Source organism: Paraglaciecola sp. 20A4 (genome assembly GCF_011378905.1).
In the GTDB taxonomy this organism is placed as follows: domain Bacteria; phylum Pseudomonadota; class Gammaproteobacteria; order Enterobacterales; family Alteromonadaceae; genus Paraglaciecola.
This window is the reverse complement of record NZ_WTPY01000003.1, coordinates 115,343-173,013: the sequence shown is the minus strand read 5'-3', so window position 1 is coordinate 173,013 and position 57,671 is coordinate 115,343. Positions and strand designations below refer to the sequence as shown.

Annotated in this window: 51 protein-coding genes (2 of these 51 running past the window's edge); 20 read left to right on the top strand and 31 right to left on the bottom strand. The window is 41.2% G+C overall.

Translation table 11 applies throughout. The features are described from left to right. From GQS54_RS23030 to GQS54_RS05125, 4 genes are all read left to right on the top strand, one after another. Positions 1 to 3,776, top strand: partial view of a hypothetical protein gene (locus GQS54_RS23030; protein ID WP_205967629.1) — the 3' portion only. It extends 112 nt beyond the left edge of the window; 3,776 of the gene's 3,888 nt are visible here — the last part of the coding sequence; its start codon lies beyond the left edge, outside the window; the stop codon is at positions 3,774 to 3,776. Between the two features lies 1 nt (position 3,777). Next, positions 3,778 to 3,939, top strand: coding sequence for a hypothetical protein (locus GQS54_RS05135; RefSeq protein WP_166422947.1), 162 nt, complete (start codon positions 3,778 to 3,780; stop codon positions 3,937 to 3,939). Positions 3,940 to 4,071: 132 nt separating this feature from the next. Then, entirely contained in the window at positions 4,072 to 5,976 is a 1,905-nt protein-coding gene (locus tag GQS54_RS23500; RefSeq protein WP_346766551.1) for a type I restriction enzyme endonuclease domain-containing protein, read from the top strand. 158 nt (positions 5,977 to 6,134) lie between these two features. Continuing rightward, positions 6,135 to 6,395 (top strand): TIGR03643 family protein, encoded by a 261-nt coding sequence (locus tag GQS54_RS05125; protein ID WP_166422946.1) that lies wholly within the window; start codon positions 6,135 to 6,137, stop codon positions 6,393 to 6,395. 35 nt (positions 6,396 to 6,430) lie between these two features. Here GQS54_RS05125 and GQS54_RS05120 read toward each other — a convergent pair whose 3' ends face one another. Next, positions 6,431 to 7,237: a TlpA disulfide reductase family protein gene (locus GQS54_RS05120; protein ID WP_166422945.1), complete on the bottom strand. Its 807-nt coding sequence runs from the start codon at positions 7,235 to 7,237 to the stop codon at positions 6,431 to 6,433. Positions 7,238 to 7,751: 514 nt separating this feature from the next. Further along, positions 7,752 to 9,221: a decarboxylating NADP(+)-dependent phosphogluconate dehydrogenase gene (gene gnd / locus GQS54_RS05115; protein ID WP_166422944.1), complete on the bottom strand. Its 1,470-nt coding sequence runs from the start codon at positions 9,219 to 9,221 to the stop codon at positions 7,752 to 7,754. 489 nt (positions 9,222 to 9,710) lie between these two features. Between gnd and GQS54_RS05110 the strand changes: the two genes are divergently transcribed. Beyond that, complete coding sequence (locus GQS54_RS05110) at positions 9,711 to 10,952, top strand: site-specific integrase (RefSeq protein WP_166422943.1); 1,242 nt, start codon at positions 9,711 to 9,713, stop codon at positions 10,950 to 10,952. Positions 10,953 to 11,035: 83 nt separating this feature from the next. On the opposite strand, the gene GQS54_RS05105 is transcribed toward GQS54_RS05110, so the two are convergent. Beyond that, positions 11,036 to 13,483, bottom strand: coding sequence for a membrane-bound PQQ-dependent dehydrogenase, glucose/quinate/shikimate family (locus GQS54_RS05105; RefSeq protein ID WP_205967628.1), 2,448 nt, complete (start codon positions 13,481 to 13,483; stop codon positions 11,036 to 11,038). Between the two features lie 340 nt (positions 13,484 to 13,823). After that, positions 13,824 to 15,608, bottom strand: coding sequence for an alpha-amylase family glycosyl hydrolase (locus tag GQS54_RS05100; RefSeq protein WP_166422942.1), 1,785 nt, complete (start codon positions 15,606 to 15,608; stop codon positions 13,824 to 13,826). Positions 15,609 to 16,138: 530 nt separating this feature from the next. Between GQS54_RS05100 and GQS54_RS05095 the strand changes: the two genes are divergently transcribed. Further along, entirely contained in the window at positions 16,139 to 16,651 is a 513-nt protein-coding gene (locus tag GQS54_RS05095) for a hypothetical protein (RefSeq protein WP_166422941.1), read from the top strand. Between the two features lie 264 nt (positions 16,652 to 16,915). On the opposite strand, the gene GQS54_RS05090 is transcribed toward GQS54_RS05095, so the two are convergent. The 13 genes from GQS54_RS05090 to yceD form a co-directional block, all read right to left on the bottom strand. Next, the gene (locus GQS54_RS05090; protein ID WP_166422940.1) at positions 16,916 to 17,692 is read right to left on the bottom strand and encodes a YchF/TatD family DNA exonuclease; all 777 of its coding nucleotides are present in this window, start codon (positions 17,690 to 17,692) and stop codon (positions 16,916 to 16,918) included. Positions 17,693 to 17,762: 70 nt separating this feature from the next. Then, positions 17,763 to 18,659, bottom strand: a complete 897-nt coding sequence (gene holB, locus GQS54_RS05085) for a DNA polymerase III subunit delta' (protein ID WP_166422939.1) — start codon at positions 18,657 to 18,659, stop codon at positions 17,763 to 17,765. A gap of 1 nt (position 18,660) precedes the next feature. After that, the gene (gene tmk, locus GQS54_RS05080; RefSeq protein WP_166422938.1) at positions 18,661 to 19,290 is read right to left on the bottom strand and encodes a dTMP kinase; all 630 of its coding nucleotides are present in this window, start codon (positions 19,288 to 19,290) and stop codon (positions 18,661 to 18,663) included. A gap of 41 nt (positions 19,291 to 19,331) precedes the next feature. Further along, positions 19,332 to 20,333, bottom strand: coding sequence for an endolytic transglycosylase MltG (gene mltG, locus GQS54_RS05075; RefSeq protein ID WP_166422937.1), 1,002 nt, complete (start codon positions 20,331 to 20,333; stop codon positions 19,332 to 19,334). 18 nt (positions 20,334 to 20,351) lie between these two features. Beyond that, positions 20,352 to 21,173 carry an aminodeoxychorismate lyase gene (gene pabC, locus GQS54_RS05070; protein ID WP_166422936.1) on the bottom strand — a complete coding sequence of 274 codons (822 nt, stop codon included), beginning with the start codon at positions 21,171 to 21,173 and terminating at the stop codon, positions 20,352 to 20,354. 109 nt (positions 21,174 to 21,282) lie between these two features. Next, positions 21,283 to 22,521, bottom strand: coding sequence for a beta-ketoacyl-ACP synthase II (fabF, locus tag GQS54_RS05065; RefSeq protein ID WP_166422935.1), 1,239 nt, complete (start codon positions 22,519 to 22,521; stop codon positions 21,283 to 21,285). 78 nt (positions 22,522 to 22,599) lie between these two features. After that, on the bottom strand, positions 22,600 to 22,839 hold the full coding sequence (acpP, locus tag GQS54_RS05060) for an acyl carrier protein (RefSeq protein ID WP_006993870.1): 240 nt from the start codon (positions 22,837 to 22,839) through the stop codon (positions 22,600 to 22,602). Between the two features lie 181 nt (positions 22,840 to 23,020). Beyond that, positions 23,021 to 23,758 (bottom strand): 3-oxoacyl-ACP reductase FabG, encoded by a 738-nt coding sequence (fabG, locus tag GQS54_RS05055; RefSeq protein WP_166422934.1) that lies wholly within the window; start codon positions 23,756 to 23,758, stop codon positions 23,021 to 23,023. Positions 23,759 to 23,772: 14 nt separating this feature from the next. Beyond that, the gene (gene fabD, locus GQS54_RS05050; protein ID WP_166422933.1) at positions 23,773 to 24,702 is read right to left on the bottom strand and encodes an ACP S-malonyltransferase; all 930 of its coding nucleotides are present in this window, start codon (positions 24,700 to 24,702) and stop codon (positions 23,773 to 23,775) included. Between the two features lie 67 nt (positions 24,703 to 24,769). Beyond that, positions 24,770 to 25,729, bottom strand: a complete 960-nt coding sequence (locus GQS54_RS05045) for a beta-ketoacyl-ACP synthase III (protein WP_166422932.1) — start codon at positions 25,727 to 25,729, stop codon at positions 24,770 to 24,772. A 3-nt stretch (positions 25,730 to 25,732) separates the two neighbouring features. After that, on the bottom strand, positions 25,733 to 26,758 hold the full coding sequence (plsX, locus tag GQS54_RS05040) for a phosphate acyltransferase PlsX (RefSeq protein ID WP_166422931.1): 1,026 nt from the start codon (positions 26,756 to 26,758) through the stop codon (positions 25,733 to 25,735). Positions 26,759 to 26,770: 12 nt separating this feature from the next. Continuing rightward, entirely contained in the window at positions 26,771 to 26,941 is a 171-nt protein-coding gene (rpmF, locus tag GQS54_RS05035; RefSeq protein WP_166422930.1) for a 50S ribosomal protein L32, read from the bottom strand. 10 nt (positions 26,942 to 26,951) lie between these two features. Beyond that, the gene (gene yceD / locus GQS54_RS05030; RefSeq protein ID WP_166422929.1) at positions 26,952 to 27,479 is read right to left on the bottom strand and encodes a 23S rRNA accumulation protein YceD; all 528 of its coding nucleotides are present in this window, start codon (positions 27,477 to 27,479) and stop codon (positions 26,952 to 26,954) included. 123 nt (positions 27,480 to 27,602) lie between these two features. Between yceD and GQS54_RS05025 the strand changes: the two genes are divergently transcribed. Then, positions 27,603 to 28,193 (top strand): nucleoside triphosphate pyrophosphatase, encoded by a 591-nt coding sequence (locus GQS54_RS05025; protein WP_166422928.1) that lies wholly within the window; start codon positions 27,603 to 27,605, stop codon positions 28,191 to 28,193. A gap of 50 nt (positions 28,194 to 28,243) precedes the next feature. On the opposite strand, the gene rfbD is transcribed toward GQS54_RS05025, so the two are convergent. Genes rfbD through rluC form a run of 5 tightly spaced genes read right to left on the bottom strand, consistent with a single transcriptional unit; the run spans position 28,244 to position 32,697 of the window. Further along, positions 28,244 to 29,113: a dTDP-4-dehydrorhamnose reductase gene (rfbD, locus tag GQS54_RS05020; protein ID WP_166422927.1), complete on the bottom strand. Its 870-nt coding sequence runs from the start codon at positions 29,111 to 29,113 to the stop codon at positions 28,244 to 28,246. Between the two features lie 25 nt (positions 29,114 to 29,138). After that, a complete protein-coding gene (gene rfbC, locus GQS54_RS05015) occupies positions 29,139 to 29,687 on the bottom strand; it encodes a dTDP-4-dehydrorhamnose 3,5-epimerase (RefSeq protein WP_166422926.1) in 549 nt (182 codons plus the stop codon). 26 nt (positions 29,688 to 29,713) lie between these two features. Beyond that, positions 29,714 to 30,595 carry a glucose-1-phosphate thymidylyltransferase RfbA gene (rfbA, locus tag GQS54_RS05010; protein WP_166422925.1) on the bottom strand — a complete coding sequence of 294 codons (882 nt, stop codon included), beginning with the start codon at positions 30,593 to 30,595 and terminating at the stop codon, positions 29,714 to 29,716. Positions 30,596 to 30,597: 2 nt separating this feature from the next. Then, on the bottom strand, positions 30,598 to 31,689 hold the full coding sequence (gene rfbB / locus GQS54_RS05005) for a dTDP-glucose 4,6-dehydratase (protein ID WP_166422924.1): 1,092 nt from the start codon (positions 31,687 to 31,689) through the stop codon (positions 30,598 to 30,600). A 51-nt stretch (positions 31,690 to 31,740) separates the two neighbouring features. Beyond that, entirely contained in the window at positions 31,741 to 32,697 is a 957-nt protein-coding gene (gene rluC, locus GQS54_RS05000) for a 23S rRNA pseudouridine(955/2504/2580) synthase RluC (RefSeq protein ID WP_166422923.1), read from the bottom strand. 574 nt (positions 32,698 to 33,271) lie between these two features. On the opposite strand from rluC, the gene rne reads away from it, so the two are divergent. From rne to GQS54_RS04975, 5 genes are all read left to right on the top strand, one after another. Further along, positions 33,272 to 36,403, top strand: a complete 3,132-nt coding sequence (gene rne / locus GQS54_RS04995) for a ribonuclease E (RefSeq protein WP_166422922.1) — start codon at positions 33,272 to 33,274, stop codon at positions 36,401 to 36,403. 181 nt (positions 36,404 to 36,584) lie between these two features. Then, positions 36,585 to 37,892, top strand: a complete 1,308-nt coding sequence (locus GQS54_RS04990; RefSeq protein ID WP_166422921.1) for a DEAD/DEAH box helicase — start codon at positions 36,585 to 36,587, stop codon at positions 37,890 to 37,892. A gap of 158 nt (positions 37,893 to 38,050) precedes the next feature. Then, entirely contained in the window at positions 38,051 to 40,696 is a 2,646-nt protein-coding gene (locus GQS54_RS04985; protein ID WP_166422920.1) for a YdbH domain-containing protein, read from the top strand. Further along, complete coding sequence (locus tag GQS54_RS04980; RefSeq protein ID WP_158769952.1) at positions 40,693 to 40,872, top strand: YnbE family lipoprotein; 180 nt, start codon at positions 40,693 to 40,695, stop codon at positions 40,870 to 40,872. Before GQS54_RS04985 ends, GQS54_RS04980 begins: the two co-directional genes overlap by 4 nt. 10 nt (positions 40,873 to 40,882) lie before the next feature. After that, complete coding sequence (locus tag GQS54_RS04975; protein WP_166422919.1) at positions 40,883 to 41,209, top strand: YdbL family protein; 327 nt, start codon at positions 40,883 to 40,885, stop codon at positions 41,207 to 41,209. 102 nt (positions 41,210 to 41,311) lie between these two features. Here GQS54_RS04975 and GQS54_RS04970 read toward each other — a convergent pair whose 3' ends face one another. From GQS54_RS04970 to GQS54_RS04955, 4 genes are read right to left on the bottom strand one after another with little or no spacing between them, the layout of a single operon-like run. Next, positions 41,312 to 42,076 carry an SDR family oxidoreductase gene (locus GQS54_RS04970; protein ID WP_166422918.1) on the bottom strand — a complete coding sequence of 255 codons (765 nt, stop codon included), beginning with the start codon at positions 42,074 to 42,076 and terminating at the stop codon, positions 41,312 to 41,314. Positions 42,077 to 42,103: 27 nt separating this feature from the next. After that, complete coding sequence (locus GQS54_RS04965; RefSeq protein WP_166422917.1) at positions 42,104 to 42,868, bottom strand: SDR family NAD(P)-dependent oxidoreductase; 765 nt, start codon at positions 42,866 to 42,868, stop codon at positions 42,104 to 42,106. After that, a complete protein-coding gene (locus GQS54_RS04960) occupies positions 42,868 to 43,872 on the bottom strand; it encodes an NADP-dependent oxidoreductase (protein WP_166422916.1) in 1,005 nt (334 codons plus the stop codon). The genes GQS54_RS04965 and GQS54_RS04960 overlap by 1 nt, the downstream gene beginning before the upstream one ends. Positions 43,873 to 43,922: 50 nt before the next feature. After that, on the bottom strand, positions 43,923 to 45,728 hold the full coding sequence (locus GQS54_RS04955; protein ID WP_166422915.1) for an acyl-CoA dehydrogenase: 1,806 nt from the start codon (positions 45,726 to 45,728) through the stop codon (positions 43,923 to 43,925). A 217-nt stretch (positions 45,729 to 45,945) separates the two neighbouring features. Between GQS54_RS04955 and GQS54_RS04950 the strand changes: the two genes are divergently transcribed. Both GQS54_RS04950 and GQS54_RS04945 read left to right on the top strand, forming a co-directional pair. Beyond that, entirely contained in the window at positions 45,946 to 46,920 is a 975-nt protein-coding gene (locus GQS54_RS04950) for a helix-turn-helix domain-containing protein (RefSeq protein ID WP_166422914.1), read from the top strand. A gap of 420 nt (positions 46,921 to 47,340) precedes the next feature. Further along, positions 47,341 to 47,649, top strand: coding sequence for an isoamylase early set domain-containing protein (locus tag GQS54_RS04945; protein WP_166422913.1), 309 nt, complete (start codon positions 47,341 to 47,343; stop codon positions 47,647 to 47,649). 77 nt (positions 47,650 to 47,726) lie between these two features. Here GQS54_RS04945 and GQS54_RS04940 read toward each other — a convergent pair whose 3' ends face one another. The 3 genes from GQS54_RS04940 to GQS54_RS04930 all read right to left on the bottom strand — a co-directional run bounded on the left by GQS54_RS04940 (position 47,727) and on the right by GQS54_RS04930 (position 51,553). Then, positions 47,727 to 49,682: a beta-galactosidase gene (locus GQS54_RS04940; protein ID WP_166422912.1), complete on the bottom strand. Its 1,956-nt coding sequence runs from the start codon at positions 49,680 to 49,682 to the stop codon at positions 47,727 to 47,729. A 195-nt stretch (positions 49,683 to 49,877) separates the two neighbouring features. After that, on the bottom strand, positions 49,878 to 50,804 hold the full coding sequence (locus GQS54_RS04935) for an FAD-binding protein (protein WP_166422911.1): 927 nt from the start codon (positions 50,802 to 50,804) through the stop codon (positions 49,878 to 49,880). Continuing rightward, complete coding sequence (locus tag GQS54_RS04930) at positions 50,804 to 51,553, bottom strand: electron transfer flavoprotein subunit beta/FixA family protein (RefSeq protein ID WP_166422910.1); 750 nt, start codon at positions 51,551 to 51,553, stop codon at positions 50,804 to 50,806. Before GQS54_RS04930 ends, GQS54_RS04935 begins: the two co-directional genes overlap by 1 nt. Positions 51,554 to 51,999: 446 nt before the next feature. On the opposite strand from GQS54_RS04930, the gene GQS54_RS04925 reads away from it, so the two are divergent. The 6 genes from GQS54_RS04925 (at position 52,000) to fur (ending at position 56,591) form a co-directional block, all read left to right on the top strand. Further along, positions 52,000 to 53,634 carry an electron transfer flavoprotein-ubiquinone oxidoreductase gene (locus tag GQS54_RS04925; protein ID WP_166423081.1) on the top strand — a complete coding sequence of 545 codons (1,635 nt, stop codon included), beginning with the start codon at positions 52,000 to 52,002 and terminating at the stop codon, positions 53,632 to 53,634. A gap of 187 nt (positions 53,635 to 53,821) precedes the next feature. Continuing rightward, positions 53,822 to 54,223, top strand: coding sequence for an H-NS family nucleoid-associated regulatory protein (locus GQS54_RS04920; protein WP_166422909.1), 402 nt, complete (start codon positions 53,822 to 53,824; stop codon positions 54,221 to 54,223). A 141-nt stretch (positions 54,224 to 54,364) separates the two neighbouring features. Then, a complete protein-coding gene (locus GQS54_RS04915; protein WP_346766553.1) occupies positions 54,365 to 55,093 on the top strand; it encodes an alpha/beta fold hydrolase in 729 nt (242 codons plus the stop codon). Positions 55,094 to 55,154: 61 nt separating this feature from the next. Then, positions 55,155 to 55,367, top strand: coding sequence for a DUF2788 domain-containing protein (locus GQS54_RS04910; protein WP_166422908.1), 213 nt, complete (start codon positions 55,155 to 55,157; stop codon positions 55,365 to 55,367). Between the two features lie 54 nt (positions 55,368 to 55,421). Continuing rightward, the gene (gene fldA / locus GQS54_RS04905) at positions 55,422 to 55,946 is read left to right on the top strand and encodes a flavodoxin FldA (protein WP_166422907.1); all 525 of its coding nucleotides are present in this window, start codon (positions 55,422 to 55,424) and stop codon (positions 55,944 to 55,946) included. Positions 55,947 to 56,168: 222 nt separating this feature from the next. Then, entirely contained in the window at positions 56,169 to 56,591 is a 423-nt protein-coding gene (gene fur / locus GQS54_RS04900; protein WP_166422906.1) for a ferric iron uptake transcriptional regulator, read from the top strand. Between the two features lie 69 nt (positions 56,592 to 56,660). On the opposite strand, the gene GQS54_RS04895 is transcribed toward fur, so the two are convergent. After that, a complete protein-coding gene (locus GQS54_RS04895) occupies positions 56,661 to 57,440 on the bottom strand; it encodes a DUF1223 domain-containing protein (protein ID WP_166422905.1) in 780 nt (259 codons plus the stop codon). Between the two features lie 69 nt (positions 57,441 to 57,509). After that, positions 57,510 to 57,671 carry the final stretch of a molybdate ABC transporter permease subunit gene (gene modB, locus GQS54_RS04890; protein ID WP_166422904.1) on the bottom strand. Its footprint extends 522 nt past the window's final position, so 162 of the gene's 684 nt are visible here — the last part of the coding sequence; the start codon falls outside the window, past its right edge; its stop codon occupies positions 57,510 to 57,512.

The following is a 57,671-nucleotide window of genomic DNA, read 5'->3' as shown; positions in this document are numbered from 1 at the left end:
TTGATAGTTGGTATCTTCCTATTGTAGGTAATAGCACTAGTGTTCATCAGTTAGCAGAAGGTTTGTTTTCCGAACTTAAAGCCAATAAATGCTTTGATGTTGATGACTTGATTTTAGTTGGGCACAGTTTAGGTGGATTAGTAATCAGGCAACTATTAGTTAATCTTGAACTTAAAAAAGTCCAACATAATATTACTAAAGTAGCTTTTTTTGCCGTACCACATGATGGTAGTGGCTTTGCGAAGTTACTATCCAACTTGCCTTTAAGATGCAGTAAATTAAAAGCATTGGATAAAGATGGAAATTTCGTAGAGCTGTTAAATGACCAATGGTCTTATACTAGTTTAGATTCCAGGTTAGAAATCATGTCTGTTATTGGTGGGAAGGACGCGATTGTCACCTCAAATAGTGCAAAAAGTATATTTAGAAATCATGATGTAGAAACCAATATTGATGCAGGCCATATAAACATAGTTAAACCAAAAGATGAAAATAGTCTTTCTTTCAAGTTACTTAGAGACTTTATTGAAAGAAAAAATGTGCTTACTAAGTATAAAAATAAAACATCTTCTACTTATAAAGAATGGTTCAAATTTGATCGTCACCATGATTTAAATTATGTACAAGATTCAAAAACAGAAAAGAACTTAAAAGCATTACAGAGTGGATTAAGTGGCGACGCCCCCTTTGTTCGGCTAACTGGGTTATCTGGTTTGGGAAAATCTCGCTTAATAATAGAGTTTTTGAAGCTAACGAATAGTTTATCTGAAGGCGATATTCTAATCTATGATGGAGCTGACGATGCCAAAGAAATACTGAACAGTCTACAGAGCGCAGTTACTGACTGCGTTTGCGGGTTGGTCATTGTTGAAACTTGCAGTATTAGCCTACATGAAAACATCCGTAAAATTATTGATAAACAAAATCGACTTAAAGTTATCACTTTAAATTTTTACCATGATGCAGTAAACGATTGTATTCAGATTAAAATTGATAAGCTTGAACAAGATCAGATAACACAATTACTAACACAAAATTTACCTGATCTAAAAGAATTTGAGATTAGTAGATTAGCTCGATTTATTGAAGGCTTTCCATTACTTGCTGATATGCTAATTAAACAGATTAGAGAAAATGGAAATTTTGATACCAATTTCACTGAACATGATCTTGTTGAAAAACTTATCAATGGAGATGGCAAGCTTACTGACAAGCACCGTGAAATTTTAAAAGTATTATCACTATTTGATTACATACAATGTGAAAAAAATAAAGCCCAAGATTTAAATTTAGAAGCAAAATTTATTAATGAAATTGCTGGTAGTGAACAGGTTGATTTTGAACAACTAATTACTACATTTACTCAAAAAGAGTTAATTAACAGAACAGGACGATATGCAAGAGTAGTCCCAAAACCCCTAGCATTAAACCTAGCAATGGAATGGTGGACAAGTAGTTTGTTTGATCGTCAAAGTCATTTGATAAACGAATTGCCAGAATCAATGCTAGAAAGCTTTTGCAAACAGATTACTTTTTTAGATTCATCTTTAAATGTACAAGATTTTGTTGAGAAATTTTGTGAGGGCGACAGCCCTTTCGGCCAAGCGGAATTGTTACTTTCTAAACAGGGTTCAAGACTTTTTCGCGCATTAGTAGAAGTGAACCCTCAGGTAACAAGTGACCTTTTATTTCGTATTTTAAATCGATTATCCGATGATGACATTATCAACATTGATGGGGATGTGAGACGGAATTTAGTTTGGGCACTTGAAATGTTAGTTTTCCATCGGACCTACTTTGAAAAAACTTCATGGTGCTTGTTTAAGTTGGCGCAGTTTGAAAATGAAAGTTACGGCAATAATTCACTAGGCCAGTTTTCGCAATTATTTCGTTGGCAATTATCAGGTACAGAAGCTGACTTTACTCAAAGATTAACGATTTTAGATAAGGCGTTAGCTTTAAATATAGAAAGTGCCGATATTGTTGTTATTGAAGCTATCAAAACTGCAATTAGTACGTATGGTGGCACAAGAACTATTGGGGCTGAGTTTCAAGGCACTAAACCTGAATTAAAAGAATGGATTCCACAAAAGTATCAAGAAATTTATGACTATTGGCAGTCTCTTTTCGATATATTACTTGAAATCATTAAACGTGGAAGCTTGGTTGAGCAAGTTAAGGCCGCTTTTGGTCATGAAATTAGAGGCTTAACAAACTATAAACAGTTTCAACAATTAGATGTTTTTATAAAAGAAGTGATAAAGCTTACTGATAAATACTGGCCTGACGCAGCACAATCAATCACCCATGCCTTACATTACGATGCAAAGGGTATGGAACCTGAACAACTTGAATTTCTTAAGTCATGGGAAAAGCTATTATCCCCCGATGAGGATAGTCTTGAAGAAAAATTAAAATTAATTGTACTAAATCCATCTAGAGAGCATGTAAAAGGGGAAGACGGACATTATATTGATATGGCCGCTGAAGACGCCAAAAAATTATCAATTGATTTAAAAAACAATCATGTCGAATTAGTCCAATATTTTGAGTTATTAATGACTTTTCCTGAGCAAAAACAAAGCTGGATCTTTGCAAAACATTTGGTACTTGTGTCAGATTGTTTTGATTTATTGTTAGAAGAATTGTTTAATTACTTTCGCAAAACTACGAATTTATACACACAATTTTTTGCTGGTTTCTTGAGTGGAATTTACGTCAAAAACATAAATAGATGGCGAGAAGCAATAGAGTTAATTGGAGAGGATGAACATTTAATACAATATTATCCTAGCGCAATATGTACTGGAAAAATTGAACCACCTCATTTAGACAGATTACTTAAGTTAATTAAAACTAACCAATTACCTAGTAGTTCAGCATCAATACTTGGTCATGGTAGAGTTACTGAACACATTACAGAACATGAAATAGCACAGTTTTGTATGTCTTTGAGTGAAGTTGATCAAACAGCAGTTTGGGTAGCACTTGATAATATCAATATGTATTCACACGGCCGAAAGGATATAGACTTCATTGTTTTAACTCCCGTATTAGTTCATCTAGTACTCAATGTTTCTTTTACAAAAGAAGACAAAACACGACATTCGGATAGTTACCATTGGTTGAAATCTGTTGAATGGTTATTGCAGACTGAGAACGAAGATTTTGCTTTAAAATTATGTCTATATCTAGTCGACCAAGTTGGAAATCATGATGTTAATTACTCTGATTTATGGGACTACTTAGGCAATGGATTTTACAAAGCTTTTGAATTACATGGCAACTATATTTGGCCTAAAATAGCTGACATTTTTATTGATGGTAAGACTATAAAACCATATCGCTTGATTGAATTGTTGGGTAGCGGAAAATCGTATAAGAAGAGAGACAATAGTATTTTTGATATCTTAGATCAGGACATTATTATTAATTGGTGCCAAGATGAAATTGCGCTACTTATTGTTGGCCGAGCCATTTCGATGTTTATTACAAATGGCGAAGATCGTATTATTAACCCATTAATGATTCCTTTATTATCTGAGTTCTCTGACAATGAAGCATTCCTAAATGAGATTTCGGCAAACTTCTCTAGCAGGTCATCTTCTGGCTCATTAGTTCCTTATTTAGAGGCAGATAAAGATTTAATTCAACCACTTATCGAATACCAGAATCCCCAGGTAAAAAATTGGGCTACGAGTACAGTTGAATATATTGATAATCAAATTAAGTATGAAATTAAGCAAGAAGCTGAAGAAGATATGTTAAGAGGATAAAATGGCATACACGGAAGACGCATTAATAGAGCAACCTGCAATACAATTGTTTTCAGAATTAGACTGGGAAACAGTCACATGCTGGGATGAAGTATTTGGTTCTGTTGATTACCAGTCATTATTAAGTAATCCACTATTTGTTCTTTTAAATCTGCATTACTAACGTTAAATCCTGATATTAACCCACTCATTACGACTCTTTAGCAATGAACATGCGTAATGCCATGCAATGCAATGCATAGTTTATGGCATTTAAGGTACACCTTTACTTGCTGGAGAAGCTAAAACTCAAGAAGTGTTTGGCGACTACATTAGTATTTATAATTTTTCTGACACGGTAGGTGATGGCGCTACGTTACCTTTATATTATGAAACCCGAGTGCCTGAAGTGTCGATGTTAAATGAAAATATTGGCAGTGAAATAGCTGAAATATTGGATGAAGCAGAGTTAACCGATGAGCAAGAAGAACGTTTAGAAAGAGAGTTTTCAGAAGCCTACCATATCATTACTCGCGATGACCGCTTAGAAACTGTCGCGAAAGATCTGGTTGAACATTATATTAATCGTGCTCCTTTTCATGATGGCATGCTTGGCAAGGCCATGGTTGTGTTTATCGATAAAGCCACTACCATTAAAATGTATGACAAAGTGCAATCAGCGTGGAAAACCAAATTAACAAGCCTTAAAGCGCAAGCTAAATATGCAACAGGTAGCCGCTTAAATAAACTGAATTTTCAAATAGACCATATGGCTTCTACAGACATGGCTGTTGTTGTGTCAGGTGGGCAAAACGATGACGAACGACTAGCTAAAAAAGGACTAAATTATAAACCGCACCGTGAACGTTTTCTTAAAGAAAAAATGGATGATAAATTTAAAGATCCTGAAGACCCACTCAGAATAGTGTTCGTATGTGCCATGTGGTTAACGGGTTTTGATGCGCCTACAGTCAGCACTTTGTATCTAGATAAACCATTAAAAAGTCACACTTTAATGCAAACCATTGCTCGTGCTAATAGGGTGTATGAAGGTAAAACAGCGGGGCAAATAGTTGACTACATAAATATTTTTAGTGCATTGCAACAGGCACTGGGAATGTATGGTGGCGGGGTAGCTGAAGATGGGGGGAAATACGACATAGATAGCCCTGCAAAAGATAAGTCGGAGTTAGTTACTGCATTAGGAATTGCAGTTGGTGAGTTGCAGGTTTTTTTACATTCTAAAGGTATAGATTTAGGTGCAATTATATCTTCACCCGCTGACGGTTTTGCTAAGTTATCGCTATTAGATAATGCCAGTGAAATATTACTAGAGCCTAAAAACCAAGATGAATTTACTGCATTCTTAAGGCAAATTAATCGTATTTTTAAAGCTATTATGCCAGACGATAGTGCTAACCAATATGTGCCATGTCGCATAGCAATTAATATCATTTATTCACAAATGCGCTTGAAATCAGGCTTAGAAATTGATGAAGATGTTTTAGATGTAATCAGAAATCAGGTTAACGAGTTACTCGACGAATCAATTTCTACGATTCAAATAAAGAGTAATTTACCAGAGCCAATTAACATTGCTGATATAGATTTTGATGCCTTAGCAACTATGGTCTCAAAGATTGAAAAGCCTAAACAATCAGATGCACAACGCCTAAAAAACCTCATAGAACGTAAACTTCAGCCGATGGTGTTAAGGAACAATACTCGCCAAGACTTGCAGCAAAAATTCCTAGAGTTGGTTGAAGAATATAATCTTGGCGCATACACAGCAGAAGAATTTTTTAATCGATTGAAAGAGTTTATAAATGATTTTGAACACGAAGAAGAACGTGCAGTGCGCCAAGGACTCAATGAAGAAGAGTTAGCTGTATATGATTTAATGATCCAAGACACGGCGTTATCAGACAAAGAGCGTGACCAAGTTAAAATAATAGCAAAAGAATTAACTGAAAAAATGCAGGAAATATTGGTAATTGATTGGCGCAAGAAACAGCGCACAAAGGCCAGAGTTAAAAATATGATTGAGGAAGTATTAGATAATTTGCCTGAATCATATGATGATGATTTATGGCCGAAAACCTGTAGCGAAGTTTATATGCATAATAGATATTCGTATAATGTATATTATGTTAAATTAGCTATATTTCTTCATTTGCCGCATTGGTTATCTTGCTCAGTGATTGTGAGCTTCCTCGATTAAACTAGGTCATGCTTGGCCTAACTTATCTTATTACCTTGTTTGGTGAACTGTTTTCATACATTGACCCGTAATAACCTGTGAGCTTGATAAATGTTTTAAGCATATTTCATTCTCAGTTTTGCCATCCGCTCAATACAAGTTATATACAAGGTTACATAATGGACATAAATACAAATCCAGATACGTCACGCATTATTGAAATGGCTTGGGAGGATCGCACACCTTTTGAAGCTATCAGTGTTTTGTACGATTTAAACGAAACTCAAACGATAAAGCTTATGCGAAAAGAACTCAGCCCTCGGGCATTTAAGAACTGGCGGGCGCGTGTATCTGGCCGCAAGACTAAACATGAAAAAATACGCAGTCCGTTAATTACGCGTGGCTATTGTTCAACACAATATAAAATACGCTCGGCATAATGTGCTTATATACAAAAATATGTCACTGGTAACGTCTATTGTTTAGTTAGATTTTCTATCGCGGCTTGCAGGCTGGCCGCAGATACTTCACCAAAATGGCTTGATACCATATTGCCGTGTTTATCATAAAATAATGTCATCGGTAAACCATGGGCACCCATCATAGTAGCGACGTCACCTTTGGTATCGAGTAAAACATAATTAAAGGTTTGATTAATGTCTGCTAAAAATTTGCTCACCGTTGATGCAGGTTCCCGCTGGTTTAACATAATGAACTTAACCTCAGGAAAGCGCTTTTCAGCTGCCGCTAATACAGGCATTTCTCGTCTGCAAGGCCCACACCATGAGGCCCATAGATTAACAATAGTGATATTTTGATTCGACACGTGATGTAGATTCACATCAACGCCTTCGGTAGTTGAAAACGATAAGTTCGGTAACGCCGATTGCTCGTTTCCAGCATTAATTACAGCCTGCGTAAGCGTAAATAATATTAGAGTGGTAGCTGCTCCGCTGATAAGAATATTGCGTTGCTCAGGTTTACGCTTAAGTTGAACAATTAGAAATATCACACCTGAAATAACGCTAGAAAATGTGTCAAAGCCTCTGTCGCGGATATCAAGTATTTGCCAAATTGAATCGTAACTTTCAAAGAATTTTATTACAAATACGACTCTGCCGACAATTAAGCTATAGATCACTATGCTTATCAACGAGTCACTAACCGAGATGCTTTGTTTTTTCCCCAGTATGGCAATTACTATTAGCCCTACAATCAAACTAAAAAGTAAAATAATAGGTGATACAGGAAGTGCGAATGAACCTAAGGTGATTGACGTCATTAAGATGGCCTCTATATAGGGTTCAGAGATGATTGTGCTGGCGACATAACATAATTAAACCACTGGCTTAGTTGAAAAAATAGTCTCCATTTAACTACTGAATACTTATTTTAAAGGGTAAATGATCATCTTATCACTGTTAATACCATAATCACTATTACGACGGCTATTCAACACACAAGGCTTCCGATAATAGTCCATACCCGTATAATTAGCGTTATACGGGTATGGGCGACGTTAAAATATCTCCAAAATTCATAAATACGATATTTACCAACGCTAGTCTAAGACAACGTGCCGTGCAGCCAATTAGCGATTAATTTTACATATAAATATAAATATAAGTTTGAATTTGAATTTAAAACTATAGGATGGAGTGTTGGTACTGTGCGCTAAAGGTAAAATCTAGTTTTGAACTGACGTTCGTTTGCAAGTGTAGTGAACTAAAAAAAATATATAATTGGGTTTCAGAGCAGTATGTCCCCTGCCCTAAACCCAACAAATGACTTACTGGTTACACATCGTAGGTCGTTGACGACGTATCACCGCCGCGACCTGTCCAATTGGTGTGGAAGAACTCACCTCTTGGTTTGTCTATACGCTCATAAGTATGCGCGCCAAAGTAATCACGCTGAGCTTGTAATAAATTAGCTGGTAAACGGGCTGTTCTGAAACCATCAAAATAGGTTAACGCTGAGCTTAAGCACGGTATGGCGATACCATTGATAACGGCTGTGCCTACTACGTTTCTCCACCCTGCTTGCGCAGATTCAACCGTGTCTTTGAAATAAGGCGTTAATAATAAGTTCTCAAGCTTAGGATCAGCATCGTATGCTTCTTTAATTTTGCCTAAAAATGCAGAGCGAATAATACAACCACCACGCCACATCAACGCGATGCCGCCGTAGTTTAATTCCCACTTGTACTCTTTAGCTGCTTCTTGCATAAGCATATAGCCCTGAGCGTAAGATACGATTTTGGCGGCAAGTACTGCTTGGCGAAGATTTTCGATAAATTCAGCTTTATCACCGTTGAAACTAATTTCAGGGCCGGTAATCACTTTTGAGGCTTCTACGCGCTGCTCTTTCTTAGCTGAGATACAACGAGCAAATACGGAGTCAGCAATAAGGGTTAATGGCACGCCTAAATCTAAAGCGGTTATGCCTGTCCACTTACCTGTGCCCTTCTGCCCTGCTGTATCTAAAATTTTCTCAACTAGCGGCTCACCATTTTCATCTTTAAAGGCAAAAATGTCTTTTGTGATATCGATAAGGTAACTGTCTAGCTCAGTGGTATTCCAATGGGCAAATACTTTTTGAATTTCATCAGCATTCAAGCCGAGTACTACTTTCATTAACTGATAAGCTTCGCAAATAAGCTGCATATCACCATATTCGATACCGTTGTGAACCATTTTCACAAAGTGGCCTGCGCCTGCATCGCCTACCCAATCGCAGCAAGGAACGACTTCGTTACCGTTTTCGTCAGCAACTTTCGCCGAGATAGATTGCAGAATATCTTTAACTAACGGCCAAGCTTTCTTGGAGCCGCCTGGCATAATTGAAGGGCCTTTCAATGCCCCTTCTTCACCACCTGACACACCTGTGCCGATATACAATAAGCCTTTGCTCTCTAAGTATTCGGTTCTTCGGTTTGAATCTGGAAAATGAGTATTACCCCCATCAATAATAATATCGCCTTTATCAAGGAATGGGATCAATTGTTCAATAAAGTCATCAACGGCTTGCCCAGCTTTTACCATTAACATCACTTTACGTGGTGTTGATAGTGATTCTACTAGACTTTCTACACTGTCGGCTCCGCGAATATTCTTACCTTTGGCACGGCCCTCAATGAACTTTTCAACCTTTGAATGACTTCTGTTGTACGCCGTTACTGTAAAACCCTTTGATTCCATATTAAGGATCAAATTCTCACCCATTACGGCTAAACCGACTAAACCGATATCCGACTTGCTTTTCATTTAACATTCCTTAATCACGTGTACAGAGTAAAAATAACCCATGCCCTTGGTATTGATAAAATAAGAGCTGGGTTAGTTAATCTAATTAGGTTCGAATCATTGCCTATTTATTGGGGGCAAAAAGCGGATTTATCAAGGTTAAATACACCACCTTGTTTCAACAACAGTTAATTGTCTACATTTTAACCGCGTCAATTTGGCAAATAATTTACTGCCTAGCGATTTTATTGAGACGTTATGTAGACCCATTTAGCAACCGCGATGCCAATAACCGTTTCACGAATGATTCTGCGATTAAAGAGTATGCCATTTACTCGTGTAAATACGCCAGTTACAACCGTTAAATTTCAGCGAATATTGTAGGAGAGATAATGTTTTTCGCCTAATAGCGCTCATTTTTAGTACCAAATCCACACAAAGCACTATTAACTGTATAAATATACAGTTAATATGTGTTATTCCATGTTTTATCAAAATGTACCAATATACATGTCCGAGCTCGTCGAATTTATTCCGTTATTTCCTCATGCTAAGCAACTAGATGTCGGCGTGTTATACATTAATCAGCGGGTGATGGCGCTTGATCATATTATCCATGACGCCGCTTATAGTTACGAGTTAGCCATAGAATATCTTAGTGAAAATCGCTTTAACCCAAATAATTTTAAGTCAATACGCAGTGAGCTCAATCTGCTTTTTAATTGGGCATGGTTTGTTAAGGGCTGTTCAATAGCTGACATTGATCGGGTGGTATTACGTAAGTTTGTTGATTTTTGCAATCAGCCTCCGCTACATTTAATTACACAAGCCTCGTACCCATTTTTTATTGAAAATAAACAGCATAAAACATTAGCCCCTAATCCTAAGTGGCAGCCATTTGTATTACGTGACGGCACGCGATATGTGCGAAAAACAGCAACCTTAAAAGCACAGCTTTCATTATTAAGTAGTTTTTTCCTGTTTCTTAGTGATATGGAATATTGTGACAAAAATCCTGCTGCGGTCTTGTTACGTAGACTTAATGTGAATAATACCCACGTTATAGAATCGCCGGACGGAGAAAAAGCACTAAGTGAGTTACAGTGGAAAAGTGTTTGGCAGCAAGTGAATCATCTTGGGTCAACACAGCCTGAGAAACATCAACGAACCCGTTTACTTTTTGCTTTACTTTATCTGCTTTACCCTCGGGTATCAGAAATTGCCGCTCGCCCGGGATACACACCTATGATGAGTAGCTTTGCTAAGCATAGGAGTGGTCAATGGGTGTTTAAAATACCTCGAAGTAAAGGCGGCAAGAGTCGAATGATCCCCTGCCCTGATGAATTAATGGCATGTTTGATCGAGTATCGCCGTTATTTAGGGTTATCTGATTACCCTAACCCAGACGAGCAGGTGCCACTTTTTGTTCGTCATAAGGCGGGTACTCACGGGCGTGAAACAGGTATTTTAAATGCGCAGCTTGGCATTGAATCTATTCGTAGCATAGTGAGAACGGTATTTGATACAACTGCTGATAAACTTGAAAATCTCGCTCCCCATGAAGCTCATGAGTTACGAGAGTTTAGCGTTCATTCATTGAGGCATACAGGTATAACAACCTCTATCGCAGCTGGTACGCCACTACAGGTGGTAATGAAAAACGCTGGGCATGCAGATTTATCTACTTTATCTATTTATATTTCAAGCGATATACAACAACAAGCAAATTCCACCGTCACCCGTACTTTGTAGTCTTGATACGATTGATAGCGCCCTAAGCGCAGCCCTCTTATTACTAAGTACGGCTGCTAGTAGCTAGATCTATAGCTAGGTCACTAATCATCAAGTGTGTAAGCAATAACGTAGTCACCTGGAGGTGTTTCCATAAAATGGTGACCCGCTGCCACTATGACTAAATAGCTCTTACCGTTTTCACGATACAACATCGGATTTGCTTGCCCGCCAGCTGGGAGAACATCTTTCCATAACGTTTCACCAGTATTTATATCAATGGCTCGGATCAGGTTATCTGTGGCCGCAGCAATGAAAATAAGGCCACTTTTGGTGACCACGCTACCACCGTTGTTAGGTGTGCCAATGGTCAGTGGCAGGCCAGAAGAGATGCCGAAAGGGCCATTATTTCGCGCCGTACCCAGCGGTCTGTCCCAAAGTGTTTGCCCATTTTCTAAGTTGATGGCGCGAATACCACCGTATGGGGGTTGTTTACATAATAATCCGGTAAAGGGTAAACGCCATCCGGCGTTGACATCCACTGCATAGGGCGTTCCTTGCTGGGGATCGCCTGCACCTTCAGCGCCGCCATCATCATGGTCCATCTCGTCCCTTGGCTTCCAACCTCGCTCGTTAGCTTCTTTGCGAGATACCAAACGATTATAGTTAGGCATGTCGTTATAGTTAGCAATCATCACCCCGCGACTTGGATCGATGGCGACACTACCCCAGTCTGAACCACCATTGTAGCCAGGATATTGTATCCAGTGTTGGTCAGTGGTAGGTGGTGTATAGATGCCCTTGTAACTGGCTTTTTGATACTGAATACGACAAGCCAATTGGTCAAACATTGTGACACCCCACATGTCTCGTGCGGTCAAGTCGGGCTTACGTAATGTATGAAACGTCGAGAACGGCTGAGTATCCGAACGTTTTTCTGGAGCGACACCACCTGTTGGCACCTTACGTTCCTCAACTCCAGTAAGGGCTTCTCCGGTTTCCCGGTCGAGTATATAAATGTCACCTTGTTTGCTGGTTAGCACTAATGCTCTCACCAACCCTTTTTTTGATGGGTAATCAATTAAACTGACTTGAGAGCCAAGGTCATAATCCCATACATCTTTATGGACGGTTTGAAATGACCAAGCTGGTTTGCCTGTGTTGACATTAATCGCAACTAAAGATGTCGCGTATTTAATTTCAGACTCTGTACGAGAGCTACTCCAGTAGTCAGCAGATGAATTACCCATTGGCAGATAAACCAAGCCTAAGTCATTGTCACCTGTGGCTGACGTCCACATATTCGGTGTGCCTCTGGTGTACGTCTCACCCGCTGGCGGATATGTATCAATATTAGTTTTAACCATGTCCCAAGCCCAACGTAGTTCGCCCGTTTTCGCATCGAAACCTTTGATAACGCCAGAAGGCGCATAGCGTTTTTGACCATCTAGCACTTGGTGGCCTGTAATGATTACGCCTTGAACCACAACGGGTACCCCCGTGATGGCGACAAAACCATTAGGTGTTTTGCCCATATGTAGCTTGATATCGACTTGACCGTTGTCACCAAATTCGCTGCAAGAGCGGCCAGTATTAGCATCTACTTCAATAATTCGACCATCTAAGGTACCGCTGATAATACGTTCGCGGCAATTTGCTGCGTTCTTCGGAGCATCATTCAAAATAGCGTTTTCACCATATGGTTGCTCAGAATCAATATTTAGCTCAGGTAGCTTATAGTAAGCTACGCCTCTACAAGCGGCGGTATAAGGAATATCCTTATCGGCTACGTGTGGATTGTGGCGCCATATTTCTTTACCAGTTTGCGCCGAAAGAGCGATGATTTGATTACGCGCACTGCACAGATATAAACGGTCACCAATTTTAATCGGTGTTGTTTCGGCTCCATACCGTTTGGCAGGAATGTCTTTGGTTCTATACTGCCAAGCTTGTTTTAAAGAAGAGACGTTACCTGGCGTAATATCCGTTACAGGAGAAAAGCGGCTAGCATTGTTGTCACGTCCGTATACAGGCCAATCGTCGTCAGGTACATCGGCTACACCGTTTCGCTGCCCCAATTTGATCAAGCTCGTCCCAGATTGAGGCGTTTGAGCATTGTGTGTCCAATTCGTTGGAACAAATGCCATGCTAAAGGCCCCAACAAACAATACAGCGAACGCCCCAGCGAATGAAAGACTGGCCCGTTTAGAGATGCCTAAACTTGGCATCAATAAAGCCAAGATAAACCCCAACACCACAGGTACACCCATTCTTGGTACCCAACGCCAATAATCTAAACCAGACTCCCAAATGGTCCAACCTAAGGTGCCAATAAATAACAAGGCAAAAAACCAAAGACCTAAACGTTGTTTAAAATAGAGCAAAATACTGGTGACTAACAATGTCGCCCCTGCTATCGCGTAGTAGCATGAGCCATTTTCGATAACTAGCCATAGGCCACCGATGAGTAGGTACAATCCTATTAAAAAAGATAGCACCGCGAATACGCTTAGGGGCCAGTCTAAAATATGTTTTTTGGAGGAAGAAGGCATAGTGGGTTTTCCTTACTATTGGATTTCAAACCGGATTAAATTCAACACCAAATCAGTTGTTCACCATTACGGGGAACATAAGTACTACGAAGAATGGGTGTTTTCGAAATGAACAGATGCAAAGCATGCACCAAGGCTAAGTCCAGTAAAAATAGGGGGGTGAGCGTGTCGCATTAGACAGGCGTGAAATCATTTCAGCGATAATGTAATAATTACCGAAATTAAATCTCTTTAAAATTTATGTTAGGCATAAGTACTAAGGTAAGAAAGCAAGCTAGACATTACTCCTGAAAATTCAATCGTATTGAAAAGCTCACTTGTTTATAACCCTTGAGTGGGTTTAATTTAACCGCTTCAAAATGAGCACCTGATATTCAGCAATGTTTAACAACCCATACTGCTCATCGTCTCGATGTTTAAAGGAAAAGTGTTCCGGTTGATGGAAGCCATTTTGCCAGTTAAAAATGCACTCCCACTCCCTATTGTCAAAATCAGCCAATTCATAGTCATCAATACGTTGATTTTTAAAGTTGATAATAACCAACAATGGTTCGCCATTGGGTTTATCGTCTTGGGCTTGTGTATCGGTATCTCCTCGCTGATAAGCCAAAATGTTGTTTGAGTGGTCTCTATGCTTTATATGGATGCTGTCGCTATGTAAGCTAGCACTTTCCTTACGCAGTGCAATTAACGCTTTGTAGGCTTGATTCAACTGCGGGAATTGCTCAAGGCGTGACCAGTCAATAGGGTCTTTATCGTCAAACCATAAATCTTCTAATAGCTCCTGACCTTGAAATAACATCGGTATGCCAGGTGCGGTTAATGTTAATGCTGCGCCTATTACTGAGCGCTGGCGAGCAAAATAGTCCTTGTCTACATTACCTGGCGCAATCTCTTCGGCTAGTCGTGCACTGCCATTAGCCACTTCATCGTGTGACTCAACATAGACCACTCGGGAGAAAGCGTTGCCTGAATATTTACGCGTTAACGCTTTTTCAACTAGAGACAGGTCTCGATTGTTATCGTCGGCTTGGGTGAGCACGTCACGCACCGGGTGTACAAAATCAGCGTCCCACTGGGCTGTGTAACCCAAGCCGCCATGTTCGGTCAGATCTGTCACAAAATCATTGCCGTGTAAATCTTCTGCCACGACCAATTTATTTGGGTAACGGCTTTTCACTTCTGCGTTAATCCAGCGGATAAGCTCGTACGCTTCTTCAATACAATCATTAGGATCCTCAGACCCCGACACTGAACGCATATAAGGGATCATGTCCATTCGCAGCCCATCAAGCCTGAATTCTTCGAGCCACATCATGGCATTGTCGAAAATATACTGGCGCACTTGCGGACGACCATAATCTGGACGCGTATCGCCCCAAGGCGTATCACTACGCCAGTCGTTATAGAAATAGATACCGCCCTTATCATTCTCAGACCAGCCGTCAAATTGCCAAAGGTGCAAATCACTCGGACCAAAATGGTTATAAACTACGTCCAGTACCACCGCAATATTGCGCTCGTGGGCCTCTTTTACTAAATCCTTTAGTCCAGTTGGTCCACCGTAGGCTTCTTCAACAGCAAAAGGATAAGCGGGGTTATAACCCCAACTAAAATCACCAGCGAATTCATTGACTGGCATAACTTCAATACAATTGACCCCAAGCTGCGCAAGATAATCAAGTTTTTCTATTGCACTAGCAAATGTGCCAGGCTCGTCTTGGGATTTGTCAGTACAATTGAATGTACCTATATGCAGCTCGTAAATAACAAGGGCGTTCGTTTTGGCCATGCTAAATGTTGAATCGGGCCACACGTAGTCGTCATCGAACACAACTGATGCACCGACGCTATTGGTTAGTAGGCGTGCTCTAGGGTCATTACGCTTTAAAATGTCGCCTGAGTCAGTGGTAATACTAAATTGATATTGCTGGGTGTTTTTTAGATCTGGAATGGATCCGTGCCAAATACCACCATTACTTGATTGTAATGACACCCCGTTTTCGCTCCAGTTATCAAACTCACCACGAAACGAAACTTTAGCCGCATTAGGCGCCCACACGCTTACGTCATAACCTGTATCTGTTTTGAAAAGACCTAATGGATGATCCTGCTCGTTTGTCATATTCGCTCTCGGAAAAAGAAGTTTGATGAATGCATGGATAAGCGTAATACGCGCCAAGATGTGAAAATTAACCGTAAATGACAGCAACCCTTTACATTTACGCGGTTTTGTTACGGTTAACGCTATTTATTAGGGAGGTCATATTAACGTATATGAGTTAAATCTCTCCTAAAGGATATAAAATTTTGCTAGCGGTCAGTAAAATTTACCGACCGCTGGCCCTAGTGCTTTCATCAAGCGCCTTTGTTGATGGCTTTCGATAAAGTAAGAAATGAATACTTTCCCCTTTCATCCGTATACGCAGCAAGCAAATGGGCTAAAACTTTTCAAATTAGTAGCAGCTTAACTGGCAAATGGCACGAGGTTTGCGGTTCATCAACAAATTAAGATGAAATTTAGTTTAGCCAGGTAGGCGCAAACAATTAGCGATGTTTAAGTAGATTTATAACTCGATTAACGTTTCAGTCAACGGTGATTCTATTCAGCATGCTGTTAGTCACCCTCGGATATTGAAGAATGAGAGGCAAATTATGAGCAACAATATTAGCGGTAAAGTAAGTGCAATTTATACCGATGAAATCAAAGCGCGAAAAGGACTCAAGGCGGTACTTGATAACTCGGGCTTATCAAGTACCGCTGTTAAACTTGTTTCACCCCATGACAATCACTTTGACAAAAAATTAGTGAAAGATGATAAGCAAGTTGGTTCATTTATGCTTAAAGCGCATCTTTCATTCGCAATATTTGGTGTAATACTGGGCTTATTGAGTGCTGGTATTCTGGCTTTTTACGGGCCTTCCTATACTCAAGCTAGCCCAGGATTAACCGCTATGGCCCTATCAGTATTAGGCTTCTTTTTCGGTTTAATGTTAGCCGGGTTCGTCTCTTTAAGGCCAGACCAAGATGGCGTAGTCAATCAAACTCGAAGCGCGACCGAAGAAGGGAAATGGGTTGTGGTGGTTAACACACCGTCTCATGAAAAGACTCAACAAGTAGATGATATTTTAAACGAAACGGCCGAGTCCGTGACATCGAGCTTTTGATATTGTCTTTCTGTGAATATCAAAAGAAGTTACAGTATGAATTGACAGCTGGTTGTTACTTATTAAAGTGACAATCGTTGGGAGAGCGGTTTAGTTCTCAGTCGGTAATACTTTGATTTTGCTTGTCCTCGGAGTTGCTTGCCATTGGTTATTACCAACGAGCTCTGTGGCCTGCTACTGGTTATTGAATAATAATAGAGACGCTGAGCTTACTATCGCAAAGCCATGCGAAGCGTAGAGTACCTCGCATAACAGCGCTTAATTTTAAGCCTTTGCTTGAATAATATTGAAAAGTTGATAAAAGTTTCCAGTTGTTATGCGGGCGAGCTCCTCAACCGACACGCCTTTAAGCTCAGCAATAAACTCACCTACCTCTCGCACATAACCAGGTTGATTTTGCTTTCCTCGGTAAGGTACCGGAGCGAGCCAAGGGGAATCAGTCTCGATTAGCAGATTTTCTAACGGAATTTTTTTAACGACTTCTTGCAGCGCCTGAGCACTTTTAAACGTCACAATGCCTGAAATTGAAATATAGAATCCTAAGGCAATTGCGGCCTCAGCCATTTCCCAATCTTCAGTAAAACAGTGCAATACACCGCGTGTGCCGGGCGCTTTGTGTTGTTTGAGTAAGGCAATAGTATCTTGGCGCGCATCTCTGGTGTGAATAATCAGTGGTTTATTAAGCTCGTTGGCCACCTTAATGTGATCGACAAATGAGGTTAGCTGCACATCTTTGGTTTCAGCACTGTAAAAATAATCCAAGCCTGTTTCACCTATGGCTACAATATTGTCAGAGCTTGCCATGGCGAGTAATTCGTCGTAAGAGCATGCTTCATCTTGATGAAGCGGATGTACGCCACAGCTAGCAGACACATTATCAAACGGTTTAATGGATTGCATCATCGCGGGAAAGTCATTAACGGATACGCATACACATAAAAAATGTTCTACGCCTCTTTGTTGAGCAAAATGGATGACCTCAGCAAGTTCTTGCGGGCTTTTATCTAATCGGTCGAGATGACAATGTGAATCTACAAACAAGAAATTTTCCTATTTTAAAAAGTTTAGCAGTCTGTTTTACAAGGAGAGCTACCCATAGCGTTGTAAAATATTATTTTACCATTGACTGTAATATGTTGACTAATACTAGGGTTTTATTGACCCCTGGATTACGTAATTGTTCATTGGCGCTGATACACAACTTATGCATATGCCACAAAGACTCAGGATTACTCGGTCCTTTTTTCAATTTTTCAAGCAACCAAATCTGCAGCCACTTAACCATGTTGATGGCGTCATCTTGCCACTTACTAGCGAGATCAGCTGGGTCTGCTAACCCAACTTGTAACGATTCAATGCCACGGACCACATCTTGATAGCTTATTTTTGGTGGTGTTATTAGCCTCTCTACTAATAATAATGGCGATGCACCATATAAGCGTAACATAGCTTCATCAACATTTTGGTAACCTTGTTCATTTAGCCAACTTATACACGCTTGTTTAGTCGGACTTGGTAAGGAAACTTTCTCACAACGACTTAATATTGTCGGCAGCAAGCGCTCAGTTTGATCACTGAGCAACAATAAAAAGGTATTATTGGTGGGCTCTTCAAGCGTCTTGAGCAGCGCATTCGCACTGGATTCGGTCATGGTATGTGCATCATGGATCACTAAGACTTTGGCCCCTGATAGCTGGGATGAGCCCGAAAGTTTCTTAATCGCATCTCGAATTGCATCCACGCCTATTTGCTTATCAGACCGGATTTCATATAAGTCAGGATGATTGCCCGCATTAAGTAATAAACATGATTGACAATGCCCGCATGCTGCAGCGTCAGTCTGGGCAATAACTTGTTTATTTGAACATAGCAAGTAGCGACCTAATTGCTCAGCAAAATCGCTTTTACCGATGCCTTTGAGGCCTTTTAACAACAGTGCATGATGTAATTTATGCTGGGCAGCTCGTTGAAATAACTTCTGTAAAGCTCCCTGTAACCATGAGTACATGCTACGCCACCAAAAACTGTTGCATGGCGTGTTTAATATCATGGTGTACTTGTTCCATTGATTGCATGGTATTGATGATGACACAATGTGGATCGCGCTGAGCGATGCTTAGGTAACGTGCTCTGGTACGCTCAAAAAACGATATATCGAGCTGTTCAATACGATCAAGCTCTCCCCTGCCTCGTGCGCGCTTCAAGCCCTCACCAGGTTCAACATCAAGATATAAAGTGAAATCAGGCGTAAAACCTTTTAGGGTTATATCTCGAAGCGGTTGTATCAACGATTGCGGGATCTCTCGACCGCCGCCTTGATAAGCCTGCGACGACATATCATGGCGATCGCCTAATACCCAGTGTCCTTTTTTAAGCGCGGGATGAATCACATTAAACAATAACTGAGCTCTGGCAGCGTACATCAAGAGTAACTCAGCCTCAGTAGTAACCGTTTCGCCCTGCCAATCTTTTTTTACACATTCACGAATGGCTTCGGCCATCGCTGTACCACCAGGCTCGCGGGTACAGGTCAGGCTGTGACCTGCTTGTTCAATACAGGTTTTTACGATACTTACGGCGGTACTTTTACCTGCCCCCTCTAAGCCTTCAATAACTACAAATTTACCTGTTGGGATCAAACTACACTTCCTTTATCGCTAAATAATGTTCTAATTAATTATTACTGGTTTAATTGATACTGACGCACTGCCTGATTATGCTCTTGCAAGGTAGTCGAAAAATAATGGCTGCCATCCCCTTTAGATACAAAGTATAACTCATCCGTTGCCAATGGATTCAGGGCCGCATAAATGGCCAGCAAACTTGGCATCGCTATAGGCGTGGGCGTTAAACCTTTGATGATATATGTATTATAGGGTGTGGCGGTCCGTAAGTCTTTGCGCCTAATATTGCCATCGAATTGCTCGCCAATTCCGTAAATAACGGTGGGATCTGTCTGCAAGCGCATATTAAGTCTTAGTCGATTAACAAACACACCTGCTATACGTTCACGCTCATCGGCTCGAGCGGTTTCTTTTTCAATAATGGAAGCCATGATTAACGCGTCATATGACGAGGTGTAAGGGAGGTTTTGCTCTCTTTGTTGCCATAGATTTTGTAATGCACTTTGCATCTCACTGTGCGCCCTTTGAACGAGCGAAAATGCGGATGTACCCGCAACGAAGTAATAGGTGTCCGGTAATAACCACCCTTCTAATGTATTGCCTTGTAAGTCGTGGACTAATCGAGCAACATTATCTTCAAAATCATCTTTAACGGTAATATGCGGGTCGGACATTATTTGTGTACGCCAATCTTGCCACCTGAGACCTTCAATAAGGGTGATAGCAAATTGCTTTTCCTTGCCACTTGCGATCAGGCGAAAGACATCAATACCGTTCATTCCTGGCAATAATTCATAGGTTCCAGCTTTAACGTGGGTTAATTCTGGCATAAGCTTTAACATGACTTTTAACCCAAGAGTATGTTCAATAAGTCCTTGCTGTTTTAACTGGCCGAGGATGCTATTGGAAAATTGACCTTTATCGATAATCAGTAAGGTTGACTGCTCGAGTTGTAGGGGTTTTTCGGCCTGCTGTTGAAAATAATAATAGCCTGTCATTAAAGTAACGACTGTCAGAGTAATCAACCATGAGGTTGTTTTAATTAGGTTAATTTTCACTATACCGCCACTTTAAGATTAAACACGATGATGGGTAACTTCTTGTTGCACTTGACGAGTTTTATCAGTGCGATAATACGCCCGATGTCCATCTGCAAATTCGATTGCATTGACCGGCACCACCCCCATTAGGCTATTACATACGAAGACTTCAATAGCCGATTGTATGGTGTTTAGCCCCTCTCGACACAGGTAAAAATCGATAGCGTTTTGCTTGAAATGTTCAATAATATGGTTACGCATAACCCCTTCGACACCACTAAAACAGAGTGATGGTGTAAACCAAGCGTTGTCGTGAAACCAAAACAAGTTACCAACAGATGATTCGATAATCATGTTATCGGTGTCCAGCACAATACAATCATGGAAAGCGTCAAGGGCCAGTTCACGTTTGATAAAGACTTGCTCTAATCGATTTAGATGTTTCAACCCTGCTAAAAGAGGTTGTTTAGCCAGCGTGATATTACTCACATTTAACTCGATGCCGATTTCTTGCCAACATTTATATTGTGTTGGCATAGGGTGAAGAGTAATTATATACACAGGTTTATCTGCGCCGATAGGGCTGTAACCGCGACCACCTGAACCACGAGAAATTAATATTTTCAATACGGCGAGGGTCTCGTTTTGCGCACAATTGAATGCAGACCGACTGAGTTCGTCCCAATCGGTAAATGGTATATATAGGCGTTCACAGGTGTGCTTTAAGCGCTCTAAATGTGCTTTCCAAAGCTCTATTTCACCCTGTTTTACGGCCATTGTGGTAAAACATCCATCGCCGTACTGTGTTGCTCTGTCGGCAATATCAATTTGTTCGGCAGGTAATCCATTTACAATCATGAGATATCTTAGCAGTGAGTCGTGTCAATCTGAACGAAAAAAGCCTGTAATAGCAATGATATTACAGGCTTTGTCTGGATACTAATAAAGTTGAATTAATGGCTAATAATTACACTTTTTTAAACAGTAACGAACCATTTGTACCACCGAATCCAAATGAATTACACAGAGCATATTCCATATTGACCGAACGGGTTTCGTGGGGCACAAAATCGAGATCGCAGCCTTCACCAGGGTTGTCTAAATTTATGGTTGGGGGAGCAACTTGATCACGCAACGCCAGAATCGTAAAAATAGCTTCTACTGCACCTGCAGCGCCAAGCAAATGCCCTGTCATAGATTTAGTCGAACTCACTAAGACTTTATTGGCGTATCCCTCAAAGATACTTTTCACTGCTGCCACTTCAGCAACATCACCTGCTGGTGTTGAGGTACCATGAGCATTGATATAGCCAACTTGGCGCGCATTAAGTGATGCATCATTTAAGGCGTTTTGCATCGCCGCGGCAGCGCCTTCACCATTTTCAGGTGGTGAAGTCATATGATAAGCATCTCCGCTCATTCCGAACCCAACAAGCTCTGCATAAATTCTTGCGCCGCGTGCTTTAGCCGATTCGTACTCTTCTAGCATAACCACACCAGCGCCCTCGCCCATAACAAAACCATCACGGTCTTTATCCCAGGGGCGACTAGCAATTTCTGGCGCGTCATTACGCGTAGAAAGCGCTCTGGCTGCTGCAAAACCGCCTAAACCCAATGGGCAAATAGACGCTTCAGCACCACCCGCTAACATAGCGTCAGCATCGCCGTACGCGATAAGACGTGCGGCTACGCCCATATTATGCACACCTGTGGTACAGGCAGTCACAATATTTAAATTAGGCCCTTTCAAACCTTTCATAATCGACAAAAAACCTGAGATCATGTTGGTGATGGTGGCAGGTACAAAAAACGGTGATATACGCTTGGGACCAGAGTTAACCAACTTGGTGTGGTTTTCTTCAATCAAACTTAAGCCACCAATACCTGATCCAATTGCGACTCCGACACGTGCCGCATTCTTGTCAGTGATCTCCAGACCTGAATCAGCTAAAGCTTGCATTCCCGCTGCAACGCCAAATTGAATAAACTTGTCCATTTTCTTGGTTTCTTTTTTTGCAATGTAGTCTTCAACATTGAAGCCTTTCACTTCACCTGCAAAATGCGTCGTATATTCCGATGCATCAAAAACCGTAATGGGACCTATACCACTTTTACCGTTGACGATATTCTGCCACGTGGAAGCATAATCATTGCCCACAGGAGAGAGTACGCCAAGACCGGTTACTACAACCCGACGTTTAGCCACTTTGGCCTCCGAACGTAATTTGAATTAGGTGTATTAGATAAAAGAAACGGCTCAGAAAGAGCCGTTTTTAAAAACTGTTTACGCGTCTTTGTGAGCGTTAACGTAGTCAATTGCTGATTGAACTGTAGTGATTTTTTCTGCTTCTTCATCAGGAATTTCAGTATCGAATTCCTCTTCTAAAGCCATAACCAATTCAACTGTGTCTAGAGAATCCGCACCTAGATCATCAACAAACGAGGCTTCTGATTTTACTTCTTCTTCTTTAACACCAAGTTGTTCAATAATGATTTTTTTAACGCGTTCTTCGATGTCACTCATAATTCTAGTTTTCCCTTAAAAGTCGCTAGATATAAATTTCGAGTAGTGTATTCACCAACCCACTGCCTTGCAAGCAAGACCTTGAAGTTTTTTACTGGTCGAACCACTAAAACTATACAATAATTAACTAAAAAATAACAGGCAAGTGATGATTTAATAACATAGTTGTTAGTTAAACACACTACCCCATAAACATTCCACCATTTACATGCAAGGTTTCACCCGTAATGTAAGCGGCGCTATTACTAGCTAAAAAGCCAACCGCTGCAGCTACTTCTTGAACAGAGCCTAAGCGATTTGCTGGAATATCTTTAAAAATGGTTTCGCGTTGGTCATCAGTTAATGCTTTGGTCATATCGGTATCGATAAAACCTGGCGCAACCACATTGACCGTAATGCCACGAGAAGCAACCTCGCGAGCCATGGACTTACTGAACCCAATTACACCCGCTTTAGCTGCAGCATAGTTGGCTTGACCAGCATTACCTGTGCTACCAACAACAGAACCAATATTAATGATTCTACCACAACGCTTTTTCATCATGCCACGTAAAACTGCTTTAGACATATTAAATACTGACGTAAGGTTAGTATTTATAATATCTTGCCACTCGTGATCTTTCATCCGCATAAGGAGATTGTCCCGAGTGATACCCGCATTATTAACTAAAATGTCAATTACACCAAACTGCTCAGCCACAGCGGATAACAAGGTTGCCATTGACTCGGGGTCAGAGACATTTAATACCATCCCCTTGCCGTTTGTACCTAGATATTCACTTATGGCTTGGGCGCCGCTTTCAGAGGTAGCTGTACCGATAACAGTGGCACCATCATTGACCAATTGCTCAGCAATAGCTTTGCCAATACCACGACTAGCACCGGTTACCAATGCTATTTTTCCATCTAATCCAGACATGTATTTTCTCTTTATTATCGAATAACGGAGACTGTTTCCGAGTTATTAACTGCGTCACAGCTTAACGATTTATCTATGCGCTTAATCAGGCCTGTTAATACTTTGCCAGGACCAATTTCTTGAAGTTGAGTCACGTCTAACGATGCAAGCTTTTGAACCGTTTCTGTCCAGCGAACAGGGCTATACAACTGACGCAAAAGTGCATTCTTAATCTCTTGTGATTTGGTTTCAATTGCCACGTCAACGTTATTGATTACAGGAATAGACGGGGCACTAAATTCAATTGAATCAAATAAAATGGCAAGTTTATCCGCCGCAGGTTTCATTAGCGCACAGTGTGATGGCACACTAACCGCCAATGGCAACGCGCGTTTTGCACCGGCTACTTTACATAACTCAGCGGCTTTTTCAGCGGCTTGCGCATTACCTGCAATGACCACTTGGCCTGGAGAATTAAAGTTGACCGCTGAAACAACTAGCTGCGTTTCGGTCTGCGCTTGGGCACATGCTTGTATTACTTTAGCATCGTCTAAACCAATTATGGCATACATCGCGCCAACCCCTTCAGGTACAGCTTGTTGCATGAATTGACCACGGGCTTCAACTAATTTAATGCCGTCTTCAAAGGTCAATACCCCTGAACATACTAAAGCTGAATACTCACCAAGGCTATGACCCGCTAAGTAATGCGGTAAATTGACATCCTGAGCTTTTAACACTTGGAAAATAGCGTAACTGGCTGCTAATAATGCTGGTTGAGTAACGTGTGTTTGACCTAGCGTTTGGTTGTTGTCGTTCTGTACAACATCCCAAAGATCATAACCTAACACTTTACTTGCGCGGCTAAATGTCTCTTCTACTTGCGGATAGTTTTCCGCTAAGTCTTTCAACATGCCCACTGTTTGTGATCCTTGACCAGGAAACACCCACGCGCGTTTAGACATAAAACTTCCTTTCAATTGCTCACTAAAATCAATAAATTTATAAGCTTAGTTTATTTAAATTTTTTTGTTAATAACGAATTAGGGCTGAGGCCCAAGCAAATCCGCCACCAAAGGCTTCTAACAATAAGTTTTGACCGCGTTTGATACGGCCATCACGAATCGCTTCATCTAATGCAGTCGGTACGGTAGCGGCTGAGGTATTACCGTAGCGCTCTAAAGTCATGACAACTTGATCAAGAGACATGTCTAATTTTTTAGCCGTAGCCTTAATAATCCGAAAGTTCGCTTGATGGGGTACAAGCCAGTCTAAATCGGATTTCTGCATATTATTGGCTGCAAGTGTTTCCTCAACAATTTCGCTCAATTTAGTCACCGCGACACGGAATACTTCATTGCCTTTCATGGTGCCCCAATTTTCGTGAATGGATAATTCATCACCACGGGTTGGATTACCAATGGCAAGTAAGTCACCATATGAGCCAGCAGCATGAATGTGAGTAGATAGAATACCAGGCTCTTCACTTGCTTCGATAATAGTGGCCCCTGCGGCGTCTCCAAATAATATGACCATGGTCCTATCTTCTGGGCTGATCATACGACTTAAACAGTCTGTTCCAATCACCAAAATACGTTTCGCCATACCTGATTTTATGTACTGATCTGCCACGCTCAATGCGTAACAATAACCAGCACAGGCGGCCGCTACATCAAATGCAGGGATACCATCTATATCTAAGGCTTTTTGTATTTCACAGGCAGTACTGGGTAATGAATGACGACCGCTTGTGGTAGCACATACGATCATATCGAGAGTTTTAGCGTCTATACCAGCGGCCTCTAGTGCCTTCTTACTGGCTTCATAACCCATGGTCGCCGCAGTTTCGTGAGCACCAATGATGCGACGCTCTTTGATACCGGTCCGATCCGTTATCCATTCGTCTGAGGTATCAACCATAAGAGATAAATCTGCGTTGCTGCGCACTTCGCTTGGATAATAACTACCTGTTCCAATTATTCTAGAATTCATTAATTATGCGCGCTCCATCAAGAGGTTTTCTATTTTATCTTTAATTTTAGTGGGAACTTGACGATTAGCCTCCTGAACGGCTTCTCGAATAGCATACAAAAATGCCTCATCTGAGGCGTTTCCGTGGCTCTTGACCACAATTCCGCGCAATCCTATCAGACTCGCGCCATTATACTGGTCGGGGTTCACTCGTAAATAAAGCCGACGCAATAAAGGACGAGCCAATTTCGCCATAATTTTGCTCATCAAGTTCCGCTGAGCGTCACGTTTTATCTGTTCAATCAATAACTTAACTAGACCTTCACATGACTTTAACGCAATATTTCCAGAGAAACCGTCCGTAACAATTACATCTGCTATGTCATTGAAAATATCGTTACCTTCGACGAAGCCTATATAATTCACTTGCTGACTGGCCATTAACAGTGCATTGGCTTGCTTAATCGCTGCTGGGCCTTTAATTTGCTCTTCACCGACATTTAAAATAGCGACACGGGGCTTTTTTACACCTGCAATTTGCTCTGCCAATACAGAGCCCATAACTGCATTCTGTAAAAGGGTTTGAGCATCGCATTGTATTGTTGCGCCTAAGTCTAACAAGAAGACTTTGCGCCCTTTTGCGGTGGGTAGGCTCGAAACTAAAGCGGGTCGGCTTACACCTGACAACATTTTTAATTGTGAGCATGCTATCGCCAAGAGTGCACCGGTATTGCCTGCGCTGACGCACGCATCGGCCAAACCATCTTTAACATGTTTAATAGCACATGCCATTGAAGAATCTTTTTTATGTCGAAGTGCAGACACGGGGTTGTCGTCCATCAGAACCTGCTGGTTGCAATGCACAATTATATATCGATTAGGGGACAAATGAGGGTGTTGGCTTAACCAAGATGTGATTACATTTTCGTCACCACAAAAAACTAAGTGAAGATGAGGAAACTCAGTGAGTGCTTTAAATGCAGCGGATAGAATAATATGGGGGCCGTTATCGCCCCCCATAATATCTAACGCTAAGGTTAGATGACGCAAAGTTATCTCAAATTATAATGAGAGAACTTTTTTGCCTTTGTAGTAACCATCAGCTGTAACGTGATGACGAATATGCGTCTCACCTGATGTTGAATCTACAGACATAGTCGCAGTTCCCAACGCATCATGCGAACGACGCATGCCACGCTTTGAACGAGTTTTACGATTCTTTTGTACTGCCATTAGTTTGCTCCTAGTCTCGCTTAAGTTCTTTCAAAACCGCGAACGGGTTTGGACGTTCATCGACCGGTTCAATTTTTCCGAAAGACATGTCCTTTGCTTTTGTGCCGCAATCCTCCTCTGCATGAAGGGCGACAATAGGCAAAGATAAAATCATTTCGTCTTCAAATAATTGAAGTAAATTGACTTCTCCGTGGTCATTGACCTCTACCGGGTCGTAAATATCCGGTAACTCATCGGCCTTTTCATCATCAAATCCCTGCACAGGACTGAAACAAAATGACACATCTAAAGGATGAGTAAAAACACCATTACATCTTTGACAGATGAGTGATGTTTCGCAATGAATTTTACCTTCGAAATAAGAAAGACCCTGCTCGTCTTTTAAAAACTTCATTTCGATTTCAACTTCATCGTCTATGCTAGCAACCGTACCAACCAACCGCGGCATATCAGCCGTTAACATCACACCCTTATATTCAGAGCGTTTTGTGGCACTTTTGATAGGATCGAGCTGTCTGGGTAATTTTACTTTCTGCATAGCGCGCGCATGATAAAGGCTGAAAAGGGTTTAGTCAAAGAAAATATAATCTTAAGTCCTATGTAAAGTAAGCATTTTATGCTTTTATGTCGGCCGACAATTATAATACAGGTCGCTAATTTGATGAAACTAATTCTTGCTTCAACCTCTTTATATCGTAAATCCTTGCTTGCCAAGCTTTGTATCCCCTTCACGTGTGAGTCACCTGATGTAGATGAAACGCCTTCAATAGATGAAAAACCCGAACAGTTAGTTTCTCGCTTGTCGCTCGCTAAAGCTGCAGATGTGGCCGCCCGTCATCAAGGGATTGTGATTGGCTCTGATCAAGTTGCTTGCGTTGATGGGAAGATACTGGGTAAACCAGCCAATTTCAGCAATGCCTTTAAGCAACTCACTTTTTTAAGTGGCAGAACAGTAACCTTTTATACGGGGCTGGCATTGTTCGACAGTCAAACGGGCAAACACGAAACGATGGTTGAAACATTTGATGTGTCCTTTAAGGATCTGTCATCAGAAAATATTACCCGGTATCTGGAAATTGAAACGCCCTATGACTGTGCAGGGAGTTTCAAAAGCGAAGGGTTGGGTATTTGTTTATTTTCTAGTCTAGACGGACGCGATCCAAATACGCTGGTCGGCTTGCCGTTGATCGCGCTTATTGAGTTACTGGCAAAATTCGATGTGAACGTATTTGATTACATTCAAAAAAACTAAAGGCGCATGGTTTCATCAGCAACATAAAGCTTGTTGATGAACCCCATGTTTTATACGTTAGCTAATTTATCAAGCATGTTAGATAGTTGCTTACGCCAGTGAGTGGTTTGTAAACCACTGTCGTTTTCTGCACCTGTTTTATCAATAACAGAAAATGCCGGACGCTTAGCCGGCGTCGGGTATTGCGCTGCATAAATTGGTCGAACGGGGATTTCCTTTTCAAGCATGCCTTTTTCAAGCGCGAGCTCTTGTATCGCAACCGCAAAGTCATACCAACTTGCCACGCCGGCATCAGTCCAATGATATAAACCTTGGACACGACTATTGCTACTAATTTGCCAAAGCCAATCTGCTAACCCTGCCGCATAAGTCGGCGTACCTATTTGATCAGACACCACGCCTAATTGGGGCTTTTCCTGCATTAAGCGCAGCATGGTTTTAACAAAATTATTGCCATGAGAGGAATATACCCATGCTGTTCTGACAATAACGGCTTCTGGCAATACATTTTGTATACCTCGCTCTCCGGCTAATTTTGACGCGCCATATACACCCAAAGGATTTGGTGTATCAGTGGTCAAATAGGGAGAATGTTTGGTGCCATCAAATACAAAGTCTGTAGACACGTGTAATAAGCGCGCATTGAATTTTTTACAGGCTTGCGCCAGATTGATGGCCCCTTGCTCATTAACGAGAAAGGCATTTTCACTATCGGATTCTGCTCTATCTACTGCTGTATATGCCGCGGTATTGATTACTACGTCAGGTTGTACGGCGCTGAATTTTTCTTGCACGCTTAACGAGTCCGTTATATCAAGCTCATCGCTAGCAAACGCATATACATCTACGTCATCGGTTGAGGCGCGATTGACTAACTCCCATCCCAGCTGGCCATTTTTTCCGGTAATCAGTACTTTCACTATTATTGCACTCTACTTAGGTTAGTCAGTCGAATTTTGGCGCATTCTCAAATAAACAGCCAACTTTGTCTTTTTCTGATAAGGCGGGCTCCTCACCATTCACTAAGGGCCATTTGATGCCGAGTGCCGGATCGTTCCATAAAATAGATACTTCAGACTGTGGATAATAATAGTCACTGCATTTATATACAAATTCAGCAGTCTCGCTGGTTACATAAAATCCATGGGCAAATCCTGGCGGTACCCACAGCTGCTTGTTATTGGTAGCTGATAACTCAATGCCTAATGTCTGCCCGTAGGTAGATGATGATTGACGCAAATCTACAATAACATCGAATACACTGCCTTGGGTCACGCGCACTAACTTGCCTTGAGTGTGCTCTAACTGGTAGTGCAGTCCGCGCAAGATACCCTGCCGAGATTTACTATGATTGTCTTGTACTAGCAATTCGACGCCCGTAGTTTGGGTGAAAATATCTGCGCGAAAGGTTTCCATAAAAAATCCTCTTTCATCGCCAAATATTTTCGGTTCGAATATAACCGCATCGTTTAAGACTGTTTGGGTAATTTGCATATTAAAGACTCTTATTGGGTAAAACGTTATTCATAACCGGCGGCGACTTTAAGTAGATATTGGCCATAACCCGTTTTTGCCAAGCTATTACCTTGTGTTGTAAGTTGGTCTTTATCTATCCATTTATTGCGGTAGGCTATCTCTTCTAAACACGCTACCTTTAAGCCCTGTCTATGTTCAACAGTTTGCACAAATTGCCCTGCTTCTAATAAAGAATCGTGAGTTCCGGTATCTAACCAAGCAAAACCACGACCTAGCAGAGATACATTCAAATCCCCTCTGTTTAGGTAGGCTAAGTTGACATCGGTAATTTCTAGCTCGCCTCGAACGGAAGGTTTAATATTTTTGGCAATTTCAATAACATCGTTATCGTAAAAATATAAACCGGTTACCGCGTAATTTGATTTTGGCTGTAGGGGTTTTTCTTCTATGCTGATTGCTTTTTTATCTTTGTTAAATTCAACCACACCGAAGCGTTCAGGATCGGTTACATGGTAACCAAAGACCGTTGCACCTTTGCTGACATTAATCGCATCTTTAAGCTTGTCGGAAAAGTGTTGGCCATAAAATATGTTATCCCCTAACACTAAACTGACATTGGCATCACCGATAAAATCTTCTGCAATAATAAATGCCTGCGCAAGACCATCAGGACTTGGCTGAGTTGCATATTCAATGTTGATACCGTAAGCATCGCCATTACCTAATAGGCGCTCGAAATTAGCGCGATCTTCTGGTGTAGTGATGATCATCACTTCTTTAATGCCAGCTAACATCAATACAGAAAGCGGATAATAAATCATCGGCTTATCATAAATCGGCAAGAGTTGTTTCGATGTCCCTTGGGTAATGGGGTGTAAACGAGAGCCAGAGCCCCCTGCTAAAATAATACCTTTATATTCTGCCATGCTTATTCTCCTTCGCCTAGTCGACCTAATTTATACTTCCCTGATAATACCCGTTGCCACCAAGACTCATTGTTGAGGTACCATAAAACTGTTTTACGCATGCCTGATACAAAATCCTCTTCTGGTGCCCAGCCCAATTCTCGTTGAATTCGACCTGCATCGATAGCATATCGCGCGTCATGGCCAGGGCGGTCTTTTACGAAAGTAATTAAGTCGGCGTATTGTGTAATGTCTTTGGCTCTATGTTGGGGAGCAAGCTCATCGAGCAATTCACAGATAGTCCGAACAACATCTAAATTGCGTTTCTCGTTATGACCGCCAATATTAAATGTTTCCCCTACTCGTTTCGATTTAACAACGAGGCATAATGCTCGAGCATGGTCTTCGACAAATAACCAGTCACGGATTTGACTACCATCGCCGTAAACTGGCAATGTTTTACCCGCCAATGCATTTAAAATAACGTGAGGTACAAGTTTTTCGGGGAAATGGTATGGACCGTAGTTATTAGAACAGTTAGTAATAACGGTAGGTAAACCGTATGTACGTTGCCAACTTCTTACGAGATGATCAGAGCTTGCTTTACTCGCCGAGTACGGCGAACTAGGAGCATAGGGTGTTTCTTCGGTGAATAAAGGTAGTTCGCTATTGGCAGGTAACTCATCAGGGTGAGGTAAATCGCCATAGACTTCATCAGTAGAAATATGATGGAAAATAAACTGACTTTTGCGCTGTTCTGGTAAATTCTGCCAATACTCACGAGCTGAATCTAATAAGGTATAAGTCCCAACCACATTGGTTTGTATAAATGCACCAGGGCCATCGATTGAGCGGTCAACATGTGACTCTGCTGCCAAATGCATAACAGCATCTGGCTGATGTTGCTTAAACACGCGGCTTATTTCTGCTGAATCGCAAATATCCACCTGTTCGAAAATATAACGCTCGCTGCGCAGTTCAGGAGGAATGGATTCAGTATTTCCTGCGTAAGTTAATACATCAACATTGATAACACTATCTTGGGTGTTTGCTAATAAATGCCTTACGACTGCACTTCCGATAAATCCGGCACCGCCGGTAACAAGTATTTTCATATTAAATTTAATTCCACTGAGCATTTTATTCAGACATCTTGTCCAAAGTATTTAATTTCTTGATTCGAGTATGTTTAATGTTTTGCTTAGTTGTTGATCTAGCGGAGCTTGAAAACTCACTCTATCTTCTGTTTTAGGGTGAATAAACGCTATTGAGTGAGCGTGGAGGAACAGACGTTTCAAGCCTTTTTTGTTCATTTGTGCGCTAAAATCTGCATCACCGTATTTATCGTCACAAGCAATTGGGTGACCGGCGTGTAAACAATGAACGCGAATTTGGTGGGTACGGCCAGTAATAGGCGATGCTTCCACAAGTGTTGCACCAACAAAGCGGTTTAAAACGCGAAAACGGGTTTCAGACGGCTTACCTTCAGTATCGATGCATACTAAGCGTTCACCTGACTTGAGTGTATTTTTTAATAAAGGCGCATTGACCTTATAACGATTTTCTGGCCACTCCCCTACCACTAACGCTTGATAGCGCTTATCCATTTTCTTATCACGCAGCTGTTCATGTAAAGCTTTTAATGCTGAGCGTTTTTTAGCGATCACTAAGCAACCTGATGTATCCCTGTCTAGGCGGTGCACTAATTCTAAAAACCGCGCTTGCGGGCGCAATGCTCTTAGGGCTTCTATTACACCGAAACTAAGACCGCTGCCGCCGTGCACTGCCATTCCTGATGGCTTGTTCAATACGATAAGCAAATCATCTTCGAATAAGATGTGGGATTCAAGCGACGCGACCTTATCTAATTTTGTAGAAGGAGCTTCACTGGGTTCGGATACTCTAATAGGGGGGATCCGCAATTGGTCATTTGCCTGAAGCTTATATTCTGGCTTTACGCGCTTTTTATTTACGCGAATTTCTCCCTTGCGCACAATGCGGTAAATAAGGCTTTTAGGCACACCCTTTAATAAGGTGCGCAAATAATTATCAATGCGTTGACCTTCAAGGTCTGGCTCGATATCGATAAACTGTACTTTCTGGAATGTAGTATCTGTGGTCATCAGAGTATTATAACTGGAAGCCCCCCATGTATGACCAGAACTTTATTCACTTGCCAGCATTAAGAATTTAATGTGATAATGCCTCAGTCTTGCTATAGGCAACTGCCATGCAAGGCAAATCGATGTAATAATCCGTTCTGGTAGCAATGCGGCACATACAAAGCCGTTAAATATTGCCCTATCGATCGCGAAGTGAGTAACTTTTCGTGGATTAGATAAAACAGAACCAAGACATCAGCGATGATAAATAACTATTTGATCGCGATCGATGTAAAGAATGTAATTGAATTGACAACATACTGGGTTTGTTATGCCCTTTTTTTTCAACGCATAACCACCGAGTATTAACCGTTTTAAGAAACGAATTAAAGATGTCAGGAAAGGCCGACACTGACACCCAAGCGGGAAGTATTTAATATATATATGCATTAAATAATGCATAAGGTACTTAGGCAAAAACTTAAAATTAGTTTGATACAGCCGAGAGGCTGCATGACAAAAACTTGTCGAATCACAGCACATGTCTTTCATCCATGGCGATCGGTACACCACCGAGTCAATAAGAATGAAAAGAATGTTAATCAATGCAACTCAGCAAGAAGAATTGCGTGTTGCCCTCGTTGATGGTCAGAAGCTTTACGATTTAGATATTGAAAGCCCAGGCCATGAACAGAAAAAAGCCAATATATATAAAGGCACCATCACTCGAGTAGAGCCAAGCTTAGAAGCGGCATTTGTAGATTATGGCGCAGAACGACATGGTTTCCTTCCTCTAAAAGAAATTGCACGTACCTACTTTCCTCAAGGTTATAAGTTTGAAGGCCGTCCTAACATTAAAGACGTCATCAATGAAGGCCAGGAAGTCATCATACAAATTGACAAAGAAGAGCGTGGCCAAAAAGGCGCTGCGTTAACAACTTTTGTCAGTTTAGCAGGCAGCTACCTAGTCTTAATGCCGAACAATCCTCGTGCTGGCGGTATTTCGCGTCGTATCGAAGGTGATGAGCGTACTGATTTAAAACAAGCGCTAAGCAATTTATCTTTACCAGACGGCATGGGTTTAATCGTCCGTACTGCAGGTGTTGGTAAGTCAGCTGAGGAATTACAATGGGATCTTAGCGTATTGTTAACCCATTGGACCGCGATTTCTGAAGCCGCTGAGTCTCGCCCAGCGCCATTTTTAATTCACCAAGAAAGCAATGTTATCGTGCGGGCTATTCGTGATTATTTGCGTCGTGACATCGGTGAAATACTGATCGATAAGACCAGTATTTACGAACAAGCAATGAAGCATATAGAGCTGGTACGCCCTGATTTTGCAAATCGCGTAAAATTGTATCGCGGCGATGTGCCGTTATTCAGTCATTATCAAATTGAAAGCCAAATTGAATCTGCCTTTCAACGCGAAGTGCGTCTGCCTTCAGGCGGCTCAATCGTTATTGACCCTACCGAAGCATTAACATCAATTGATATTAACTCTGCACGCGCCACTAAAGGTAGTGACATCGAAGAAACTGCTTTTAATACTAACTTAGAAGCAGCCGATGAAGTAGCTCGTCAATTGCGCCTGCGTGATTTAGGTGGTTTGGTGGTTATCGATTTTATTGATATGACACCCGTACGTCACCAGCGGGAAGTTGAAAACCGCCTGAAAGACGCTGTACGCCATGATCGTGCTAGGGTTCAACTTGGCCGTATATCTCGTTTCGGTTTATTAGAAATGTCACGTCAACGCCTACGCCCTTCTCTAGGTGATTCAGCGCACAATGTTTGCCCACGTTGTAGTGGTCACGGCACCATCCGTGGTACTGAATCTTTGGCACTGTCTGTTTTACGTATTATGGAAGAAGAAAGTATTAAGGATAATACTGGGCAAATTGAAGCTCAGTTACCTGTTAATGTGGCAACATATTTATTGAACGAAAAACGTGGTGCGGTAGCAGGCGTTGAAAAACGTCATAATGTTCAATTGGTGATCATTCCTAACCCGAATATGGAAACGCCACATTACAGTGTCGCACGTCGCCGTCCTGATGACGCAGTTCATGATATGAGCTACAACGTTGAATTGATGAAGAACGAAGACACCGAAGCAGATAGAGCCGTTACTGCTATGCCAGTGAAAGAGCAACCTGTTTTACAAAGCTTTGTTACACCCCCTAAAGTGGTTGCAGCACCATCAGCAGCAGCTGATGCTAAAGGTGATACTGAGAGTGTCTCTTTATTAGCACAAATAGCAAATTGGTTAAAATCATTACTTGCTTCAGCGCCTAAACAAGAACCAGAGCCAGAACCTAAGCCTGAATCTAAGCCTCAGCAAAGACAACAACCTCGTCGTACCCGGAATAATCCTCGTCGTGGCAAGCAAAGCGATAATCGCGCTGAAGGCCGTAACGATAACCGTGCTGACAAACGCACGGACAATCGAACTGAAAACAGTGACGTAAAAGAGAGTTCAAACGAACGTAAGCCACGTCGTGAAGATAATCGCAAACCACGTCGCGATAACAAGCCAGTGAAAGAGGTTGCTGAAAATAGTGCTGAGCAGAAGAAAGAACCTGTTCAAAAAGCCGCTGAGCCGCGTAAAGAAGTGAAAGAACAAAAGGTGGCTGAACGTCGTAAACGCAGAGATACCAGACGCAGTATCCGCGTTGATGACAGTCAGGAGCAAATATCTACCGATACGGCCAACAGTAACAAGGTTGCAAGTTCGCCAGCAGATGACAAAATCGCTATCGCCGTAGAACAGACTGCTAAGCTTGATACTGCTTCAAGTGTTGATGCACAAGCGCCCGTTGCAGCAAGCGCGCAAAGTATCGAGTCTCCTAAGAAGCCAAAAGCTAAAGCGGAAGAAAAGCGTGCGCAAGCGGCATCTCATGAAACCCATGAAGATCCTGCGAAACCTGAATCAAGCGACAGCGATAATAACGACAAAGATGAAAATACGACTCAGCGTACACGTAGTCGTCGTTCACCTCGTCATATTCGAGCTGCGGGTCAAAAGCGCCGTAAAGATGAAGAAGCCCAAGCTACGCAGAACCCTGATGATGTTCAAAGTATCAAGCAAGACGAATTACAATTTGACACGCCTCAGGTAGTTGAAACCGCGCCAGTGCAAACGGAGCAAGCGATAAACGAATCCGTAGCGCCTACTGATGACTCAGCTCCGGCAACGAATGTTAGCGCAGCTGTTGCATCTCAAGCTCCGGCTCAAGGTGACTTATTGACTCAACCAGAAGACTCAATTGCTACAGGCCAAGAAGTCGCACAGGCACCAGAAGTTGCCGCTATTCAGTCTGTTGATAAGCAGTCTTTTACACCTGAAGTTAAGGCGGAATCAAGCGAACAGGTAATGCCTGAAGTTAAGGCGGAATCAAACGAACAGGTAATGCCAGAAGTTGAAACTGTTGTTCCAGAGGTTGTCGCAAAAGATAGTAAACAGCCTCAAGAGATTGAACAAGAAAAGCCAAAAGCAAATATAGCGCCGGCTAAAGCGACCGCAGTAAGTGTTAAAATTCACAAGGCCAGTGCATCTCACCCAATGGCAACCCCTGCGAGTGTTGAGCAAGTGTTTAGTGAATTGAATATTGGCTCATTAGGTGATGATTCTCGTCCGGCAGTTAATGCATCGGGTAAATCAGCAGCGATGGTTGCTGCATCAAATCGTGCTGGCGCGCCAGCGACTAGACCTGTCTCTCAAGACTAGTTTCGTCGTGCACAAGCACGTTTACCTAAGGTAAATCTAAACCGTTGTTAGCCTCGCTAACAACGGTTTTTTATATTCTAGATTGCTAATCATGGGATATACTGTATCCTCGCGCCCTCTCTATCAAGCTTACAAAAGCAGCATAGAATTTGATAATCAATTCACGACCAGCGAGTAAAATATGAGTTTTGCCGATTTAGGCTTATCCCCCGCAATTTTGTCTGCCGTTACAGCGAAAGGCTACACCGAACCATCACCTATTCAAGCACAAGCTATTCCTGCCATCTTAGAAGGCAAGGATATAATGGCGGCCGCGCAAACAGGTACAGGCAAAACAGCAGGCTTTACTCTGCCCCTTCTTGAATTACTAAACCGTGGAACCCACGCACGAGGAAATCAAGCTCGTGCATTGGTACTGACCCCTACGCGTGAACTCGCCGCCCAAGTTGCAGCGAGCGTAGTCGAATATGGTAAAGATTTACCGTTACGTTCAGCTGTAGTATTTGGTGGTGTAGGTATCAACCCGCAAATGATTAAGTTACGTAAAGGCGTAGATATTTTAGTTGCCACGCCAGGTCGTTTACTTGATTTGTATAACCAAAATGCGGTTAGATTCGACGATCTTGAAATTTTGGTATTAGATGAAGCCGACCGTATGCTCGATATGGGGTTTATTCACGATATCAAAAAAGTGCTTAAGTTATTACCAGCTAAGCGTCAAAACTTACTCTTTTCAGCCACCTTTTCAGATGAAATTCGCACGTTAGCTAAAGGGCTAGTAAACAATCCAGTTGAAGTATCTGTATCCCCCCCAAACACTACGGTAGAAGCGGTAGAACAATGGATTTGTCCGGTCGATAAAAACCAGAAAACACCTGCCTTGATTCGTATGATTAAAGACAATGATTGGCAGCAAGTTCTGGTTTTCAGCCGAACAAAACACGGTGCCAACCGTATTGCCAAACAACTAGAAGCGCGCGGGATCACCTCCGCGGCAATTCATGGTAATAAGAGTCAAGGTGCGCGCACAAAAGCGTTGGCTGAATTTAAAAGCGGTAAAGTACGAGCATTAGTCGCTACCGATATTGCCGCTCGCGGGTTAGATATCAGTCAGCTCCCCCAGGTAGTTAACTATGACTTACCCAATGTGGCAGAAGATTATGTGCATCGTATTGGACGCACCGGTCGTGCAGGTGCAAGTGGCAAAGCGTTCTCATTAGTTACCGCTGACGAGTTTTCATTACTAGCGGATATAGAACGTTTTACTAAACAGATTATCAATCGCAAAAGTATTGAAGGGTTTGAACCTGTACATGGATTACCTGAGTCTCGTTTAGACTCGCGTCCTATGAAGCCTAAAAAACCTAAAAAACCTAATGTGCAACACCGAGACGGACAACGTTCTGGTGATAATGCGCGAGGTCATTTTGCCGGTAATCGCAGAGGTAATGGCCCGCAAAACGCTAGTCCTCGACGTAAATCGTCTTAAGCTGGTTCGATATTTATGCCACCTATGTTCCAAGTTGATTCAACTTAGAACATAAGTGGCATACCTTGTTCGTAACAATTTTCTGTATTCTTATATTTTCTGCACCATTATTTGATATTGTACCTTCCTTGATTTCGATTTAGATGGGGCTATTTGCTGTGGGTATATTGTTATCTAAAAAACGCTTTTATATTCCCTGCTTTATATTTTTATTCGTTTCTGTCTCACTCATTTTAACCTATGCCTTCAGACATTCTGTCGCCACCTTCGCCATTGAAACGTTCGCTAAGGAACAAGATATTCATGTTGAGTGTTTATCATTTGATTTAGATTGGCAGTTTAATGTCACCGTGCATAAAGCGTGTATCACCCTGCCTAACTTCAATATACACCTCCATGACGCACACTACATGCGTGCACAAAACCGATTATCAATTTCATCGTTAAAGATTAAGCATACATTAACCGAGAATACTGCCGAGGAACCTACATCAACCGTTAGCCATTTTGACTTATCAAGTTGGCAGCTACCGAGTGAGCTCCCACTATTAAATATTCAGGCTGCACAGGTTGAGTCCTCTTTGCTCTCAGCCCCCTTAAAATTTGCACTTAGCCAGCCCTCAAGTAATTCACTTCTTATTGAAGGCGATTTCAATGCCACGCTAGAGTTACGCCATATTAAAGATTCGGAGCAAACACTGATTATTGCAGATGTTGATTGGTCACTTGATAAAGCGTCGTCTTACTTTAAGCAAAATCTTTCCAGTTTACATTCGTTGCAAACACTATTGACTCAACGCGAGTTAATGGATGCGCCCCTATCCAGTCATCTAGAGTTTGATGGCACACAACTGCATTCTTGGCACAAACTAGATGTAAATTTCGATTATCAGTTTGATGCGTGCGTAATTAATACTCATGTCAGCGGTAAAGCGGTTGCAGATATTTCCTTAGTCACTGAGGAGCTCAGTTTGGATTTGAGCCAATCTGAAATCGTTATTATGCCAAGAGAAGCTTGTTATGCCCCGCTGCCGACATTACCCTACCAATTGCCGAATAAATTTGAATTGGCCGCGTCTGTGCCCATTAACATCAATTCTGAGCAGATTAATGCATCGAGTTTGAGAGTTCGCAGTTTAACGACAAACATATCGGCGGATTTTAAGCAGCTGTCTATCCAACTACCCCATAAAGAAAAGAACCTAGCTGTATCCAGTACTATTTCTATTCAAACAGAATTGCTACATTTAGCTGATAAGTTGAACTCAAATAGCACCAATACGGGTACCCAGTCGCTATTAATTAATATGTTAGGAAATTTTCACTGGGACCCACTGAGCTGGCAGCTAGAAGAGATAAAGGGGGCTGTAAAAATTGACCATTTTGTTGATTACGGGATCAACGCCAAGTTAATTAAAAGCGAGATAACAGGTAACATATCATCAAATTCAGGCGTGTCGCTAACCGCAAATATAAAGGCTCAGAGCGCAAAATATACTTTACAATCACCCTCGTCTGACACAGGAACGCAAACTCAAAATACGCTTTCACGGGCCAAAACATTGCCCGTTAAACCTAAAGTGGTAACAACTAAAGCCCTAAATAGCTCGTTAGCTGCAACGGGACAAGATTTTAATCAGCTAACGATCTCTGTCGATAGCACCTTATCTCAAATAAAGCTCGATAATATTTTGATCAACAAACTTACTAACAATCTCCATGGTTCCATTATCGACCTGAATAAAGTATCCCTAGCAGGAGATTCAATACTAAGCGGAATGGCACTAAATCTAGAGAATGAGCAATACCTAACCCTAGCAAAAATTAATGCTACTCATAAGATAAATGCCCAGCTGGAAGACTATATCCTGAATAGTCATCATAATGTCATTATAGATAACGCCTTGAATTTTAGTATTGAACAAAAAGAGCAGGTTCTTGATTTTGCGCTTAACAGACAAGCATTAAGTGCATTGCAACCATCTATCAGCCGTTTTATGCCAGCACTTATTTTACAAAACGGCACGCTGGAAATTAACGGACAGTATCAACTAAAAGATGCATCTTTCGAAGGTTCTTTTGCACTTGCTGATGTCGTACTTAATTATCAAGAGTTTAATATCAATAATTTATCAACAAGTGGCTCTTTGCAGCTAAATTCAGCGGGCCTTCAGCTAACTAAAACTACATTGAACATCGAAAGTGCGAATACTGGCGTTCCTCTCGAGCATGTGAGTATGCTGTATTACGTACAGAATAATGTAGCAAAGGTTGAACAGGTAATAGGAAATGTATTAGGCGGTACGTTTGCACTGGATAAACTGTGGTTAGATAAACGAGACCAAAAATCTAGAATTACTGTGAAAAATGTCGATTTAGCGCAAGTTGTAGAGTTGCAAAAACAAGCAGGAATTAATGTCACGGGAAGCGTTAGCGGAGTATTACCTATGATTGTGCAGGATGAACAATTTTACATAGACGGTGGTTTGTTAAAAAGCCAAGGACCCGGAACGCTTAGAATTGACGGTAATCCTGCATTTGATTCAATTGCGGAACAACAAACAGAGCTGAATTACCTGAAGAATTTAAAATTTAAACAGTTAAGCAGCCAGGTGAAATTGAATCCAGATGGGCTATTGTTTTTAGATTTTTCTATATTGGGACAAAATGCTAATCAGCAGCAGGCTGTAAATTTTAATTACCATCATGAAGAAAATATTCTAACCTTGTTACGATCATTAAGATTGACAGATTCAGTGCAAAATCAAATTGAACAGAAAATCAGAAAAGGTGATAAAAAGTGAAAAAATACTGGCTATTGATAGCCTTAATCCCGCTAAGTGCTTGTACACACAAAGTACAGGTTGAAACAAAAGAACCCATTACAATCAACATCAATGTGAAAATTGACCATGAAATACGCGTGAAAGTTGATAAAGAATTGGATGATATTTTCAGTGATGACAGTGAATTATTCTAAGGAGAAAATTATGAAGACTGCCCTATTCCCCACTTTTTTCGCAGCGGCATCGTTGCTATTTAGTAGTATGAGCTTTGCTATTGAACTGGACAGCGCCAAAGACCAAGGGCTTGTTGGTGAACAAACTGATGGTTATCTCGGCGCCGTTGTTAGTCAACCGGATGTATTGGCCTTGATCAAAGAAGTGAATGCCAAACGTAAAGATAAATATAACCAGCTTGCGAATAAAAACAACCTGACACTTGAGCAGGTCGAAAAGCTAGCGGCTAAAAAAGCTTATGAAAAAACAGCTGCGGGTCACTATGTACTGGTCAATGGAAGCTGGGTTAAGAAATAATCCCCGTAGATAAAACGTTGTTAACATCGTACGAGTGAGAATAAAAAACCGCTAGTGTGTGAGCACTTCACACGTTAGCGGTTTTTTAATATACTTTTGGCGTTACGCTAAGTAACCACCATCAACAGTAATTGTCGTACCTGTTGTGTACGAAGACGCGTCTGATACTAAGTATAAGACAGTACCAGCCATCTCATCCGGTTGGGCTACTCGGCCAAGAGGAATCGTCATTAACGCTGTGTTGAGGATTTTCTCATTAGATGTTAGCGCTGATGCAAACTTAGTTTCGGTCAAACCGGGTAGTAAGGCATTAACCCTTATATTAAGCGGTCCACATTCCTTGGCGAATGCTTTAGTCATGCTGATTACTGCTGCTTTTGTAATGGAGTAAATCCCTTGCATCACTCCTGGAGATATACCGTTAACAGAAGCTGTATTGAGAATGACGCCACCACCCTGCTCTTTCATCATTTTGCCTGCCGCAACTGACATAAAAAAGTAGCCTCGGATATTAACATCAACGGTTTTTTCATAAGCGGCTAGATCTGTATCCAGAATATGTCCAAAGTAAGGATTAGCTGCAGCGTTATTAACCAATATATCTAATTGTCCGAAGTCTTTTTTAATGGTAGCGAAAGTTTGCTCAATCTGGGCCATTTCGCCCACATGGCAAGCCATCGCTGTAGCTTTTCCGCCTTCATCACGGATACTTTTAGCCACGGCTTCACAGCCATCAATCTTTCGGCTTGATACGATAACATGTGCACCATAAGCAGCCAGCAACTTAGCGATAGACTCACCAATACCGCGACTTGCGCCAGTAACAAGCGCGACTTTTCCTGTTAAATCAAAAATATCTTTTTTCATAATATGTCCTTGTAATTTAATTATTTACTAAGCAGTCATACCGCCGTCTAATACCACGGTATGTCCTGTCATAAAGCTAGATTCTGCTGTACATAACCATGCAATTGCTCCAGCAATCTCCTGGGGTTCCCCTAGGCGCTTCATCGGATTAGCACTGACTAGGGCTTTTTGTCCCCGTTCATTTAATTTGGATAGCACGTGTTCCACCATGGGCGTACGCACAAAACTTGGGCATACGGCATTGACACGAATGTTATATCTTGCGTATTCCACGGCAGCAGATTTAGTTAAGCCCACCACTGCGTGTTTTGCTGCACTATAAGCCGACAAAGTGGGCGCGGCTCGGATGCCAGCGACGGAAGAAATATTGATAATATGCCCTCCACCGTTCGCTAACATGTGCGCTAATGCTTGTTTCATGCAATACCAGACGCCATTTACATTTACAGCGATATTTTTATGAAAAGTAGCATCTTCTATTTCGAGCATAAACTTAGGATCATGATCGATTCCAGCATTGTTAATTAATACATCAATGTCACCTAACTCGCCGATCGCACTTGCAAAAAGAGCTTCAACTGACTGGCTAACGCTAACATCAACTTTACAGAAACGCGCTTGACCACCTTCATCATTTATGCGCTCGACTAATGTCTTACCATCTACTTCGTTTAAATCGCCTATGGTGACTTTGGCTCCGCGCTTAGTCAGTAATAAAGCTGTCTCAGCACCGATACCAGATGCCCCACCAGTAATTAATATATGCTTGCCAGCAACGCTATTATCACTCATTACCCGTTGTCCACCTTGAGTACTAACTTGCCAGTATTCTCGCCTTTAAACAGCATAAGTAAGGCTTCAGGAAAATTCTCGATGCCGGTAACAACATGCTCTTTGGCTTTCAGTTTCCCTTCGCTAATCCATTGCGCCATTTCTGCCGCGGCTTCACCATAATGTTTGACGTTATCAAACACGACTATGCCTTCCATTCGCGCTCGGTTCACCAACAATGATAAATAATTAGAAGGGCCTTTAACGGGTGTCGTATTGTTGTATTGGCTTATCGCACCACACACTACGATTCGTGCGTGTAGACGTATCTGAGTTAATACGTCATCTAAAATTTCACCTCCAACGTTATCGAAATAAACATCTACACCTTTAGGGCATTGGATTTTTAGTGCTTGTTTTACATTTTCATTTTTATAATCAATTGCACCGTCAAACCCAAGTTCATCTACAAGATACTGGCACTTATCTTTTCCTCCAGCGATACCGACAACTTTACAGCCTTTTATTTTAGCAATTTGACCAACAACCGTGCCTACGGCACCCGCAGCTCCTGATACTACGACAGTTTCACCTTCTTTTGGCAATCCGGTATTTAGTAAACCAAAATAGGCCGTCATACCAGGCATACCAAGTACGCTTAAATAGCGCTCTAAAGGAGCGATATTGATATCTATTTTATGGATGTCTTTACCATCAGCGACCGCATACTGCTGTACCCCACCATGACCGAAAACATAATCCCCTTTCTGGAAATTAGCATCGCGTGAGTCAACAACTTGACCAACTGTGCTGGCTCGCATCACTTCGCCTATTTGAACCGGCGCAATATACGATTTCGTATCGTTCATCCAACCTCGCATCGCGGGATCCAATGATATATAAGCGACTTTAATAAGAACTTGCTTATCAGCGAGTTCTGGGACATCAACCTGTACTTGGTCCCAATTTTCACGCGTAGGCGTACCAACTGGACGCTTCGCTAACAGAAACTGCGTGTTTTTCATAATTATTCCTATGTATTAATATTTTTGTCGTATGATTAAATTAAGGGTTTTTAGAACCACGCTTCCTGCATTTCGCTACAGCTACCACTCATACTATTTAGAATTTTAAAATCACGGTCTGTTAAGGTTAATTCCCAGTCAATAAAGTATTTTGCAGCTTGTAGTTTTCCACGGTAAAACGATTCGTCATCAACGGACAAACCACCTGCATCAAGAGCAGCTTCAGCGGTAATTGCTTGACGTATCCACATCCAACTCACAACAATTTGACCGAATATTGTTAAGAAGCAACTTGCGTTGGCTAGCAACGAGTTTTGATGCTCGCCTTTAAGCTCTGCCGCTAATAGAGGGACTAGTTTTTGCAGTTTCAACAAATAAGGCTGCAGATCAGCAATAAGCTGTTTACTCGTTGGATGTTGAGCTTTAGCAAAATCATTGCTCATTACACTTTGCAACTGTACCAAACCGGCACCGTTGGCCTGCCATAGTTTGCGTGTCATTAAATCTAACGCTTGAATACCATTAGTCCCTTCATGAATAGGGTTCAAACGATTGTCACGCCAACACTGTTCAACTGGATATTCACGGGTATAACCAGCACCACCTAGCACTTGAATAGCCAAATCATTTGCTTTGGGACCAAATTCAGAAGGCCATGCTTTAACAACTGGCGTCAGTAAGTCCAGCAGTTCGGCTGTTTGTTGTTTTTCCTTACCTGACTCTACTGTGTGGAGGTCATCCACTAGTCTAGCGGCGTAAAAACACAGTGCCATACCACCTTCAACATAAGATTTTTGTGCCAACAACATCCGTTTAACATCACCGTGTTGAATAATGGTGGCGGCTTTATCAGTTGGTTTGTTATGCGGCGCCACACGACCTTGAGTACGTTCCTTTGCATAGCCTAAGGAATACCGATAGCCAGCGTAACCAACCATTGCAGCCCCAAAGCCGACACCCAAGCGAGCTTCGTTCATCATCAAGAACATGTACTTCAAGCCTTGATGTTCTTCACCCACAAGAAAACCTCGACAATCGTCTTTATCACCAAATGTCAGTGCGGTGGAGGTGGTTCCGCGGTAACCCATTTTATGGATCAGGCCCGCTAACGTAACGTCATTACGCTCGCCAGGGTTGCCGTTTTCATCTAAGCGAAACTTGGGTACCACAAAAAGTGAGATACCTTTAACACCAGGAGGAGCCCCTTGGATTTTTGCTAATACTAAGTGCACAATATTTTTGGATAACTGATGATCCCCAGCTGAGATATACAATTTACTGCCTTTAATACGGTAAGTACCATCATCTGCCGGTTTGGCACTCGTTGTAATATCTGCCAAAGAAGAACCTGCATGGGGTTCGGTAAGAGCCATCGTACCGGTAAATTCGCCGGTTAACATACGTGGCATAAACTGTTCTTTGATGCTTTGACTAGCAAAGTTCTTAATAACATTCGCTGCCGCAACGGTTAAAAAGGCGTAGCCAGTGCTAGAAGGATTGGCTGCCATAAAATAACTTGAGCAAGCCATCATGATCGTTTCAGGAAGTTGCATTCCACCGTCTTCAAAATCGAAACGACCAGCAATTAGTCCTGATTCAGCATAGGTGTTAAATGCCTCTTGTACTTCGGGGATCATATGCACGTTATGCCCATCGAATGTGGGTTCGTTTATGTCAGCTTTACGGTTATGTGGGGCAAATTTTTCCCTGGCGATTTTATCAGCCGTATCCATAACTGCATCGAAAGTGTCTTTATTATGCTCACTAAAGCGTCCACGCTCACACAATGCTTCTGTATCTAACACTTCATACAATTGAAACGCTAACTCTTTACGACTGACTAATTCTTCACTCATAGTACTTGCACCTTTTTTCATTCATGAGTCATGACACCTAAGTGATCACAGATTGACTTGAGGCCTAATTTTGGCAACATTCTTTTAACAGGCTATAGCTTCGCAGATAAAAGAACGGCTAATAATTGTCATATATGACATAATAATGGTCATTAATGACAGTTATAACATCCCGTGATATGGGGCAAAAACATGGGTTTATAGTGAGGACTAATTTATGTTCAAAGTGACTATTCTGGGATTTGATCAAGCCTATGCTAGTGCCATCACCGGCGTTCTAGATATATTTGGTTTAGCAGGCGTAACATGGCAAAGAATGCAAGGGTTGCCTATACACCCCTTGTTTGAAGTGCAAATAGCGTCGTTGAAAGGAAAATCAGTAAAGTGCATTAATCAACTCGAATTAAACAGCCATGTATCTATTGAATCTCTTGAAAAAACCGACTTGTTACTGATCCCCACAATAGGCGGTGATCCTATAGAGGTACTGCGCAACAATGTGGCCCTTTTACCGCACATTCGAAAGCATTATGCGTTGGGAGCTGATATTGCTAGCAATTGTAGTGGCGCCTTTTTTTTAGCCCAAGCCGGTATTTTAGATAAACGTATGGCGACGACACATTGGGGTTACGCAGAATTATTTAAGCAACTTTATCCTAATGTAAACTTACAAATAGATAGGATGATCACTGAACAGGACAATATTTTTTGCTCTGGCGGTGGAATGGCGTGGTTTGATTTGGCGCTGTTATTGATAGAGCGCTATGCTGGACATGATATTGCGACGACAACGGCCAAGGCTCATGTGATTGACATATCCCGTGGAGAACAATCAGCATATGCATCACTGCGCACCAAAAAATATCATCAAGATGTGGAAGTGTTATCTATTCAGCAATGGCTAGAAGAAAATTATGCCCAAAAAATAGTGGTTAATATCCTATGCAAAAGAGTCAATCTTACCTCTCGGACTTTTGTACGGCGTTTCAAAAATGCAACTGAACAATCTCCTCTGGCCTATTTACAGGGCGTGAGGGTCGAAGCAGCGAAAAAACATCTAGAAGCATCAAGTCATAGTGTCGAACGTATCGTCAACTTAGTCGGTTACGATGATTTAAGTTCCTTTACCCGTTTATTTAAAAAGCACACTGGATTATCACCAAGCCAATACGGAAAGAAATTTCGACGCTGATATTACGTGTAAACGTCAACTCATATCGTATTCCCATACCCTAACGCTATTATAATTTTTCCCATCGCTAAATTGTGTACAGTTTTTGCTTAATAAATACTTATTAACAATAAATTGTTATTAGAATAATCGATTTTAACGACGTCTAAAACTTAAACCGTTATAAAACAAGCAACTATAAATTAATAATTTAAAATTTCTGATTTTTGTAGTTTTATAGACGTCGTCATTAACCGTTAAGTCTACTGATATGCATCAATGTTGTGCAATTGAAATTAGATATAGTAACAAGTCGAACGATGGAAAAATGAATATCGGCTATTCATTTTGTAATTTTATTACAAATTTGATTTAAAAATAGCCGTTTTAGGTGTATAAACAAACCAAAATCTGTTCTTTAATTACATTGAGAGGAAAATCATGGCTTTTAAGAAACAATATTTAAAATCGAAACCTGTTTGTAAGGTCACGTTCAAGCTCACAAAGGAAGAAGCTAAAGCAGCGGATTCAGTTAGTATTGTTGGTGATTTCAATAACTGGGATAAAAGCTCGACAGTGATGAAAAAGCTCAAGAATGGTAGTTTTTCTGCATCTATGGATTTACCAATAGAAACAGATTATCAATTTCGTTATTTGTTAGATGGCAAGGTATACGAAAATGATTGGCAGGCAGACGCTTACCAGACGTCTCCTATGTCAACTGAAGAAAATTCAGTTATAAAGCTTTGACACTTGGCGACCTGTACCAGCTTCTAAACTGGTACAGGTACTTGGGCCAATATTAATATTTCGTTGTGCGTAACGTTTTAAAGTTCAGTGAATGATACGCCTGAGTAATTTTTACCATGCCAATCAACATCTTGTTCATTAAAGTTTAATACAAGTGTGGTGTTCCCGCGCCTGCTTAGTCTGAGTCCTTTGGGTAACTCAAACGTTTCAATCCCTTGCGCCTGAGCATAATTTTTTAGCACAGACTTAATTAAATCGCCAGACAATGCCCCAATAACACTTACCTGTTCATGCTCGCTAACAGCAGCTAAGCCTTTCATCGGGCCATTTGCGTATATATGCGTTGCGCTAGCAGTCGTTAGCTTATAGCTTTCGCACCATAGTGATGCACTAAATTGCTGGTTATCATCGGCACTGTTTATTTGCTGCTTAATTGTCGGGCGTAGGGAATCAAAATTGGCCAATTTAACGCCAACTAATGCTTCGATCAATTGAAATTGCCCCATTTCAGCGACCCGACCTGAATTATTTCGAAAAGCAGTACGCGGTCCAAATACAATCGGGCATTTGGTGGCTGCGTGACTTAATTGAGTCGCAATTTCATCTGTCATAAGTGTCAACGCTGGTGAAACAATTAACGCGTAGTCTTTATCCGCTAATTGATCAGGGTGAATAATATCCACGTCGATTCCTAATTCACGAAGCGCGCTGTAGAACATCATAAATTGATGCCAGTAACTAAGATCTTGGTTATGTGGCTGCAAATTGTAAATCCACAAACTGTTATAATCATGCAATAACGCAACCTTGGCGTTAACTTGTTCTAAAGCAAATTTAGTCGGGTCAAATTCATTAACTTCTTGATACCCTCTGTCTGGTCGTCCATCTTGTTGAAGCAAGCCGGAATGCATGATCTCTTGCGCCATATGACTAGCACGCCATCTAAAATAAGTAACGGAACTTGCTCCATGGGCCCAAGCCTGTGCCGTCCATAATTGAACCGCGCCTGCGGCAGGCAACGGGTTGTACTGCGCCCAATTAGCATGCCCACATTGCTGCTCCATTACCCAAAAATCTCGTCCACCTTTAATTCCACGATATAAGTCATGGTTAAAGCTCACTAAATCAGGATGACCGGTACGAGCAAATTCTGTTTTGGTTTCTTCACTTTCCCATGTAGCAAAAAATTCCAACATACCAATTGGATAGCTATCCCAAGCAACAAAGTCTAGATTTTTAGCCACTTTGTACAAATCAAACTCTTGGGCAAAAATAACAAAGTTATGGGTCAGAAAGCGTTTTGGGGACAATGCTCTGAGAATATCTATTTGGACTTGTTGAAATTCATCAATCATATCAGAACAGAATCGTTGGTAGTCTAATGCCTGAGATGGATTAGGTTGACGAACAGCGGTCAAGTTAGGCGGATTAATTTGCTGCCAATCTGAGTAATCTTGGCTCCAAAATGCGCACCCCCACGCTTCGTTTAAGGCATCTAAAGTTTGGTATTGATTCTTAAGCCATTTTGGAAAACGTTGGGCACTGGCGCCGCCATACGATACTGCCGTTCCTTCATGCCCCAATTCATTATCTGTTTGCCAACCAATAACATCCTCGTGTTGTCCATAACGCTGTGCCATTAGGGTGATAATGCGCTTTGACTCTCGACGGTATATTTCACTGGCATGATCATAATGCCTACGTGAACCAAATTTCATCGTTTGACCTTGAGCATCAATGGCCAATATTTGAGGATATTTTTGAATTAACCATGCCGGTGGCGTTGCTGTTGGCGTGCACATAACAATCTTTAGACCGAACCTTGTATATGTATCAATGGCTTCGTCAAGCCATTGCCAGTTCAACACACCATCTTGAGGTTCAATTTTAGCCCATGAAAATTCAGCTAAACGAACGTAACTTAAGCCTAGCGCTTTTTGTTGTTCTGCATGTTTAATCCACTCACTTTGCGGTACATGCTCAGGATAATCACATACACCTAACGTCAGTACGTTGTTATTTAAAGCGGACATACATTGCCTCCGATTGATTAATTTGTATGATAAATACGATGCGTGGAAATTAAACATTTATCTGAACTAACGCAAAGACTATTTATATTTCAATGCACTGTTTGTTGCTTAATTAGCCAAATTAATAAAGTACAAACCTATAGATACAACAATGCCGCTTATAAGCGGCATTGTTCAAAGATACTTTATGTATTTTTATAGAGCCGCTTCAAGTTCAGGCAAGATGTCGAATAAATCGCCTACAAGACCATAATCAGCTACCTGAAAAATCGGCGCCTCTTCGTCTTTATTGATTGCAACAATCACTTTAGAGTCTTTCATCCCCGCTAAATGCTGAATAGCGCCAGAAATGCCCACCGCAATATATAATTGAGGAGCAACGATTTTACCGGTTTGACCCACCTGCATATCATTTGGTACAAAACCAGCGTCAACCGCAGCACGTGAAGCACCCATCGCGGCGCCTAACTTGTCGGCAATACCGTCAAGCAGCTTAAAGTTTTCACCATTTTGCATACCTCGGCCACCAGAAATAACCACGTCAGCAGCAGTCAGTTCAGGGCGTTCAGATTTCGTTAATTCTGCACTAATAAATGAAGAGATTGCAGATGTTTTAACTACATCAGTGGTTTCTATAGGTGCGCTATTGCCAGTACCGTTAGCATCAAACGTTGATGTACGCACGGTCAGTACTTTAATACCATCGCTTGATTGTACTGTCGCAATCGCGTTACCCGCATAAATAGGGCGAACAAAAGTATCGCTACTTTGTACACCAATAACGTCTGATATTTGCGCTACATCAAGTAATGCCGCAACGCGAGGCATAAAATTTTTGCCTGTTGTAGTGGCAGCACAAATAATGTGGCTGTAATCTTTACCTAATTCAGATACCAAATCGGCTACATTCTCAGCCAACTGATGTTCGTATGCTACATCATCAGCAAGTAAAACCTTGGTAACACCTTCAATTTCACTCGCCTGTTTTGCTACGTCAGCACATTGGGATCCGACCACAAGAAGATGAAGTTCATCGCCCATTTTACATGCGGCGTTAACCAGTTTATGGGTTTCCGTTTTAAGTTGACTGTTATCGTGCTCTGCGTAAATAAGAATTGGCATTAGATCACCTTCGCTTCGTTTTTCAATTTATCGACTAATTCGGCTACATCCGCCACTATAATACCACCCTTACGCTGTGCCGGTGGCTCAACCTTAAGCACCTTAACATTTGAGGTTAGTTCAACACCAAAATCAGCAGCCGACTTAACGTCAAGGGGTTTACGCTTAGCTTTCATTATATTTGGTAATGACGCATATCTTGGCTCATTCAAGCGCAAATCGGTCGTGACCACGGCTGGAAGAGTTAATTCTAGTGTTTGAAGACCACCGTCAATTTCCCGAGTGACTTTAACTTTGCCGGCATCAAAATTCACTTCAGATGCAAATGTACCTTGAGGCATGCCTGTTAAGGCGGCCAACATTTGTCCTGTTTGATTATTATCAGAGTCAATTGATTGCTTGCCCAAAATAACCAAATCAGGTGACTCATCGTCAACTACTTTCTTAAGTAATTTTGCAATTTGTAAGGAATCTAGTGTTTCACTGGTATCAATTTGCAAGCCTCGATCAGCTCCAAGAGCCAATGCGGTTCTAATTTGTTCTTGGCAAGACTTATCGCCAATAGACACAACGACTATCTCAGTTGCAATGCCTTTTTCCTTAAGCCTAACCGCCTCTTCTACCGCGATTTCACAGAAAGGGTTTATAGACATTTTGGCGTTGGTTAAGTCCACGGAACTGTGATCGGCTTTAACTCGCACTTTCACGTTGTAATCGATAGCACGTTTTATCGGCACTAAAATTTTCATTTTCACCCCATTTGATAGGCGTTTAAGCAAGAAATTAATGTAATTAACATTACATTTACGGAATGGGGTTAATTTACGTCTTGTTGACGTAAGCGTCAACCCGCTCTACCCTCGCTAGACTGACCAAAAGCAAAATCTAGCATAACGACCTGTCAAAAATGATCATGCGGGACGTATTTAACTTGTAGAATGTAAAGAGATAAATAGGCTTATTACCTTTATGAGACGTACTTTAAATCATAAGAACACTGTTCTCTATGTCTTGGGAGGTATAAATAAACCTGACTTATTGGGTATATATATACAAATAAGTTGCGCTTTGGCTGCGCTAAAAGTAAAACAACAGTCAAACTATTTGTAAATTTTGTGTAATCGAGTTGCACAAATATCATTTTTTTAATTAATAGATACTTATAACAAAGGAGATACGGGTGGAACGAGAATCGATGGAGTTTGACGTAGTAATTGTCGGTGCTGGTCCAGCGGGGCTCTCAACCGCATGTCGATTAATGCAATTAGCCCAAGAAAAAGAACAAGAGCTAATGGTCTGTGTCGTAGAAAAAGGTTCTGAGGTCGGTGCCCATATTCTATCTGGGGCAGTATTTGAAACCCGCGCTTTAGACGAGCTATTTCCAGATTGGCAGGCCATGGGCGCGCCGTTAAATACACCGGTAAAAGAAGACCATATTTACTATCTACGGGATGAGCAAAAATCTAACAAACTGCCTAATAGCATTACCCCTAAGACTATGCATAACGACGGAAATTATATTGTTAGTATGGGTAATGTCTGTCGTTGGTTAGCAGAACAAGCCGAAGCATTGGGTGTTGAAGTATTCCCAGGTTTTGCTGCTGCACAAGTTATATATAACGACGACGGTAGTGTTGGTGGCGTAATTACTGGTGATATGGGAATAGACCATAACGGTAACCACAAAGATAGTTACATGCCGGGCATGGAATTACGCGCCAAGTACACTGTTTTTGCAGAAGGTTGCCGTGGACATTTAGGCAAAGAACTCATTGCTAAATTTGACTTAGATAAAGATAAAGCTCCCCAGCACTACGGTCTTGGTTTCAAAGAAATTTGGGACATAGATCCGAGCAAGCACCAAGAAGGTTTGGTAGTTCATAGTGCAGGTTGGCCATTAACAGAAGCATCAGGTGGTTCTTACTTATATCACGGCGAGAACAATCAAGTTTTTGTCGGCTTAATAGTAGATCTTCATTATAGTAATCCACACTTAAGTCCTTTTGATGAATTTCAACGCATGAAACATCACCCTGTATTTAAACAATATTTGGAAGGTGGAAAGCGTGTAAGTTATGGCGCTAGAGCTATCGCCAAAGGTGGATTTAATTCACTGCCTAAAATGACGCTCCCCGGCGCTATTATTGTTGGGTGTGACGCCGGAACGCTCAATTTCGCCAAAATAAAAGGTAATCACACCGCGATGAAGTCAGGCTTATTAGCGGCTGAAACGCTAATTGAAGCATTAAGTGCTGATGAACAAGGTGGTAAGGACTTAATAATCTATACCGATCGCTTCAAAACATCTTGGCTGTATGATGAATTATTTAAAGCACGCAATTTTGGCGCTGCTTTACATAAATTCGGCACATTTATGGGCGGCGCCTATAATACGCTTGAGCAAAACATATTTAATGGCAATATGTTTTTCAATATTGCCGATAACGGCAAAGATCATGAGCAGCTTAAGTTAGCAAAAGATAGTGTGAAAATTAATTATCCGAAATATGATGGCGTACTGAGTTTTGATAAGTTGTCTTCTGTGTTTCTCTCAAATACCAACCATGAAGAAGACCAGCCTTGTCACTTGCAATTAAAAGACAGTGCTGTCCCGATTACGGTTAATTTAGCTTTATATGACGAACCTGCTCAACGTTATTGTCCTGCAGGCGTATATGAAATTATTGACACCGAAGGGGGAGAAAAAGCGTTACAAATAAATGCCCAAAACTGCGTCCACTGCAAAACATGTGATATCAAAGACCCTACACAAAATATTCAATGGGTAGTACCTGAAGGTTCAGGCGGTCCAAATTATCCAAATATGTAATCAACTATAGTTAGAATTAAAAAAGGCGAAATTTATTTCGCCTTTTTTAATTTCGGATGTACTAAGCTTAAATTATTAATATTTAATTACCTTTAAACATAATTATTTTCGATAAACTTATTGCTAACTATCACGTAAAAATATATGTTTCACGTAATGTAAATTCTTAAAATTAAAAAGGTAAATTATGAGTGACTTTATCAGTATATTAACTCATGGACGTCGTTTACAAGGAGCAGTAAAAGAATTATCTGTAGAAGAATTAGAAAGTGTTGCAGATAAGTTAAACTCGATTATTGAAAATCGTAAAACTAAAGAATTGGAGCAGCAAGAAGCAGCTAAAGAAAAGAATCAAAAGCTGAACGAAATTCTAGCACAATTAGAAGCAGCAGGTCTCGATGTTAATGATCTGCAACAAGCTGAACCCGCTAAGAAATCTACCAAGGTTGGCAAGAAGCGTCCGGTTAAATATATTCTATCGGATAGTGAAGGAAACGAGCATAAGTGGACGGGTATAGGTCGTATGCCCAAGGTATTTAAAGCTGCTCTTGATAGCGGTAAATCACTCGATTCATTCTTGATCGGCTAGTTTATTGTTGTCGTCGCTGACAGTGACGACAACATCCTCAATTAACTCACTTCTTATTACCTTATTGATTAATAGGGGTATATTATTTCTATACTAGATATCAATTACAGAATTGATTCAAGCGATGAAAGTCAGCCGTGGATTTTATTAATTCATGGCCTATTTGGCAGCTTAGATAATCTTGCTATGCTTCGCCGTGAGTTAAGTTCTGACTTCAATATTGTTTCAATAGATTTACCTGATCACGGAAAATCCCAGCGCTCTAGCCGATTTAGCTTTGAACAGTATGCAGAATCAATTATTTACTTGTTGAACAAATTGAGTATATCTAAAGCGACTATCGTTGGGCATTCGCTTGGTGGCAAAGTTGCGATGCAAATTGCATTGACGAATGAAAACCTCGTTGAAGCCCTTGTCGTGCTCGATATTGCACCAGTTGCTTATACTCCGCGCCACAAAAGCGTATTTAATGCTTTGCTGAACGTTAATCTACAACAAATAACCGAACGAAAAGAAGCTAACAATATAATGGCCGAATATATTACTGAGCCTTCGGTACGGCAATTTTTATTAAAAAGTTTATATCAAGACAATAAAACACAAAGCTGGCATTGGCGCTTTAATCTCGATTTACTCTATCGCGACTACTCACTGCTATCCGAAGCATTGAATATCGAGCATAGCTATAACAAACCGGTGATGTTTTTGAAGGGGGAATTATCCGATTACCTTCAGCCTCAATACACTAAACACACTATCGCGCTATTTCCTAAGAGTCGTGTAAGAGTTGTACAAGGAGCTGGCCATTGGTTACACGCAGAGAAACCTGCCGAATGTGCGAAACATATACGCACATTTTTACGAAATTAGTTTTTTTCAACCTTGGCTCAATATGTTAAAGTAGCCCCGCAATGAAATGTAGCGAGTTCTCATGTTAAGTGAATATTATGAACAAATTGAAGCCATTGCCTTAGATTTGGCGTTGGTGGGTTTATTCTTACTCATGGGCTTTGCGGTACATGATGTTTTGAAAAAAAATAACGTGCCTTTGATAGGCAGAGTTGTTGTTTATTTAGTTTTGTTTTTAGGCGCAGCTGGTTTTGTTTTTAAAGGTGTTGTGCAGTATTTTTGGCAAGCTAATTAATGGCACTGGTAACTTACCAGACATGTTTAACTAGATTTTGAGGTATCCCACACAATGGCGAGCGTAGGCCTATTTTTTGGTAGTGACACGGGTAACACTGAGCATATTGCGAAGATGATCCAAAAAGAATTGGGCAAAGGCCTGATCGAAATACACGATATAGCAAAAAGCAGTAAAGAAGATATTGCTGAGTTTGATTTGCTGATGTTCGGTATTCCAACTTGGTATTACGGCGAAGCGCAGTGTGATTGGGATGACTTTTTCCCTGAACTTGAAGAGATAGACTTCGCCGATAAATTAGTCGCCATATTCGGTTGCGGTGACCAAGAGGACTATGCAGAATATTTCTTAGATGCAATGGGCATGATCCGCGATATCGTTGAAGCTAAAGGTGCTATTTTGATAGGCCAATGGTCAACTGAAGGTTACGATTTCGAGGCGTCCAAAGGGATGGCTGACGACGAACACTTCGTGGGCTTAGGCATTGACGAAGATCGTCAACCAGAGCTGACAGAAAGTCGCGTGAAAAGTTGGTGCAAACAGATACACGAAGAAATGTGCTTAGCTGAACTACAATAAGTTTTTCAGTGTACACCTTTAAATACTAAGGAGCGTAAGCTCCTTTTTTATGTGAACGTTGAAAGAAAATGGGGTGGCAGCTTTGCTTTAATCAAAGTCATAAGCTTAAACGCCATTTTAATGAACTGTTAATTTAGTAAACAGTGATATGACTGGATAACCGACGTTATAATCGGTACAGTTCAAGATTAAATTGTTTACATCAAATGTTAAGTTGGATCCATGGACCAAAACAAAGAACTCAAAAAAGCGGGATTAAAAGTCACCCTGCCCCGATTAAAAATTCTTGAAATTTTACAAGATCCGAAAAATCAACATATCAGCGCTGAAGATGTCTACAAAATTCTAATTGAGCAAGATGAAGAAATCGGCCTTGCTACAGTTTACCGCGTATTAAATCAATTTGATGACGCTGGTATCTTAAATCGCCATCATTTTGAAGGTGGAAAATCAGTATTTGAAATCAGCCATAAAAAACACCACGACCACTTAGTTTGTTTGAATTGTGGAAAAGTAGTTGAGTTTGAAGATGAGGTTATTGAAAAACGCCAAGAAGAGGTCGCTAAGCGTCATAAAATGACCTTAATCCACCATAGTCTTTATCTCTATGGTGAGTGCCAAGATGATTGTGGTAACGACGACTAATTAAATCGTGATACTCAAGATAATAACTGCCAACAGCCTTTGCCAGTTTTTATCTTGATAAAGTAACCGCTAATTGAGCCTAAAACTTGATGGCAATTCTCCACCAACAACCTGCAATGGTGTCATCGACCTATCGCTCACCCAGGCTGCAATTGCAAAGCGCTTCGCTTGAGCATGATTGTTTTGCAAGTTAATATTCAAAGATTGGCCCTCAATATATTTCCCCTGTTGGTGCTGTAGCACAATAAAGCTTTCGGTTAGATTTTTGCCTGCGTTCTCACCGCTTTTAACCCGCGTATTGATGCCTACACCCAATAAGGCAACATTATAAGTAAGTAAATGTAGCTGTGATCTTTGACTATCATGAGTGTCAACAGAATAGTTAAATTCAAGTTTACTATTGTGAACACTAATGTCTAACTGACCAATATTATGTGGGGCGTTTTGTGGTAGCTTTTTAGCATTGAACCAACCCGTCCATTCACGGCCCTCAAAGATAAAGCCTGGAGTGTAAACCGAATTTACATTCCCCTGACGTTTATATTCCTGCTGACGCTGACTGAACGCCTTTGAAGCAAATCGGTCGTTCCAACCTAAGCCATCCCAATAATCAACGTGAAAGACCACAGGCACAACCGATCGCCATAACCCAGGGTCATTCTCAAAGTTGTTTATCCAACTTTGCGCAGGAGGGCAACTACTGCAGCCTTGTGATGAGTATACTTCCAATAGCCTACTTTGTAGATTTTTGGAACTAAAATGCACTGTATTTTTAATGGAAGTTGGTGCTGAATTAACAGTGCCAGTTAACAATATAAAACACAATCCACTAATGGTTATACGTGACATAGACAAAATTCCTTATAAACGAAAGTATTCATTGTTAAGGAAGGAATTCACATAAATATCACGAGATGTTTAAATTTTAACTCTGCGCTTGAGCATGCTTAATGAAAACAGAACAAAAAATGCAAACCCAACAAGCGCAAGCGCCACTTGGTTAGCAGAATCCATCTGGTTTGTTTCTATTAAATCGTAGAGCAAAATGGACAACACGCGTGTTTCACTTTCAATATTTCC

Bases quoted from the DNA above. Each gene is read 5' to 3' on its own strand.
- fabG (WP_166422934.1), bottom strand. From the start codon at position 23,758: ATGTCTGGATTAGATGGAAAAATAGCATTGGTAACCGGTGCTAGTCGT.
- GQS54_RS04990 (WP_166422921.1), top strand. From the start codon at position 36,585: ATGAGTTTTGCCGATTTAGGCTTATCCCCCGCAATTTTGTCTGCCGTT.
- GQS54_RS04925 (WP_166423081.1), top strand. From the start codon at position 52,000: ATGGAGTTTGACGTAGTAATTGTCGGTGCTGGTCCAGCGGGGCTCTCA.
- GQS54_RS04930 (WP_166422910.1), bottom strand. From the start codon at position 51,553: ATGAAAATTTTAGTGCCGATAAAACGTGCTATCGATTACAACGTGAAA.
- GQS54_RS05105 (WP_205967628.1), bottom strand. From the start codon at position 13,483: ATGCCTTCTTCCTCCAAAAAACATATTTTAGACTGGCCCCTAAGCGTA.
- GQS54_RS05125 (WP_166422946.1), top strand. From the start codon at position 6,135: ATGGACATAAATACAAATCCAGATACGTCACGCATTATTGAAATGGCT.
- GQS54_RS04955 (WP_166422915.1), bottom strand. From the start codon at position 45,728: ATGAGTGAAGAATTAGTCAGTCGTAAAGAGTTAGCGTTTCAATTGTAT.
- acpP (WP_006993870.1), bottom strand. From the start codon at position 22,839: ATGAGTGACATCGAAGAACGCGTTAAAAAAATCATTATTGAACAACTT.
- GQS54_RS04935 (WP_166422911.1), bottom strand. From the start codon at position 50,804: ATGCCAATTCTTATTTACGCAGAGCACGATAACAGTCAACTTAAAACG.
- GQS54_RS04965 (WP_166422917.1), bottom strand. From the start codon at position 42,868: ATGAGTGATAATAGCGTTGCTGGCAAGCATATATTAATTACTGGTGGG.
- fur (WP_166422906.1), top strand. From the start codon at position 56,169: ATGGACCAAAACAAAGAACTCAAAAAAGCGGGATTAAAAGTCACCCTG.
- rfbA (WP_166422925.1), bottom strand. From the start codon at position 30,595: ATGGCAGAATATAAAGGTATTATTTTAGCAGGGGGCTCTGGCTCTCGT.
- gnd (WP_166422944.1), bottom strand. From the start codon at position 9,221: ATGAAAAGCAAGTCGGATATCGGTTTAGTCGGTTTAGCCGTAATGGGT.
- GQS54_RS05095 (WP_166422941.1), top strand. From the start codon at position 16,139: ATGAGCAACAATATTAGCGGTAAAGTAAGTGCAATTTATACCGATGAA.
- rfbB (WP_166422924.1), bottom strand. From the start codon at position 31,689: ATGAAAATACTTGTTACCGGCGGTGCCGGATTTATCGGAAGTGCAGTC.
- rluC (WP_166422923.1), bottom strand. From the start codon at position 32,697: ATGACCACAGATACTACATTCCAGAAAGTACAGTTTATCGATATCGAG.
- rfbC (WP_166422926.1), bottom strand. From the start codon at position 29,687: ATGCAAATTACCCAAACAGTCTTAAACGATGCGGTTATATTCGAACCG.
- GQS54_RS05110 (WP_166422943.1), top strand. From the start codon at position 9,711: ATGTCCGAGCTCGTCGAATTTATTCCGTTATTTCCTCATGCTAAGCAA.
- GQS54_RS04940 (WP_166422912.1), bottom strand. From the start codon at position 49,682: ATGTCCGCTTTAAATAACAACGTACTGACGTTAGGTGTATGTGATTAT.
- fldA (WP_166422907.1), top strand. From the start codon at position 55,422: ATGGCGAGCGTAGGCCTATTTTTTGGTAGTGACACGGGTAACACTGAG.
- GQS54_RS04920 (WP_166422909.1), top strand. From the start codon at position 53,822: ATGAGTGACTTTATCAGTATATTAACTCATGGACGTCGTTTACAAGGA.
- GQS54_RS04910 (WP_166422908.1), top strand. From the start codon at position 55,155: ATGTTAAGTGAATATTATGAACAAATTGAAGCCATTGCCTTAGATTTG.
- rpmF (WP_166422930.1), bottom strand. From the start codon at position 26,941: ATGGCAGTACAAAAGAATCGTAAAACTCGTTCAAAGCGTGGCATGCGT.
- holB (WP_166422939.1), bottom strand. From the start codon at position 18,659: ATGTACTCATGGTTACAGGGAGCTTTACAGAAGTTATTTCAACGAGCT.
- GQS54_RS05045 (WP_166422932.1), bottom strand. From the start codon at position 25,729: ATGAATTCTAGAATAATTGGAACAGGTAGTTATTATCCAAGCGAAGTG.
- GQS54_RS05025 (WP_166422928.1), top strand. From the start codon at position 27,603: ATGAAACTAATTCTTGCTTCAACCTCTTTATATCGTAAATCCTTGCTT.
- GQS54_RS04975 (WP_166422919.1), top strand. From the start codon at position 40,883: ATGAAGACTGCCCTATTCCCCACTTTTTTCGCAGCGGCATCGTTGCTA.
- GQS54_RS04950 (WP_166422914.1), top strand. From the start codon at position 45,946: ATGTTCAAAGTGACTATTCTGGGATTTGATCAAGCCTATGCTAGTGCC.
- yceD (WP_166422929.1), bottom strand. From the start codon at position 27,479: ATGCAGAAAGTAAAATTACCCAGACAGCTCGATCCTATCAAAAGTGCC.
- pabC (WP_166422936.1), bottom strand. From the start codon at position 21,173: ATGATTGTAAATGGATTACCTGCCGAACAAATTGATATTGCCGACAGA.
- GQS54_RS04970 (WP_166422918.1), bottom strand. From the start codon at position 42,076: ATGAAAAAAGATATTTTTGATTTAACAGGAAAAGTCGCGCTTGTTACT.
- GQS54_RS05135 (WP_166422947.1), top strand. From the start codon at position 3,778: ATGGCATACACGGAAGACGCATTAATAGAGCAACCTGCAATACAATTG.
- fabD (WP_166422933.1), bottom strand. From the start codon at position 24,702: ATGTCTAAACGCGCGTGGGTGTTTCCTGGTCAAGGATCACAAACAGTG.
- rne (WP_166422922.1), top strand. From the start codon at position 33,272: ATGTTAATCAATGCAACTCAGCAAGAAGAATTGCGTGTTGCCCTCGTT.
- GQS54_RS05120 (WP_166422945.1), bottom strand. From the start codon at position 7,237: ATGACGTCAATCACCTTAGGTTCATTCGCACTTCCTGTATCACCTATT.
- GQS54_RS04945 (WP_166422913.1), top strand. From the start codon at position 47,341: ATGGCTTTTAAGAAACAATATTTAAAATCGAAACCTGTTTGTAAGGTC.
- GQS54_RS05100 (WP_166422942.1), bottom strand. From the start codon at position 15,608: ATGACAAACGAGCAGGATCATCCATTAGGTCTTTTCAAAACAGATACA.
- GQS54_RS04895 (WP_166422905.1), bottom strand. From the start codon at position 57,440: ATGTCACGTATAACCATTAGTGGATTGTGTTTTATATTGTTAACTGGC.
- GQS54_RS04960 (WP_166422916.1), bottom strand. From the start codon at position 43,872: ATGAAAAACACGCAGTTTCTGTTAGCGAAGCGTCCAGTTGGTACGCCT.